Annotated in this window: 52 protein-coding genes (1 of these 52 running past the window's edge); 24 read left to right on the plus strand and 28 right to left on the minus strand. The window is 64.5% G+C overall.

Features of this window, described 5'->3' with window-relative positions; genetic code table 11:
- Positions 1-249: 249 nt before the first annotated feature.
- The 3 genes from NKI06_RS13320 to NKI06_RS13330 are packed head-to-tail and all read right to left on the minus strand — an operon-like array spanning position 250 to position 4,003.
- A complete protein-coding gene (locus NKI06_RS13320) occupies positions 250-2,550 on the minus strand; it encodes a xanthine dehydrogenase family protein molybdopterin-binding subunit (protein ID WP_352985681.1) in 2,301 nt (766 codons plus the stop codon).
- Entirely contained in the window at positions 2,547-3,530 is a 984-nt protein-coding gene (locus tag NKI06_RS13325) for an FAD binding domain-containing protein (protein WP_352985683.1), read from the minus strand. Before NKI06_RS13325 ends, NKI06_RS13320 begins: the two co-directional genes overlap by 4 nt.
- Complete coding sequence (locus tag NKI06_RS13330) at positions 3,527-4,003, minus strand: (2Fe-2S)-binding protein (protein ID WP_352985685.1); 477 nt, start codon at positions 4,001-4,003, stop codon at positions 3,527-3,529. Before NKI06_RS13330 ends, NKI06_RS13325 begins: the two co-directional genes overlap by 4 nt.
- A gap of 434 nt (positions 4,004-4,437) precedes the next feature.
- Between NKI06_RS13330 and NKI06_RS13335 the strand changes: the two genes are divergently transcribed.
- Entirely contained in the window at positions 4,438-5,055 is a 618-nt protein-coding gene (locus NKI06_RS13335) for a TetR/AcrR family transcriptional regulator (protein WP_023709407.1), read from the plus strand.
- A 9-nt stretch (positions 5,056-5,064) separates the two neighbouring features.
- Here the strand turns inward: NKI06_RS13335 and NKI06_RS13340 are convergent, their stop codons facing one another.
- Complete coding sequence (locus NKI06_RS13340; RefSeq protein WP_352985686.1) at positions 5,065-7,158, minus strand: alpha/beta fold hydrolase; 2,094 nt, start codon at positions 7,156-7,158, stop codon at positions 5,065-5,067.
- 134 nt (positions 7,159-7,292) lie between these two features.
- Here NKI06_RS13340 and NKI06_RS13345 point away from each other — a divergent pair, with 134 nt between their 5' ends.
- On the plus strand, positions 7,293-7,655 hold the full coding sequence (locus NKI06_RS13345; protein WP_023733969.1) for a hypothetical protein: 363 nt from the start codon (positions 7,293-7,295) through the stop codon (positions 7,653-7,655).
- 24 nt (positions 7,656-7,679) lie between these two features.
- On the opposite strand, the gene NKI06_RS13350 is transcribed toward NKI06_RS13345, so the two are convergent.
- The 3 genes from NKI06_RS13350 to NKI06_RS13360 form a co-directional block, all read right to left on the minus strand.
- Complete coding sequence (locus NKI06_RS13350) at positions 7,680-7,985, minus strand: hypothetical protein (RefSeq protein WP_352985688.1); 306 nt, start codon at positions 7,983-7,985, stop codon at positions 7,680-7,682.
- Between the two features lie 14 nt (positions 7,986-7,999).
- A complete protein-coding gene (locus NKI06_RS13355; protein WP_352985690.1) occupies positions 8,000-10,549 on the minus strand; it encodes a caspase family protein in 2,550 nt (849 codons plus the stop codon).
- A 233-nt stretch (positions 10,550-10,782) separates the two neighbouring features.
- Entirely contained in the window at positions 10,783-12,018 is a 1,236-nt protein-coding gene (locus tag NKI06_RS13360) for an ROK family protein (protein WP_352510873.1), read from the minus strand.
- Positions 12,019-12,184: 166 nt separating this feature from the next.
- On the opposite strand from NKI06_RS13360, the gene NKI06_RS13365 reads away from it, so the two are divergent.
- The 3 genes from NKI06_RS13365 to NKI06_RS13375 all read left to right on the plus strand — a co-directional run bounded on the left by NKI06_RS13365 (position 12,185) and on the right by NKI06_RS13375 (position 16,079).
- On the plus strand, positions 12,185-12,841 hold the full coding sequence (locus NKI06_RS13365; protein WP_352510872.1) for an SGNH/GDSL hydrolase family protein: 657 nt from the start codon (positions 12,185-12,187) through the stop codon (positions 12,839-12,841).
- 158 nt (positions 12,842-12,999) lie between these two features.
- Complete coding sequence (locus NKI06_RS13370; RefSeq protein WP_352810871.1) at positions 13,000-14,145, plus strand: sugar ABC transporter substrate-binding protein; 1,146 nt, start codon at positions 13,000-13,002, stop codon at positions 14,143-14,145.
- 71 nt (positions 14,146-14,216) lie between these two features.
- Entirely contained in the window at positions 14,217-16,079 is a 1,863-nt protein-coding gene (locus NKI06_RS13375; protein ID WP_352580046.1) for an ATP-binding cassette domain-containing protein, read from the plus strand.
- A gap of 18 nt (positions 16,080-16,097) precedes the next feature.
- On the opposite strand, the gene NKI06_RS13380 is transcribed toward NKI06_RS13375, so the two are convergent.
- The 3 genes from NKI06_RS13380 to NKI06_RS13390 form a co-directional block, all read right to left on the minus strand.
- A complete protein-coding gene (locus NKI06_RS13380) occupies positions 16,098-17,102 on the minus strand; it encodes a zinc-dependent alcohol dehydrogenase family protein (protein WP_023693809.1) in 1,005 nt (334 codons plus the stop codon).
- 48 nt (positions 17,103-17,150) lie between these two features.
- On the minus strand, positions 17,151-17,423 hold the full coding sequence (locus NKI06_RS13385) for a hypothetical protein (RefSeq protein ID WP_023685488.1): 273 nt from the start codon (positions 17,421-17,423) through the stop codon (positions 17,151-17,153).
- Positions 17,424-17,509: 86 nt separating this feature from the next.
- Entirely contained in the window at positions 17,510-18,262 is a 753-nt protein-coding gene (locus tag NKI06_RS13390) for a DUF899 domain-containing protein (protein WP_023685489.1), read from the minus strand.
- 389 nt (positions 18,263-18,651) lie between these two features.
- Between NKI06_RS13390 and NKI06_RS13395 the strand changes: the two genes are divergently transcribed.
- Together NKI06_RS13395 and NKI06_RS13400 are read left to right on the plus strand one after the other, a co-directional pair.
- Complete coding sequence (locus NKI06_RS13395; protein ID WP_352985698.1) at positions 18,652-19,872, plus strand: helix-turn-helix domain-containing protein; 1,221 nt, start codon at positions 18,652-18,654, stop codon at positions 19,870-19,872.
- 29 nt (positions 19,873-19,901) lie between these two features.
- Positions 19,902-20,534 carry a Vgb family protein gene (locus NKI06_RS13400; RefSeq protein WP_352985700.1) on the plus strand — a complete coding sequence of 211 codons (633 nt, stop codon included), beginning with the start codon at positions 19,902-19,904 and terminating at the stop codon, positions 20,532-20,534.
- Between the two features lie 52 nt (positions 20,535-20,586).
- Here NKI06_RS13400 and NKI06_RS13405 read toward each other — a convergent pair whose 3' ends face one another.
- Positions 20,587-20,892, minus strand: coding sequence for a hypothetical protein (locus tag NKI06_RS13405; RefSeq protein ID WP_023689804.1), 306 nt, complete (start codon positions 20,890-20,892; stop codon positions 20,587-20,589).
- Positions 20,893-21,177: 285 nt separating this feature from the next.
- On the opposite strand from NKI06_RS13405, the gene NKI06_RS13410 reads away from it, so the two are divergent.
- On the plus strand, positions 21,178-21,522 hold the full coding sequence (locus tag NKI06_RS13410) for a PQ-loop domain-containing transporter (RefSeq protein WP_023673886.1): 345 nt from the start codon (positions 21,178-21,180) through the stop codon (positions 21,520-21,522).
- Positions 21,523-21,559: 37 nt separating this feature from the next.
- Here the strand turns inward: NKI06_RS13410 and NKI06_RS13415 are convergent, their stop codons facing one another.
- The gene (locus NKI06_RS13415) at positions 21,560-22,291 is read right to left on the minus strand and encodes a DUF2270 domain-containing protein (RefSeq protein ID WP_352985702.1); all 732 of its coding nucleotides are present in this window, start codon (positions 22,289-22,291) and stop codon (positions 21,560-21,562) included.
- A gap of 238 nt (positions 22,292-22,529) precedes the next feature.
- Here NKI06_RS13415 and NKI06_RS13420 point away from each other — a divergent pair, with 238 nt between their 5' ends.
- Entirely contained in the window at positions 22,530-24,824 is a 2,295-nt protein-coding gene (locus tag NKI06_RS13420) for a cation:proton antiporter domain-containing protein (protein ID WP_352810869.1), read from the plus strand.
- Between the two features lie 29 nt (positions 24,825-24,853).
- Here the strand turns inward: NKI06_RS13420 and NKI06_RS13425 are convergent, their stop codons facing one another.
- On the minus strand, positions 24,854-26,062 hold the full coding sequence (locus NKI06_RS13425) for an MFS transporter (protein WP_352985705.1): 1,209 nt from the start codon (positions 26,060-26,062) through the stop codon (positions 24,854-24,856).
- A gap of 246 nt (positions 26,063-26,308) precedes the next feature.
- On the opposite strand from NKI06_RS13425, the gene NKI06_RS13430 reads away from it, so the two are divergent.
- On the plus strand, positions 26,309-26,737 hold the full coding sequence (locus tag NKI06_RS13430; RefSeq protein WP_352985794.1) for a VOC family protein: 429 nt from the start codon (positions 26,309-26,311) through the stop codon (positions 26,735-26,737).
- 95 nt (positions 26,738-26,832) lie between these two features.
- Here NKI06_RS13430 and NKI06_RS13435 read toward each other — a convergent pair whose 3' ends face one another.
- Entirely contained in the window at positions 26,833-27,420 is a 588-nt protein-coding gene (locus NKI06_RS13435; protein ID WP_352985707.1) for a dihydrofolate reductase family protein, read from the minus strand.
- A gap of 136 nt (positions 27,421-27,556) precedes the next feature.
- On the opposite strand from NKI06_RS13435, the gene NKI06_RS13440 reads away from it, so the two are divergent.
- Together NKI06_RS13440 and NKI06_RS13445 are read left to right on the plus strand one after the other, a co-directional pair.
- Positions 27,557-27,973 (plus strand): winged helix-turn-helix transcriptional regulator, encoded by a 417-nt coding sequence (locus NKI06_RS13440; RefSeq protein WP_352985709.1) that lies wholly within the window; start codon positions 27,557-27,559, stop codon positions 27,971-27,973.
- 456 nt (positions 27,974-28,429) lie between these two features.
- Positions 28,430-29,533: a flavin-containing monooxygenase gene (locus tag NKI06_RS13445; protein ID WP_352985711.1), complete on the plus strand. Its 1,104-nt coding sequence runs from the start codon at positions 28,430-28,432 to the stop codon at positions 29,531-29,533.
- Positions 29,534-29,591: 58 nt separating this feature from the next.
- Here the strand turns inward: NKI06_RS13445 and gcvA are convergent, their stop codons facing one another.
- Positions 29,592-30,491 (minus strand): transcriptional regulator GcvA, encoded by a 900-nt coding sequence (gene gcvA / locus NKI06_RS13450; protein ID WP_023685899.1) that lies wholly within the window; start codon positions 30,489-30,491, stop codon positions 29,592-29,594.
- A gap of 117 nt (positions 30,492-30,608) precedes the next feature.
- Between gcvA and NKI06_RS13455 the strand changes: the two genes are divergently transcribed.
- The gene (locus NKI06_RS13455) at positions 30,609-31,313 is read left to right on the plus strand and encodes an SDR family oxidoreductase (protein WP_023819075.1); all 705 of its coding nucleotides are present in this window, start codon (positions 30,609-30,611) and stop codon (positions 31,311-31,313) included.
- Positions 31,314-31,344: 31 nt separating this feature from the next.
- Here the strand turns inward: NKI06_RS13455 and NKI06_RS13460 are convergent, their stop codons facing one another.
- The 7 genes from NKI06_RS13460 to NKI06_RS13490 form a co-directional block, all read right to left on the minus strand.
- On the minus strand, positions 31,345-32,247 hold the full coding sequence (locus NKI06_RS13460; RefSeq protein ID WP_023673469.1) for a carbohydrate ABC transporter permease: 903 nt from the start codon (positions 32,245-32,247) through the stop codon (positions 31,345-31,347).
- A gap of 1 nt (position 32,248) precedes the next feature.
- Positions 32,249-33,148, minus strand: coding sequence for a carbohydrate ABC transporter permease (locus NKI06_RS13465; protein ID WP_373432851.1), 900 nt, complete (start codon positions 33,146-33,148; stop codon positions 32,249-32,251).
- 141 nt (positions 33,149-33,289) lie between these two features.
- Entirely contained in the window at positions 33,290-34,615 is a 1,326-nt protein-coding gene (locus NKI06_RS13470; protein WP_352853151.1) for an ABC transporter substrate-binding protein, read from the minus strand.
- Between the two features lie 39 nt (positions 34,616-34,654).
- Positions 34,655-35,740 (minus strand): ABC transporter ATP-binding protein, encoded by a 1,086-nt coding sequence (locus NKI06_RS13475; RefSeq protein WP_352985714.1) that lies wholly within the window; start codon positions 35,738-35,740, stop codon positions 34,655-34,657.
- 195 nt (positions 35,741-35,935) lie between these two features.
- A complete protein-coding gene (locus tag NKI06_RS13480) occupies positions 35,936-36,514 on the minus strand; it encodes a DUF922 domain-containing Zn-dependent protease (RefSeq protein ID WP_348524267.1) in 579 nt (192 codons plus the stop codon).
- A gap of 65 nt (positions 36,515-36,579) precedes the next feature.
- On the minus strand, positions 36,580-37,857 hold the full coding sequence (locus NKI06_RS13485) for a D-tagatose-bisphosphate aldolase, class II, non-catalytic subunit (protein WP_352985716.1): 1,278 nt from the start codon (positions 37,855-37,857) through the stop codon (positions 36,580-36,582).
- Entirely contained in the window at positions 37,854-38,840 is a 987-nt protein-coding gene (locus tag NKI06_RS13490) for a tagatose kinase (RefSeq protein ID WP_352985719.1), read from the minus strand. Before NKI06_RS13490 ends, NKI06_RS13485 begins: the two co-directional genes overlap by 4 nt.
- A gap of 210 nt (positions 38,841-39,050) precedes the next feature.
- Between NKI06_RS13490 and NKI06_RS13495 the strand changes: the two genes are divergently transcribed.
- The gene (locus tag NKI06_RS13495) at positions 39,051-39,680 is read left to right on the plus strand and encodes a glutathione S-transferase family protein (RefSeq protein ID WP_352985721.1); all 630 of its coding nucleotides are present in this window, start codon (positions 39,051-39,053) and stop codon (positions 39,678-39,680) included.
- Between the two features lie 149 nt (positions 39,681-39,829).
- Positions 39,830-40,063 (plus strand): hypothetical protein, encoded by a 234-nt coding sequence (locus NKI06_RS13500; protein ID WP_352985723.1) that lies wholly within the window; start codon positions 39,830-39,832, stop codon positions 40,061-40,063.
- Between the two features lie 65 nt (positions 40,064-40,128).
- Here the strand turns inward: NKI06_RS13500 and NKI06_RS13505 are convergent, their stop codons facing one another.
- From NKI06_RS13505 to NKI06_RS13530, 6 genes are all read right to left on the minus strand, one after another.
- Positions 40,129-40,626 (minus strand): GNAT family N-acetyltransferase, encoded by a 498-nt coding sequence (locus NKI06_RS13505; protein ID WP_023828764.1) that lies wholly within the window; start codon positions 40,624-40,626, stop codon positions 40,129-40,131.
- 10 nt (positions 40,627-40,636) lie between these two features.
- Complete coding sequence (locus NKI06_RS13510) at positions 40,637-41,653, minus strand: ABC transporter permease (RefSeq protein WP_352985726.1); 1,017 nt, start codon at positions 41,651-41,653, stop codon at positions 40,637-40,639.
- Positions 41,650-43,281: a sugar ABC transporter ATP-binding protein gene (locus NKI06_RS13515; RefSeq protein ID WP_502900591.1), complete on the minus strand. Its 1,632-nt coding sequence runs from the start codon at positions 43,279-43,281 to the stop codon at positions 41,650-41,652. The genes NKI06_RS13510 and NKI06_RS13515 overlap by 4 nt, the downstream gene beginning before the upstream one ends.
- A gap of 171 nt (positions 43,282-43,452) precedes the next feature.
- Positions 43,453-44,400: a substrate-binding domain-containing protein gene (locus NKI06_RS13520; protein WP_023673481.1), complete on the minus strand. Its 948-nt coding sequence runs from the start codon at positions 44,398-44,400 to the stop codon at positions 43,453-43,455.
- Between the two features lie 406 nt (positions 44,401-44,806).
- Positions 44,807-45,814, minus strand: a complete 1,008-nt coding sequence (locus NKI06_RS13525) for an aldo/keto reductase (RefSeq protein ID WP_023743907.1) — start codon at positions 45,812-45,814, stop codon at positions 44,807-44,809.
- A 27-nt stretch (positions 45,815-45,841) separates the two neighbouring features.
- On the minus strand, positions 45,842-46,168 hold the full coding sequence (locus NKI06_RS13530) for a hypothetical protein (protein WP_156936352.1): 327 nt from the start codon (positions 46,166-46,168) through the stop codon (positions 45,842-45,844).
- A gap of 45 nt (positions 46,169-46,213) precedes the next feature.
- Between NKI06_RS13530 and NKI06_RS13535 the strand changes: the two genes are divergently transcribed.
- From NKI06_RS13535 to NKI06_RS13575, 9 genes are all read left to right on the plus strand, one after another.
- Positions 46,214-46,438, plus strand: a complete 225-nt coding sequence (locus NKI06_RS13535) for a hypothetical protein (protein ID WP_023699154.1) — start codon at positions 46,214-46,216, stop codon at positions 46,436-46,438.
- Between the two features lie 116 nt (positions 46,439-46,554).
- Positions 46,555-49,047, plus strand: coding sequence for a DNA ligase D (gene ligD, locus NKI06_RS13540; RefSeq protein WP_352985734.1), 2,493 nt, complete (start codon positions 46,555-46,557; stop codon positions 49,045-49,047).
- A gap of 447 nt (positions 49,048-49,494) precedes the next feature.
- A complete protein-coding gene (ku, locus tag NKI06_RS13545) occupies positions 49,495-50,400 on the plus strand; it encodes a non-homologous end joining protein Ku (protein ID WP_023685883.1) in 906 nt (301 codons plus the stop codon).
- On the plus strand, positions 50,397-51,524 hold the full coding sequence (locus NKI06_RS13550) for a tetratricopeptide repeat protein (protein ID WP_352985736.1): 1,128 nt from the start codon (positions 50,397-50,399) through the stop codon (positions 51,522-51,524). The genes ku and NKI06_RS13550 overlap by 4 nt, the downstream gene beginning before the upstream one ends.
- Before the next feature lie 21 nt (positions 51,525-51,545).
- Positions 51,546-52,190, plus strand: coding sequence for an alpha/beta hydrolase family protein (locus NKI06_RS13555; RefSeq protein ID WP_352985795.1), 645 nt, complete (start codon positions 51,546-51,548; stop codon positions 52,188-52,190).
- Positions 52,191-52,197: 7 nt separating this feature from the next.
- A complete protein-coding gene (locus NKI06_RS13560; RefSeq protein WP_023727066.1) occupies positions 52,198-52,968 on the plus strand; it encodes an exodeoxyribonuclease III in 771 nt (256 codons plus the stop codon).
- 106 nt (positions 52,969-53,074) lie between these two features.
- Complete coding sequence (locus NKI06_RS13565; protein WP_352655197.1) at positions 53,075-54,646, plus strand: WD40 repeat domain-containing protein; 1,572 nt, start codon at positions 53,075-53,077, stop codon at positions 54,644-54,646.
- Positions 54,647-54,726: 80 nt separating this feature from the next.
- Entirely contained in the window at positions 54,727-56,109 is a 1,383-nt protein-coding gene (locus tag NKI06_RS13570) for an SEL1-like repeat protein (RefSeq protein ID WP_352985739.1), read from the plus strand.
- A 232-nt stretch (positions 56,110-56,341) separates the two neighbouring features.
- Positions 56,342-57,200 carry the beginning of an amidase gene (locus tag NKI06_RS13575; protein WP_352985741.1) on the plus strand. Its footprint extends 1,145 nt past the window's final position, so the window shows 859 of its 2,004 coding nt (coding positions 1-859); its start codon is at positions 56,342-56,344; the stop codon falls past the right edge of the window.

Raw genomic sequence — 57,200 nt, forward strand, 5'->3', positions numbered from 1 at the left:
CGGCCCAACCGTCGTCTGCAAGCGATTCGTGTGTCATCGCAGTGTAGAATCACACCCGATTCCGCAGGGCAATACCTATCTTAGCGCCTATGCCCCTTGAGGGGAGATGCCCGGCAGGGCAGAGGGGGTCGGTCCGACCGGGCTCGACCTACTGCGGCGGAAGGAGGTTGGCGCTCTACGAGAGGCGACCCCCTCTGTCGCCTTCGGCGACATCTCCCCCTCAAGGGGGGAGATTACGCACGCCGCTTCCTAGATCAACTTCTCCAGCGTGATCGGCAAGTCCCGCACTCTTTTTCCCGTCGCATGGAACACCGCATTGGCGATCGCCGGCGCTACGCCGACGATGGCGAGTTCGCCGACACCCTTGCCGCCGAGCACAGAGGAGTGCAGGTCGGGAATGCCGACCGAGATGACCTCGATATCGGGGATGTCGGCATTGGTCGGCACCAGATAGTCGCCGAGATTGTTGTTGACGATGCGGCCATGCCTGCGGTCGACAATGCCTTCTTCGAGCAGCGCCTGGCCGATGCCCATGATGATGCCGCCCTTCCACTGGCTCTCGGCGAGTTTCGGGTTGTAGAGCCGGCCGGAATCCAGCGCCGATACCACGCGCGACACGCGCACCGTGCCGAAATCCTCGTCGACGCGCACCTCGATGAAATGCGCGCACCAGGAGTGGCGCGAATAGTCGCCCTCGGTGTGCGGCAGTGCCGCCGCGATGGTGGTGTAGTTCTTGTAGCGATCGGCGGCCGTCGAGTTCGCCGGCATGGTGTCGCCTGTGGCCTCGATGCGGTCGCGGCCGACGCTGGCCAGCAGGTCGGCGATCGAGACATCGGGACCATCGCCGCGCGGCGACCTGATGCGGCCATTGGCGACGACCAGCGTGTTGGCCTGCAGCGCGTGGAAGGGCGAGCGCGAATCGCTGATCGCCAGACCAACCAGCTGGTCGAGCGCCGATGTCGCCGCCTTGTAGACCGCGCCCGTCATCACGCCGGCCAGCCGCGACCCGCCGGCTACGCCGGCGCGGGGATACCGGGAATCACCGAGCTTCACCACGACCTGGTCGGCCGCCACGCCGACCGTTTCGGCCGCCGTCTGCGCCAGGATCGTGTAGGTGCCCTGGCCCATGTCGATCGAGGAGCTTTCGACCTCGACCGAGCCGTTGGCAAGGATACGCACGATGGCCTCGCCGTAAGCGCGCCGCACCGGATAGGTGCCGGCGGCGACGCCCCAGCCGATCAGCTGGTTGCCATCGCGCATCGAACGCGGTTTGGGCGTGCGCTGGGCCCAGCCGAAGCGTTCGGCGCCAGCCGCGAAAGCCTCGCGCAACTGCCGCGTCGACCAGGCCTTTTTTGCGTGCGGATCCTGCTCGGCGTAATTCCTCAGCCGGATCTCCAGCGGATCGATGCCGACCTCGTAGGCGAGCTCGTCAATGGCGCTTTCGATGCCGAAGGCGCTAGGGTTTTCGCCCGGCGCGCGCATGGCGCCGGGCACCACCGAATTCACCCGCACGACATTCTGCTTCGAGGAGAAGTTGGGCGTCGCATACATGATCGAGGTGACCACGCCCAACGGCTCGACCCACATGCCGTCGATCGACGTTTCATTGACGCCGCGATGCACGATCGACTGGATTTTTCCGTCACGGTCGGCGCCGATCGTCACCGTCTGGCGGGTCGCGGAGCGGCCGCCATAGCCGGTAAAAGTCTGCGGCCGAGTCATGACCACCCTCACGGGCCGTCCCAGCATCTTGGCTGCGGCAGCCGCTACCGCGCCGTGGCCGAGCGCCAGCGCCTTGGAGCCGAAGCCGCCACCGATATAGGGCGAGACCAGCCGTACATTTTCGAACGGCACGCCGAACCATTCGGCATAGGTGCGGGCCATACCGTCGAGCCACTGGCTCGGTTCCCACACGGTCAGCCGGTCGCCCTCCCAGCGGGCGATGAGGCCATGCGGCTCCATCGGCGCCTGGTATTCGCGCGGCGTGTTATAGGCGCCGCAGACGCGCACCGGGGCAGCGGCGAAAGCGGCCTGCGCATCGCCCCATTCCTTGGTCATGGCGGCGATCGGAATGCCGTCGCCCGCCTTGGCGTCGCTGAGGTCGACGATGGCCGGAGTCTCGTCATAGCTGACCTTGACCAGGGCTGCGGCCGCAACGGCCTGCTCGAAGGTCTCCGCGATGACCGCGGCGACATGCTGGCCCGAAAAGGTGATATCGCGCGCCAGCGGGCAGTAGGGCTTGTCCGGCGGCGGTGTGCCGAACCAGTCCGATGCAGTCTTCAGCGGCATGATGGTGTCCGGCGTCAGCACCTTGAGCACACCAGGTGCCGCCTCGGCGGCTGACGTGTCGATCGAGCGCACCTTGCCTGACGCGATCGTGCTTTCGACCAGGACGCCGTAGGTTAGCCCGTCGAGCTGCTGCTCGACGGCGTATTTTGCCGCACCGGTAATCTTGGCCGGGCCGTCGACGCGCGACAGCCGCCCGCCAACCTGATCGGCAGTGCCGTCCGAAGCGTCGCCGTGCCGTGTCTTCGGGTCGTGAATGGTCATGACATGGCTCCCGTCTTGAGGATGGCGCGGGCAACGACGCGCGGCGCCAGTTCGATCTTGTAGTGGTTGGCGCCGTGGTCGATCGCCCCTTCCATGGCGAGCAAGCTGGCTGCCCGCACCCTGTCTTCGCTGAGCACCTTGCCCTTCAACGCCGCTTCCACGGCATGCGCCCGCCACGGCTTCGTCGCGACGCCGCCCAGCGCGACGCGCAGGTCGCGAATGGTGCGGCCATCGGCTTCGAAGTCGATGCCGACCGCGGCGCTTGCAGCGGCGAACTCGTAGGACTGCCGGTCGCGAACCTTGAGATAGGTCGACCGCCGGGCGGCGGCTGAAGCCGGGATGCTGATGGCCGTGATCATCTCGCCCGGTTGAATGGCATGTTCCCTGTCGGGCGTGGCGCCGGGCAGGAGAAAGAAGTCGTCGACGGCAACCTGGCGTTCGCCAAGATGAACCACGGCGTCGAAGGCGACCAGCGCGGTGGCGAGGTCACCGGGATACATGGCGATGCAGGCGTCGCTGGTGCCGAGCACGGCATGGCCGCGGGTGACGCCGCCGATCGCCGAGCAGCCGCTGCCGGCCGAGCGCTTGTTGCAGGCGGAAAAACTCGCGGGATCGCGGAAATAGGGGCAGCGCGTGCGCTGCATCAGATTGCCGCCGATGGTCGCCATGTTGCGCAGTTGCGCGGAAGCCGCCTGCCACAGCGCTTCGGAGACCGCGGGAAAGCGGCTCTTGATCTCGGCATGGTCGGCGACGTGGCTCATCTTGGCCAGCGCGCCGATCATGGCGCTGTCAGCGTCGACCTTGATGGCGTCGAGCCCTTTGAGATGGGTGATGTCGACAAGGCTGTCGGGTTCGGCAACGCCGCATTTGGCGAGATCGACCAGCGTCGTGCCGCCGGCAAGCAGCATGGCCCGGGGCAGGGCGGCAGCTTGGCGTGCGGCATCGATGCTATGGGCGCGAACGTAGGAAAAATCCCTCATGACGCCACCTCCAGTGCCGCCTGGCGCACGGCGGCAACGATATGCGGATAGGCGCCGCAGCGGCACAGATTGCCGGCCATGTATTCGCGGATCTCGTCATCCGAGCCGGCATGGCCCTCGCGGATGCACGCCACCGCCGACATGATCTGTCCCGGCGTGCAGTAACCGCACTGGAAAGCATCCTGGTCGAGGAAAGCAGCCTGAACCGCGTTAAGCGTGCCGTCGTCGCCGGCCAACCCTTCGATGGTGGTGATCTCGCGGCCTTCGACCTGTGCTGCAAGCGTCAGGCAGGCGAGCACGCGCTGTCCCTCGACATGCACCGTGCAGGCGCCGCACTGGCCCTGGTCGCAACCCTTCTTGGTGCCGGTCAGGTTAAGACGGTCGCGTAAGGCGTCGAGCAACGTGACGCGCGGCTCGACCTGCAGTTTATGGTCGTGCCCGTTGATGGTGAGGTGGATGGTCTGGCTGGTCATGGGCGTCTGGCTCCAGTTGCTTGACGCCAGGGGAATGAAATGGCGTCCGGGTAGGAGAGGGCAAGGGCGGTGCGCCTAATCTCCCCCCTTGTGGGGGAGATGCCCGGCAGGGCAGAGGGGGGCGCGAAGGAATGCGACGTTCCCGATTTACATGCGTCGAAATAGACCTTTCCAAGCGGGTGTTGGTCGGCGGGACAGCGCTCCCTCTGTCCTGCCGGACATCTCCCCCACGAGTGGGGAGATTGGCAGCTCTGCCGCCCCAACTCTCCAGCGGGCAGGGGATGCTTCAGTCTTCACAATCTCAACACGTGACATACCGGCTCCCCTGATTATATGATAAGACTGCTCCACTAAAACGGAGGCGCCTCCGTTTATCTAGTTGGGGGCTTACCCCTTTGGGTTCAAGCCCCCATATATCGACAGTGGAGAAAAAATTGACCGAGCAGTCGCAAGCAATTGCCGACGAGAAGCGCGAAGCCGCAGCGCCAAGGCCGCTGCGCGCCGATGCGCAGCGCAACCGCGACCGGCTGGTCGAGGTTGCGGCAGCGGCCTTTGCCGAGCACGGTGTCGATGCCTCGCTGGAGGAGATCGCGCGCCAGGCCGGCGTCGGCATCGGCACGCTCTACCGGCATTTCCCAACCCGCGAGCATCTGGTCGAAGTGGTCTACCGGCGTGAAGTCGAGGCGCTCTGTGCGGCGGCCGATGACCTCGCCAGCCACCATTCGGCCGACATGGCGCTGGAACAGTGGATGCAGCGCTTCGTCGACTACATCGCCACCAAGCGCGGCCTGGCGGCCAGCCTGCGCATCCTGTTCAACACCAATTCCGCCGTGTTCTCCGACATGTCGGGCCGGGTGTCGCTGGCCTTGCGGCAACTGGTCGAGGCGGCGGTGGCCGAAGGCTCGATCCGCAGCGACGTCGACGCCTCCGATGTGCTGCACGCACTCGGCGGCATCTACTCGGCCCCCGACACCAAGGACTGGCGCGACCGCTCGCGCCGGCTGGTCAAGCTGCTGATGGACGGGCTCCGGTTCGGGGCAGGGAAGAGGTGACCTAGCGGCTCAAGCCGAACCGACCGCATAGAACGGAAACGCGCCGGGCAGCCCGCTTGCCGCCATTTCGCCACGCTCCTCGAACCGCAGGCCGGAGCCGACCACGAGATCGCGCACCGTCCTTGATGCGATGATTTCGCCCGGCCGCGCATGGTCAAGCAGACGCGATGACAGTTCGATCGCCGCGCCTGAAAATTGATGGCCCCGCTGCTCGCACTCGCCGATATGCACCGCCGAGCGGACCTCGACACCGGATTGCCGCAAGCGATCGCGGATGGCGATCGCGCACTGGATCGACCGCGTTGGCCGCTGGAACACCGCGAGCACCTTGCCGTCCGATCGGCTGATCTCTCTGCCTTCGGCCGCGAGGAGTTCGCCACGGAGCGCTTCGGCGTGCCGCTCGGCCGGGTCGATGCCGAAAGGCGAGCCCGTCATATCGAGGGACAGCACCGACACAAGCAGCCGTTCGCCTGGGGCCGCCGGCAAGGCGCCGGTGACGAAAGCCTGGATCTCGTCGACGATCCGATCGGAATTCTCGCCCCAGATGACGTGGTCGCGGCCGGCGAACTCAATGTATCGGGCGCCCTCGATGTGCGTCGCCAGGTAACGTCCTTCTTCCCGCTTCACCCAGCCGTCGCCAGTCGTCTGCATGATCAGTGTCGGAACATGGACAGCAGGCAGAATGTCGCGAACATCGATTTCGGCTCCCCAGCGCCACAGGGCGATCGCGTCGGCGGGCGAGGCAGAATTCCTGAGATAGGCGGCGAACCATTCTGTCTCGAACGTGTCGCTCATCAGACTGGGCGCCGCGTTGCTCATATCCGCCGCCGCTCCCCATTCTTTCTCGACGATCGCCAGATCCTCTTCCACCTGCTCGCTTGTCTTCGCCCACGGATAGTCTTGTGACCACCTGCCGCGGGCGTAGGCCCCATTGAGCACGAGTGCCGCTGTGCGCTCGGGATAGGTCGCCGCGAACAGCATGCACATCGGGCCGCCCTCGGAGCTGCCGAAAAGCACCGTGCGCTTCGAGCCAACCGCATCCAGCACTGCCCGCACATCTTCCATCCGCTCTTCCAGGGTCGGCAGACCGACATTGCGGTCCGAGAGCCCGGTGCCGCGCTTGTCCATGCGGATTAGGCGCGAGAAAGTGCCGAGCCGCCGGTGCACATGCGAAAGCCGCGGCGAGCCCCAGGCGTGGTCGAGGTTGGAGACCCATCCCGGCACATGGATCAGGTCGACCGGACCGTCGCCGGTCACCTGATACGCGATGTTGATCCCGGCCGATTTGACATAGTGGGTCGGGGGGGCTGCGAGTTCGTGGCTGAAGCCGGTAGCGTCATCCGCATCAGTCGTGGGTGGCCGTGCCGGCGCCATTGTGCGGCGTGTGCGCAGCGTCTCGAACAATTGCCGCGTCTCCGGCTCCGGCTGCAGCTTGAGATCGCGTAGAAGCGCGGTGCGGCAGTGCTCATATTGCTTCAGCGCGAGATTGGTCCTGCCTTGCGCCGCATAGGCGCGCATCAGGGCACGGTGGACATCCTCCCTCAACGGGTCCATGGCCAGCAGGCGCGCCGCCGCGCGCACGCATGCGGCAGGATCGTTCGTCGCTGCATAATGCGCGACGAGCCTGTCGAGCGCCGCGACGGCCAGTGCCCGCAGCCGCTCGCGTTCGATCCTCAGCCAGTCCTCGAATGGCTCCTCCTTCAGGCCGAAGCCGTCGAGCAGGTCGCCGCGGTAGACATTGAGCGCCAGTTCGAGATCTTCGGGTGCCGGGCTGGCGACCAGCGCCTCGAACCGCGCGACGTCGAAATCAAGGCCGTCGAGATGCAGAGCGACGCTGTTGCCATCGGTGAGGAAGCGGCCGCCGCCGCACGTCTGCATGGCCTTCCTGACAGACGATACCGCTTGCCGCAGGCTCATTCGCGCCTGCGCCTCGCTGTTGATGCCCCAGAGCAGGGTCGCCAGCTTCTCGCGCGACTGCGAATGCCCCGACTGCAGCGCGAGATAGGCGACCATCGCACGCGCCTTGCGGCTGATGGCTGGAACCGTGGCCCCGACGCCAGCAAAGTCGAAACCACCCAGCAGGTGAAGATAAGGTCCGGTCATCGGATCCGCCACGGTCACAGCGCGACGACGATCCGCTCAAGCTCGGTCCATTTCAACACTTATTCCGCCGCCGAGGCGCTTTTCACGATTCCATCACGCAGGTTCCCACGCGTTGCTCACGGCGCTTGAGGAGATTGTTCGCACTGGATCTGTTTTCGCAGGAGGATACCGTGCATCACCCTAGCCCGACCGAGTGGCCCATCTGGCATGACGACCCCGGGCGCGACCGGCAGGAGCTTGGCGCACCATCGCGTCACGATGTTGCGCTGGCCCGCTATCTCGAAACACAACAGGCCCATCGGGCATTGGCGGCTCGCAGACTCGATCCGGCGGCGGTCGTGGCCTCTGCACTGGCAGCGTTCGTCCGCTGCCTTTTCCGTGCAGCGCTGCGCCGAATTGTCCGCTGGCCAACCGATGCCGCGACAGGGATGGACGATTTCGGCTTGACGTTGTCCAAGGCTCATGCGGATCTTAGCAAGACCCTTTGGGGCCGCTGAGTGCAGCGCCCTTGGTCGACGATCTCATCCCCAACCGCCGCCGCCGCCGCCAGCCCCACCGCCTCCGCCGCTACCGCCGAGAGCGGGAATGACGGGCGGCTTTTGCGGGATCTCCTCGGCCGGCTTGATCACTTTGCCGGTGGCCGCCTTCTTGAATCTGACCACCTTTGGCTGAGGTGCTACGCGAACCACTTTGCGATGGTTCACCGGCGGCGCCGGCTCAAACATCGGCGACACCGAGGTGCAGCCCATGAGCCCAGCCAGAACGCCGGATAGAATTATCCCGATGAATGCCTGCCCGAATGTCTGCTTGAATGCCTTGCCCACCATGGCCTCCTTATTGTTCAGAACAAATCCCGACGCGGATTGGCTTCTTCCCAGACCCCCCGGGCCGCATTGACCAGTTGCGTGTCCAGCGAACCGGACGCGGGAATCTTCGACTTGAGCTCTCGACGCAGGGCGTCCAAAGCTGCCGTTTTCGGCTTGGTGCCGAACTGCGCCAGGCCCTTTTTGGCGTCCGGCAGCTCCTTGCGCAGATCGAGCGCGACGGCGAATGCCAGGAAGCGCACCGCGACAGCCTGATCGGCCTTGTCGCCTTTCGCCATTTCAAGCGCCGCGCGATCATAGGCGCTCGACGGATCGCCGCGCGTGGTCGCCAGTTCGAACAGCCTTTGCGCTTCCGCCGGGTCCTGGCGCACACCGGCGCCATCCCTGTACATGCGGGCGAGGCTGCCGGGCGCGTAGGGCTGGCCAAGATCGGTGGCCTGCTGGAACAGGGCCTGCGCCGTCTTCGGATCCTTGTCGATGCCCTGGCCGGCGAGGTAATTGCGGCCGAGCAGGTTCATCGAATACATGTCTTGGCGCTGCACCCCCGCTTGCAGGAAGGCGACGGCGCGGGCCGGATCGGCAGGCACGCCATTGCGGCCCTCGGTGAAGATGGCGGCAAGATCGTTCATGGCATAGGTGTGCCCCATGGCCGCCGCCTTGAGCAGCAGGTCGAGGCCCTTGGCCGTATCGCGGTTGACGCCATAGCCATTGAACAGCGCGCGTCCCCACGAGGTCATACCGTAAGGATCACCCTTGTCGGCGGCAGCCTTGTAGAGAGCGTTGGCCTGGGTGCGGTCTATGGTCGTTCCGGTTCCGGTTGCGTTGAGATAGCCGAGTTCGAAGACGGCGCGCACATGGCCTTTCTTGGCGGCGTCCTCGATGGCTGTCCTGGCCTCTCTAACCTGGCCTGCCGCAAGCAGGGCGCGGCCGAGCTCGTAGTGGAAGCGGGCGACGTCTGGATAGGTTTTCACGGCCGCCTCGCAGGCTGCCACCGCACCGGCGCCGATCTCGTTCGGCAGCAGGCCGGGCACCACCCCTTGCAGGTCGAGAGGCTCGCCGGCGGCGGTATCGCAGGCATCGACCGTCGGCGACAGCTTCATTGTCGCGGGCTTAGCCGAGCTGCTGTCGGCCCGGATTTCGAAGCCGACCTCGACCGGCGCGCCGGCGCCGATCTGCGGCTCGTAACGGAGATGGTCGACTTCACCGGCCAGAAGGCTGGATTGCGGCGACAAGGTTCGATCAGGCAATGACAGCGTTCCCGTTGCCGGATACCCCGTGACCTTCAGGCTGACCGCCGGATCGTCGGTGGGGAAATCCAGATTGAGCGCGACCGGGCCGACGCCGACGGGAATATCAAGCTTGCGGTTCTCGATTGCTTCGGCAGCGCCGGTGATGTGGATGCCGCGCTCCAGCACCTGCTGCTTCTGCTCGGCCTCGAGCGAAGCCATGATCTGCTGACCCGCCGCACCTTCGCCGCTCTTGACGCGGAACACCAATATGCCCTGGCTCCCGCCGCCCCAATTGTCATGCGTGGCATAGGCCAGCATATCCACCTCGTCCTGCGTGGCGGCCCCTTTGGGGACATCCATTTGCAGGCGCGGCAGGTCCTTGCCGGCGATCGGTTCGCCCACCGCGACGTCTTTGCCGTCCAGCACCAGACGGCCCATTGCCGGCGGACGTTCGATGCTGACGCTGATAGCGCCGCCATCGACATCGACCGGCTCCGGCAGGCCGAGAGCGACAGGACCGACCCCCGAGAGCACTACCTTCTCCAGCACTGGCGGCAGCGAAGGCCGGTTGTTGCGGCGCACCAGCACCACGTCATCGATCAGCGAGGAATTTTCCCAGGGCACCTGCATGCCGTTGGTGGCCTGCACGACATCGCGGCGCACCGCCGACATGACCGTGCGGATCTCCTGGTTCGGCGCCAGCGCGCGCCGCGAAAAGGCCGATGAAAACGGGCTGAGGTCGCCGCTGCCGTCATAGGCGACCGCGCCTGGTTCGGTGGCGAAGGCAATCAGCGTGTTGAGCGAGCTTCGCACCTGCGCCAGCCCGGTATTGCCGGCGGTGACAAGCTGGTCGCGCAGCCAGTAATTGTTGCGCGGGAAGGGGTTGTTGCGGCAGGCATCGAGGATGATCACCTGGATCTTCGACTTCGAGCGCAGCTGCTCCAGCACGTCGTTGAGCTTGATGGCCTGGACCTCGATGTCGGCCGCCTTCTTCAACGAGGCGTCGACGGGTATCAGGAAATTCTCGCCGCCGATCTGAAAGCCGTGCCCGGAATAGTAGACGACGGCGAGATCGGCGCCGTCGGCGGCGGCCAGATAGTCCCGGAACTGGCCTTCGAACTGCTGCTTGGTGAGATTCTCGGCGACGAAAACCTCGAAGCCCGCCAGCCGGAACGTGGCCGATACATCCTGGGCATCCTTGGCCGGGTTCTTCAGCGCCGGGATGTCGCGATAATCGGAATTGCCGATGACGAGCGCGACCCTTCGATCGGCGCAGGCCTCAAAGCTTGTGAGGCCGGCAAGGATGAAGGCCGCGATGAATCCGCAAAGTCGGAGCATGACAAAACTCCTGGTCGCGGCCTGACGCCGACGAGAACACCGCTTGCGGCATCAAGGTCCGTTGAGAGTATGCAACCTGCCACAGCATAAAGTGAAAGGCCCGTCACCGCCAGACCATGGCAGGCGATTTCTTTCGGCGTCGACCGACCGCAGGGTGCAAGTAGCACGCGCTTCACGAGCAGGTATGTGACAAGTCTCACAGTTCGAAATGCCTGGTGCCGGCGGCTGCGCGCCTATTCCTTGAAGAGCAATTCCTTGTCGTTCGAATATTTCACCAGCAACGGAATGCTGGCGCCGCCGATAACGGGGCCGAGATGGCCAAACGTCCCCTCGATGACGGAGAACGGCTCGGGGCGATCGACAAGGATCCGTGCCAGCTTTCTGCGCATGGCCTTGGCGATCTCCTTGCGCACGCCATTCGGTATGGCGCCGTCGATCACCACATTGTCGATGTCGAGCAAGGCAACGGCACTGCGGGCGGCATAGGCAAGCCCGTCCGAAACCTCATCGATCCACGCGGTGAGCGGCTCTCCAAGGTCGCCCCAGTTGTCGGGCGACGACCAGATGCGGCCGGCGCCCTCGTCCCCATTGTCCTGGTCGTTGAGCTTGCCGGCCAGCGAATGCAGCGAAGCGACGCGCAGCAGCGGGGTCATCCGGTCGCCCTTGCGCCCCGGCGCGGGCACCGGCATGTCGCCCAGCGCCCCGGCCAGCTTGTTGCGGCCGGGGAACAAGTGATGATCGAGCACCAGGCCGCCGCCGATGAAGTGCCCGACATAGGCATAGAGAAAGTCGGCGCGCGATCCGCCGGCGCCAAACATCAGTTCGGCCGCGGCCGACACCGTGGCGTCGTTGTAGAGGAACACCGGCCAGTCGAACGCCCGGTCCAGTTCGGCGCGAATGTCGATTTCCCTCCAGGCATCCAGCCTGCTCGCCGGCACCGCGCCCTCTTCGCTCAGGTTCCACTGATGGAATGGCGAGGCGATGCCAAGACCCGCGATGCGGTCTTGCTCTATCGATCTGTGCTTGCGGCACATGCGCGCGATGGCGCCCTTGGCGAATTTCATCACCTCGACGGGCGTCGGATAGTCGAACAGTGTGCGTTCGAACGCCATCACGTCGCCGACGAAATTGACCAGGGCGACATCGGCGCTGCGATGGTCGACCTTGAGGCCGAAGGCGTACGCGGCTTTCGGGTTCAACGCATAGGGAACCGAGGGTTGCCCCAGCCGTCCGCGCAAAGGCTCCAGGCGCAGCAGCAGCTTGTTGTCGGCGGCGCGGTTGACGATGGTGGTGATGGTTTGCGCGGCCAGCCCGGTCAGCCGCGTCAAATCGGTCTTGGCCAGCTGCCCGTGCCGGCGGATGAGCGAGACGATCAGGCGTTCGTTGTAGATGCGGCTCTCGGCCTGCGTGGTTCCGCCGCTGCGGCCCTCGGCGATCTTTTCGAGACTGAAGAAGCTGGTGCCGGTCACGCTTTCCCCTGCGCAAGGAGGTTGGCCGCAAGGCGAGCCGATCAAAGCGCTGACGTAGCAATGCGGGCCTGGCAAGGCAACACTTAAATCCACCCGATGGAAAAATGTAGTTGACGCCGGCCGGCCTGCTGTCGTTCAAAGTATGCAAGCCTGGAGGAGCAATGCCGTGACGCAGACCCGGACCATCATGTGCTTTGGCGATTCCAATACCTATGGCGCCATTCCCACCCTGGCCCGCGTCGGACGGCACCGCTTCACGCCCGACCGCCGCTGGCCGGGCATCATGCGCCGCCAGCTCGGCAACGGATGGGATGTGATCGAAGAAGGGCAGGGCGGGCGCACCACCGTGCACGACGATCCGATCGAAGGTCTCCACAAGAACGGGCTCAAATCGCTCCCGGTGTGCCTGGAAACGCATATGCCGCTCGACCTCGTCATCCTGATGCTCGGCACCAACGATCTCAAGCATAGGTTCTCGGTAACGCCGAATGACGTCGCTGATTCCATTGAGATTTTGGCCAGAATTGTCCTGCGCAGCGAAGCTGGCCCCGCGGGCGTGGCGCCCGCGGTCCTGATAGTAGCGCCGCCGCCGATGCTGGAGGTCGACTGGTTCGGCCAGATGTTCCTGGGCGGCGCCGCAAAGTCGATGCACTTTGCCGGCCTGTTCCGCGATGCGGCCCGGCGCGCCGGCGCCGCGTTCTTCAACGCCGGCGACGTCGTCGAGTCGAGCGCGGTAGACGGCATTCACCTCGACAGCGACGCGCATCGCGTGCTCGGCACGGAATTGGCCAAAGTCGTCCAGTCGCTGATCGGCAAGGCGTGATCGCGTGGGCGAGTCACCCGACTATCTCTGATTAATTAATTCCACTGGAAAAAGTTTTGACTTGCGAGCGGGAAGGTGGGTATCTGGGGAGACTGGGAAGAGTAGCGACCGCGAGGCTTGCGATGCGCGGCAACAATCAACGACAGGGAGGAAGTAAAATGCGATCTGACAGGAACATGATGCTGGCGACGCTGCTCGGCGTTGCCGGTGTGCTCGCGGGCGGTACCATTCTGGCAAGCGCGCAGGACGGCCCGGCCGGGCTCACCAAGCCGGCGGTATTTGCGCCGTTCGATCCGAAGGCGCCGGCCTGCAGCCAACCGCCCGGCCTGAACAAGGTGCTGGCCTTCGCGCAGGATAACGAGCGTGAATTCATGCAGGGCGTCGACCGCGGCCTGGCCGCCGCCGCCAAGGATCGCGGGCTGGAATATCGCCGCGCGCTTGCCAACAATGACGCCGCCAAGGGGGTCGAGCAGGTGCAATTGTTTCTCGCCTCCAAGATCGGCGGTCTGGTGGCGGCGCCCGTGGACCCGGCCTCGATGAGCCGCAGCCTGCAGGAGCTTATCTGGTCGGGCGCCTATGTCGGCACCATCGTGCCGCCGCCAGCCACGTCGCTGCTCAATGCGCCGCAATACGAGACCGGCAAGGTGCTGGCCGAAGCGGCCGCAGCCTACATAAAGGAAAAGCTCGGCGGCAAGGCCAATGTCGTCATCCTGTCGCATGACAGCATGGAATTCCTGGCGCCGCGCTTTGCCGCCATGCGCGACATCTTCAAGGCAATGCCCGGTGTCACCATCGTCGCCGACATCTCACCCAATCCCGTCAACAAGGAAGGCGGCTTTGCCACGATGAGCACCATTCTCCAGGCCCATCCCGACGTCGATGTCGTGCTCGGCGCCGACACCGTCGTGCTCGGCGCGCTGGCTGCCCTGGAAGCGGCGGGCAAGGCGCGGCCGGACCAGTTCCTCGGCGGCATCGACGGCGAGCCGGAAGCGGTCGCCGCGATCAAGAAAGGCGGCGGTCCCTACAAGGCAAGCATCAGCCTGGCGTCGCCGGTCTTCGCTTATGCCATGGGCCAGCACGCGGCCGACTGGCTGGAGGGCAAGAGCATCCCGCAGGCGATGGATATCCTGCCGGTGGCGCTGACCAGCGACTACATGGCCCAGTACGAGGCCGACGTCGCCGACCCGGCCGCGGTCTACAAGGACCCGAAGCGCCGCGATATCTATCTCAGGATGTACGGCAACATCTGCTACGATACGCGCGACCAGTATGTGAATTTCCCCTGGTCATCCGAGGCAAAGTAGCGCCTGTTTTTCCCGCGCGATACGGGCGGTTCAGCCTGACCTGAAACCGCCCGCTTCAGTGAGAGGCAAGCATGAGCACAGACAGCCTTCGAACGGGGACGACACCGCTGCAAACGGGCCGGTTTTCATCCTTGCTGCCGGGCGTCAAGGCGCCGGGCGAAGCGTCTGGCCGCATCGGGCTGGCGCTGGTCGCGCTCGGCTTGATCGTCGCCTTCTCGCTGTTGAACAAATCGTTCTTCAGCCTCGACAATTTCGTCGTCATTGGCGTCAACTCGACCTCGATCCTGATCGCCGTGCTCGGCACCTCCGCGCTGCTGATCGCCGGCTATGTCGACCTCTCCATCGGCAGCATGGTCGCCCTGATCGGCATCATCACTGCCAAGGTCGCGGTGGCGACGCAGAGCGCGCTGCTGGCAATCTGCGTCGGCCTGGGTCTGGGCCTTTTGCTCGGTCTGCTCAACGGTCTGCTGGTGCGCAGGCTGAGCATCTCGCCGTTGATCGTCACGCTGGCGATGCTGGCGCTCTATGGCGGCCTTGCCTTCGTCGTCTCCAGCACCGCGGTCTATGGTTTTCCCGAGGCTCTGCTCGAATTGGGGCGGGGCAAGATCTTCGGCATCCAGTACACCGTGATCATCGCCGCGCTGGTCTTTGTCGCCGGAGCCTTTGTCCTGACCAGCACGGTCACCGGCTTGAGGCTCTACGCCATAGGCGGCGATCCGCGCGCAGCCGAACTCTGCGGCATTCCGGTGGGGCGCACGGTGGTCGGCCTCTACGCCTCCAATGGCTTGCTGATCGGTCTGGTATCGGTGCTGATCGCCGGCCGCCTCGGCAGCATCACGCCGACCATCGGCGTTCGCTTCGAGCTCGACGTGCTCACCGCCGCCATCCTAGGCGGCGTCGCTTTTTCCGGCGGCTCCGGCCGGCCGCTCGGCATCGCCATCGGCGTTGCCACCATCGGCATCCTCAATGCAGGACTGATCTTCGTCGGCCTGCAATCATGGTGGCAATCCATTTCGGTGGGAAGCATGCTGTTGCTGGCGTTGGTGGCCGACCAGGCTGCGATCGGTTTTCGCGGCCGGCGCGCTCGGGCCGCCGCGACCAACTTCGCGGTGGCGGACGATGGTGCCGTCGCCTCGGCCGGCCCTGCCGTGACGGAGGGCAATGGAGAAGCCCCGCAAGGTCCGGCATTCTCGATTGCCGACGCCCGCAAATCCTACGGCGCGCTGACGGCATTGGAAGAGGCGAGTTTCACGGTCGGCAAAGGCGAGATCGTCTGTCTGCTCGGCGACAATGGCGCCGGCAAGTCGACGCTGGTGAAGATTATTTCGGGCGCCATCCGGCCCGATGCCGGCGCGATGACCCTCGAGGGCCAGCCGATTTCCTTCAGGAGCCCGCAGGATGCACGCGGCGCCGGCCTGGAGACCGTCTATCAGGATTTGGCGCTCTGCCCGAACCTCAGCGTCGCCCACAATATGATCCTCGGGCGTGAGGAAACGCGGCGTTGGCTCGGTGTCTTCCCGGTTCGCGACGACCGAAAGGCCGCCGAGCAGTGTCGTGCCCGGCTTGCCGCGCTGGGCGTCACGCTTCGCGACGAAAACGTTCTGGTGCGCTCGCTGTCGGGCGGCCAGCGGCAGTCCATCGCCATTGCCCGCGCGCTTGCCGATCACGTCAAGCTTATCTGCCTCGACGAGCCCACCGCCGCGCTCGGCGTCAAGCAGACCGCGCAGGTCGTCAAGCTGATCCGTTCGATCGCCGCCAGCGGCACCGGCGTCATCCTGGTCACGCACGACCTGTCGACGGTCAGGGCGCTGGCCGACAGGATCGTCGTGCTCAGCCTCGGCAGGGTGGCTTACGACGGCTCGGCCAAACAGCTGACCGCCGATCAGCTCTGGGGCCTGATGGCAAGCGGGACGCTGGCGCCGGCCGCTGGGTAGGAATGCCGATCGCAGGATCTAAAGCTCGAGGCAGACCTTGCCGAAATGCCTTTGCGCTTCGTAGTGCCTGAAGGCGGCGGCGATATCCTGCAGTGGAAAGCTGCTGTCGATGACAGGCTTCAGGCGGTTGACCTCTATCGCACGGATCATGTCCTGCTGGTCGGCTTTGCTGCCGATGGAAATTCCGCTGATGCGGATCTGGTTTGAAAACAGCGCCGGGATTGAAACTTCTGCTGCAAAGCCGGTCAGGACGCCGATGAGTGCGATATGCCCGCCTGTCCGGCAGGCCGCTATCGACTGCGCCAGCGTCGCCGGTCCGCCGACCTCGATCACATGATCGACGCCGCGTCCGTCCGTCAGTTCCCTGGCCCTGCCGCCCCACTCCGGCACCGCCTTGTAGTTGATGACGCTGTCGGCCCCGAGTCGTCTGAGCTTCTCCAGCTTCTCTTCATCGGACGACGTGGCGATGACCCTTGCGCCGGCGGCCTTGGCAAATTGCAGCGCAAACAATGACACGCTGCCGGTGCCAAGGATCAGCACCGTGTCGCCGGGCTTTACCTTGCCGCATGTCACCAGGCCGCGCCAGGCGGTGACGCCCGTGCAGGTCAGCGTTGCCGCCTCGAGATGCGTATAGCCCGCCGGCGCCGTGGTGAAGGCCTGCGCCGGCATGCACACATACTCGCTGGCGAAGCCGTCGAAACTGTCTCCGGGAATGTCGCGGCTTGTATCGGATCTCATGTCGCTGGCCAGCCACCAGGGGTAGAAAACACTGACGACGCTGTCGCCCGGCTTGAACGTGTCGACGCCGTCACCGATGGCGATCACCTCGCCGGCGCCATCCGACAGCGGCACGCGGCCGTCGGCGAGCGGCACCTTGCCCTGTACGGCGAAATCGTCGCGCATGTTCAGCGCGCAGGCGCGAATCCTGACCAGCATTTCTCCCGGCCCAGGCCGGGGCTGATCCTCCTCGACCAGGTCTAGCTTGTCCAACCCGCCCGGCGCTCTCAGCCTGACCAGCTTCATAGTCTCTCTCCGACGTAAAGAGCGTTAGCATGGCGGCGGCGGTCCAGCCTATCGCCGGACCGGCCGGCCGGAAATCACGCGCAGCCAAGGCGCCAGATGGACGGCGCTCATCAAGAGATACATCAGCGGCATGCCGGTGAGCGGGGAGGCATCGGCCCCCAGGCACGACATGACGCCGTCGCCAGCGTGAATGCAGGTAAGCAGCGCCATCACGGCGAAAACAGGGGCCGCGGCGAGGCACAGCCAGTCGGCGGTGCGGAGAGAAACTGCATCGGAGCGTTGAGGGACCTCACTGCCGGTGCCTGTGCCGATATCGCTCATGGTCGTAATCCCTTGATGATCAATGCCCGGGTTTCCTGTCCCGTGAGGCACAGGAAACCAAGCTGGATGGGCGCCGCTCCAGGTCCTTACTTGCCGTCCTTGTTGCGGAACGCGGCTTCGCCGGCCGCCGACACTTCCTCCCACGTCTTGTCGGGTGCGGCGTCGTAATTGTCGTGCCAGTTCCACCAGCTGTAGAGCTCGGTCTGCGGATAGCCTTCGGGCGAATCCTCCCAGATTTCCTGGCGGCCGAGCGGCGTTGCGTCGAGGTAGCTCCAGACCGTGCCCATCTGCTCGTCGCCGCGGTTGTTGATGAAGTAGGTGCGATAGACTTTCTTGCCGTCCTGGATGAACACGTTGTGGCCGTGCCATTCGTCGACGCCGAAATCCTTGTCGAAACTGTCGGTGATTGTGTACCAGGGCATCTCCCAACCCATCCGCTGCTTCAAGCTGGCAATGTCGGCCTGCGGCGCGCGGGAGGCATAGGCAAGCGTGGTGTTGCGGGCGTTGAGATGGGCGAGATGGCCGACCTGGTCGGCGCCGAGCGAACAGCCGCGGCAGGCATGTTCGGGCCAGCCGTGGACGCCGGGTTCGTAGAAGGCGCGGTAGACGATCAACTGGCGCCGGCCCTCGAACAAATCGAGCAGGCTCGCTTTGCCGTTGGGACCTTCAAACACATAGGGCTTGTCTACTTCCATCCATGGCATGCGCCGGCGCTCGGCCGACAGCGCGTCCCTGGCGCGCATCGTTGCCTTTTCCTTCACCAGCATCTTTTCGCGCTCGGCTTCCCATTCCTGCCTTGAAACGACCGGTGGGGTCTTCATTGCCACGTGCTTGGTCATTGCTTGTTTCCTTTGCCAGTTGTTGAGCCGTTGTGGCTTGTCGTTGCCTGTTGATCGTGAGGCAGGCTAGGGCCGCGAGGCGGCGAGGGCGGAGTTACAAATGTGACGGCATTTGCAGGCGGGCCACCGCAGCAGGGGTGGCGAGGCCGCACGGTGGGCTCGAAGTCCTCGGAAGCAGGCATGGTCGGTTTTTCCTTATTGAGAAGCTTAACACGACTGTCTGAGATGCTCAGGCTAGCGAATGCGAATATTGCCGTCAACGCAGGCCTGGGCGTCTTCAACCAGTCCAGATGGCTAGGTCGCCGTCCGCGGCTTGCTGCTTGGCGGTGGTGACTTAAGTTAGGGCCGATAAGGGGAGCGGTGGGAGTTACAAATGTGACGGGATTTGCATGGACTCGCTGATCACCGCGGCAGGGCTGGCGCTGGCGGCGGGCAATCCGCTGGCGGCACTCGACCGCGTCGCCTTGCGCGAGGATGCCCCGGCGCTGGCGTTGCGCGGCATTGCCATGGCGCAGCTCGGCGATTTCCATCGCGCCAAAGTACTGTTGCGTAGGGCCGGCCGTGCCTTCGGTCCAAAGGAGGCGGTGGCGCGCGCCAGGTGCGTTGTCGCCGAAGCCGAGATCGCACTTGTTTCGCGTGATCTCGGCTGGCCGTCCAAGGCGCTCGACGCGGCGCGGTCGACATTGGAAAAGCATGGCGACCGGCTGAACGCGGCGCATGCCGGGCATCTCAAAGTGCGCCGCCTGCTGCTGATCGGCCGCCTCGACGAGGCTGAAGACGTGCTGGCTGGGCTCGATCCGTCGCCGCTTCCGCCGGCCTCACGCGCCGCGCATGAACTCGCGGTTGCCGGCATCGCCATGCGGCGCCTGAAGACGAAGGCCGCGCGCGCAGCCCTTGAGTGGGCGCGCCATGCCGCCCGCCGGGCCGGCATTCCGGGTCTTATGGCGGAGGTCGACAGCGCCTTCCTGGCGCTGGAGCCGCCGGCGGCGCGGCTGATCGCAGGCGGCGAGGAGCATCCGCTGTTGCTCGAAGAGGTCGAAGCGCTGCAGGCGTCGCGCGCGCTGGTCGTCGATACGTTCCGCTATATCGTGCACAAGCAGGAAACAACGATCTCGCTGGCAACGAGGCCGGTGCTGTTTGCGCTGGCGCGCGCGCTTGCCGAAGCCTGGCCGGCGGATGTGCCGAGGGCGACGCTGATTGCCCGCGCCTTTGGCGGCCGGCATGCCGATGAATCGCATCGCGCCAGGCTGCGGGTCGAGATCGGCCGGCTGCGCGCCGAATTGCGGCCGCTGGCGGGCATAGGCGCGACCAGCCAGGGCTTTGCGCTAAAGCCGCGCGAAGCAGGCTCCGTGGCGGTGCTGGCGCGGCCGATCGAGGAGCGGCACGCCGCGGTGCTGGCCTTCCTGGCTGATGGTGAATCCTGGGCCAGCTCGGGGTTGGCGCTGGCGCTGGGCGCCGGACAGCGAAGCGTACAGCGGGCGCTCGAGCAGTTGGCCGAGACCGGCAAAGTGCAGTCCTTCGGCCACGGCCGGGCGCGGCGCTGGATGACGCCACCGGTCGCTGGTTTCACGACCACCTTGTTACTCCCGTCGCCGCTGCCGAACGGCTAGGAAAGGTGACCATGATCGAGGACCAGGACATGAAACATTCAGCAGCGGAAATCCTGCGCGAATACGGGCCCTTTCCTGATGTCGACACCGTGCACGGCGTGAGCTTCGACGGACAGAATGTCTGGTTTGCGACGGGCGAGCGGCTGACCGCCTTCGATCCGGCAAGCGGTGAGACGCTGCGCTCGATCGATGTCGCCGCCCATGCCGGCACCGCCTATGACGGCCGACATCTGTTTCAGCTCGCCGGGGACCGCATCCAGAAGATCGACCCGGATACCGGCAAGGTGCTCTCCATCATCCCGGCGCCCGGCGGCGGCCGCGATTCCGGCATGACCTGGGCCGAGGGCACGCTCTGGGTGGGGCAAAACCGGGAGCGCAAGATCCACCAGATCGATCCCGAGACCGGGAAAATCCTGCGGACCATCGACTCAAACCGCTTCGTCACCGGAGTGACCTGGGTCGATGGCGAGCTCTGGCACGGCACCTGGGAAGGCGACCAGAGCGATGTCCGGCGCGTCGATCCGCAAAGCGGAAAGGTGCTGGAACGGTTCGACATGCCGGCAGGGGTGGGCGTTTCCGGGCTCGAATCCGACGGCGGCGACCGCTTCTTCTGCGGCAGCGGCCCCGGCGGCATGGTGCGATCAGTGCGTCGGCCGAAGTAAGGCCGTCAAGTATTGGGCCGGCAGCATATTTCCTACGGTCATCCCGCCGAGATCATATCCCGGAGCCGTCGAGCAGCGGGACGTCTTCGCCTTGCCACGGACTTGGCATTGAAGCCCGGCTCAGATTGGCCGTCGGCAGCGGCATCCAGCATTTCAACTCCGGTTCGGGGTATTCGATCACCCGTCCTGGCGACGAATCGGAAGAGCGCCAGCCCTCCGTGCCGAACTGGTCGGCGCGCGACCAGTAAGCGAGGTCGACCTCGGCCGGCCCCTGTTCCGATGGCCTGACCGTGACCAGGATGCGGCTGCCGTCCTTGGGCGCGCTCGCCATGTGCCGCCAGCGATCGGGTTCGTCCATTCTCATGTCCTCCTGCACGTTGCAGGGATAGTCGCCGCGCTCTTGGCAGCGGTCAACCCGAACTTTGCCCAAGCACGAGATCTGTTTAGCACTCCCGCGCCGTCGGCCGAAACAGGATCTGGTTCATGTCGACCTCGTCGGGCTGGCTCACGGCGAACGGCCCACATGGCGAAAGAATCCGAGTGCCGGGCCGCAACAGGAAAATCGAAGCCGGCATGTGAACGGGCTCACATGCCGCCACTGCAAGGAACGCTATGGGACGTCCGGCCATGACAGGGGTTTCGGATGACACTTGCTGATCTGTCTTTTTATCTTTTCACTATTTTCAATGGCTTGCGCGTGGTGTCCTACCTGCCGCAGATCGTGCGGGTGGCCCGGGACAGGCACGGGGCGTCGGCGATTTCCTACGCGACCTGGCTGTTGTGGACAGGCGCCAACGCCACGACGGGACTCTACGCCCACATCAATCTGAACGATCCCGCTCTGGCGGCGATCAACTGGCTGAACGCCGTATGCTGCGTGCTGGTCATCGCGCTCACCGCCTACAAGCGCCATCGCGCACGGCTTCCGGTTGAGGAAGCCGCAAGCCGGTCGGAAGCGACCGCTCTGATGGTCGACAATGTCTGCTGAAGATCACCGCGGCAGATTGCGCTTTTCGAGGCCGCTCTCAGACATGCACGGTGCCATGCGAAAGCTCGCCATCGTCGCTTGAGATGAGGAAAGCGGCTGCGAGCAGGCCGACATAGAACAGCCCGACCATGCACGCGACATAGATGCCTGGAACCGGGCCGAGCTGCGCCACGCGCGCGGCGTCGAGAAATGACGCGCCCAAGCCTATCGGCGACCCTTCGCGCTGCAGACTGGGCGTCGTGATCTTCAGCACCCACGCCAGCATCAGGATCGTGTACATGAAAATGTAGTTGCGGCGCAGCCGGCGCACCAACGCCGCGCGTTGCGAGATCAGGAAGCGCGGCGAACGCAGGCCTTCGCCGACGATGGCCAGCCAGTTGGAGGCGTAGTCGGGCTGCGGCGAGAAGATCTGCGCGAAATAATAGCGCTCGAACTGGCGCACCCTGGCCCGGTAGACGTCGAAGAAACGATAGCGCCGCGCCTCGATCCATAGCAGCAGCGTGATCAGCAGCATGGCAAAGAGCAGCACCCCGTGATGGGCGCTGGGCGTCGAGAGTGAGACTGAGAGCATGGCGGCGACGACAGTAATCGCCCAGTTGCTGGTACGGTCCAGCCGGTCGCGCCAGCCGGCCATGCGGGCGATTTCGGCGCGGTGGAAATGCGACATGGTGGCCACGAATTCCGATGAGGTGAGCTTCAGCGCGAACGCATCAGACGCCCGCGGCGCTGCAGCCGCTTCGTCGGTTTTCACGGTCTTGACCTGGGACATCCCTTGCCATGCGCCTCCCAACGCCATGGCCGGCCGAAACGACGCCGGTCATCCCCATCTGCGCAACGCGCAATCGGTTGAAAATGTTCCGTCGCCGGCCCGGGTCTCGGCGGTTTATCCGCAGTCAGATAGGCCTGTTATGCGATTCAGGTAATGAGGAACCTGCGGCGCGCCAAGGGAGCGTGGCGTGCAACCGATCTCGCCCGCAAACGTTATACCGGGCACGATGAGGGGGTGCATGTCCTTCGTGGTCAACCGGCGCCGGCCGGTCGCGCTTGCCGCGGCAGCTTTCGCATTCATCCCGGCCGCATCGTTGGCAGCCGAAAAGACCGGCATGTCCAGCGAGGGCATTTTCGTTCTCGAAATCCTCCTTCTGCTTCTCGTCGGCCGCGGCATCGGCGAATTGCTGGAGCGTCTCGGCCAGCCGGCGGTGATGGGTCAGCTCATCGGCGGCATCCTGCTCGGGCCATCGCTGCTCGGCTGGCTATTGCCGGAAGCAGAACGCGTGATCTTTTCAGGCGACGCCACCCAAAAGAGCATGATCAGCGCCATCGCCCAGCTCGGCGTGTTGATGCTTCTGTTGCTCACCGGGATGGAGACGGATCTGCGGCTGGTGCGCAGGGTCGGCCGTGCGTGCTTTTCCATCTCCGCCGCGGGCGTCGCCGTGCCTTTCGCGCTCGGCTTCACCGCCGCACAGTTCATGCCGGCCTCGCTGCTGGCCGACGGAACCGAGCGCATTGTCGCCGGTCTCTTCCTCGGCACGGCGCTGTCGATCTCCTCGGTCAAGATCGTCGCCATGGTGGTGCGCGAGATGAACTTCATGCGCCGCGATCTCGGTCAGATCATCGTCTCGTCGGCCATCATCGAGGACACGATCGGCTGGGTGATCATCGCCATCACCATCGGCATCGCCACCAAGGGGCGCATCGAGCTCGGCAGCCTTGCCTTCACCATTGTCGGCGTCGCCGCCTTCATGGGGTTTTCCTTCACGATTGGCCGCCGCATCGTCTTCGACGCCATCCGCTGGACCAACGATACGTTCCGCAGCGAATACGCCGTCGTCACCGTCATTCTCGCCATCATGGGCGCAATGGCGCTGATCACCGATCTGATCGGCGTCCACACCGTGCTCGGCGCCTTCGTCGCCGGCATACTGGTTGGGGAATCGCCGATCCTGTCGCGTCATATCGAAGGGCAATTGCGCGGCGTCATCATGGCGCTGTTCATGCCGGTTTTCTTCGGCGTCGCCGGCCTTTCGGCGGATCTCACCGTGCTTGTCGACCACGAGCTTGCGCTACTCACGGCCGCTTTGGTGCTGATCGCCAGCTTCGGCAAATTCGCCGGCGCCTTCATCGGCGCCGAGCTTGCCGGCTTGAGCCGCAAGGAAGGCATCGCCGTCGGTTGCGGCATGAACGCGCGCGGCTCGACCGAAGTCATCGTCGCCTCTATTGGCCTGTCGATCGGCGTTCTGTCGCACAATCTTTTCACCATGATCGTGACCATGGCCGTCATCACCACGCTCGCCATGCCGCCGACCTTGCGTTGGGCACTCGGCCGCTTGCCGATGGGCGAGAACGAGAAGAAGCGTCTGGAGCGCGAGGAGATCGACCAACGCGGCTTCATCGCCAATCTGGAACGACTGCTGGTGGTGACCGATGAGGGCGCTGTCGGCCGCTTTGCTGCTTACCTCGCAGGAGTCGTGGGCGCCGGCAGGCCGACGACGGTGCTGCATGCCCGAGGCGAGGGGGAGGAGGCCGAGCCCGGCACGGATGCGAAGCTCGAGCCGATCGAAAAGGGTGCCGAGGACAGCCGCGAGGCCGCCAGGAGTTCGGACGAGGAGCTGGCCCGCGCGGCGCCTGTCACGCGGCGCCACGAGGCCGAGCTTTCGGCCGAAACGGTTGCCAAGGAGGCGCGCAAAGGCTATGGGCTGCTGCTGATCGGGCTCGGCCGCGCGGTCACCTCGAAAGGTGGGTTTACCCGCCGCATCAACGAGATCGCCGGCGCCTTCGAGGGTCCGCTATGCCTGGTGCTGAAGGCGACCGGCGCCGGCCGCCAAATGCCAAGGCTAGGACCTGAAGGCGGGAAGATTCTGGTTCCGGTCAACGGCACCGCGATCGCCCGCCGGGGTGCCGAAATGGCACTGGCGATTGCAGCGGTCACGGGTGCGCGGGTCAAGATACTTTATGTCGCGCGCGTCGGCCGCGACGAACCGCGCGACACTGTCTCGCATCGCCACAGGGAGGCGGTGCTGAAGGATACCGTCGCGCTAGCCGACCGCTATGGCGTCGAGATCGAGACGGCCATCCGCAGCCGGGCCGCCGCCGCCGATGCCATTGCCCGCCAGGCCGGCAGGGCGGCGGCGCTGATCGTCATGGGCGTGGCGCGGCGCCCTGGCGAGGAACTCTTCTTTGGCGAGACGACCACCGGCGTGCTGCAGCGCTGCCAATGCCCGGTGGTGCTGATCTCGGACGCCAGGCTCAGCCGCGACGACGAGGGCAGGGAAGAGCTGCGCTCGGGAACGGCGACAGGGTGATGAGTATTTCCCCTCGAGGGAAATTTCGCTCACGTCGCCTGCAGCCTCTCTCGGCCGGGCTGCGGCGGGAAGGCGATGGCGATGCCGGCAGCACCGAGGCCGATCAGCGCCGAGCCGATGAACAGCCAGGAATAGCTGGCATAGGCGTCGAAGATCATGCCGCCGGCGAGCGGGCCGAACGACATGCCGAGGCTGGACAACAGGGTCGCGGCGCCAAGTATCGTGCCGATGATGCGTGGCCCGAAATAGTCGCGCGCCAGAACCGCATAGAGCGGCATGACGCCGCCATATGTGGCGCCGAAGATGATCGCCAGGAGATAGAACTGCTCGAGATTGCCGACGGCGAGATAGGCGGCGATCACCACCGCCTGGATGGCGAGGCCCACGATCAGCACCGGCTTGGCGCCCAACCTGTCGCCGAGCACGCCGTAGAGCACGCGCCCGCCAAGGCCGGCAAGGCCCTCGACGCTGTAGATCGACACGGCTGCCATCGGCGCCACGCCGCACGACATGGCATAGCTCACCATGTGGAAGATCGGCCCCGAATGCGCCGCGCAACAGGCGAAGAAGGTCATGCCCAGCACCAGGAATTGCGGCGAGCGCAGCGCCTGGCCGACTGACATGCCGGGGGCCGCGGCAGGCGCGGGCGCGCTGCCATCCGCTGCCGCGACCGCCGCCGACGGCTGGCGCACCAGGAAGACGGCCGGCAGCAACAGCACCCAGGCCATGATCCCGATGTCGAACATGGCGGTACGCCAGTCATAGGCCGTGATCAGCCAGCGCGCGAAGGGCGAAATGGTCATCGGCGCCACGCCCATGCCGGCCGAGACCAGCGACACGGCCAGGCTGCGATGGGTCTCGAACCAGGCGGTGGTCAGCGCGATCATCGGCGCGAAGAAGGCGCTGGCCGCCAGCCCGACGATGACGCCATAGCTCAGCTGGAAGACCAGCAGCGATTGGGCTCGGCTCGCCACCACCAGCGACAGGCCGAGCAGCACCGCGCCGGCAAAAACCACCGGGCGGGCGCCGACACGGTCATAGATGGCGCCCCAGGCGAAACCGCCTGCACCCATCACCAAGAAATTCAGCGTCATGGCGCTGGAAATGCCGGTTCGCGACCAGTTGGTGTCGAGCGCCATCGGCTCGAGAAAGATCGCCAGCGAAAACATCGCGCCGAGCGCCACACAGGTCATCAGCGCGCCGCACGCGACGATCACCCAACGGTAGGAATTGTTCATGCTCTTCTCCCGAGATCGGTTTCGATGCGGCGCCACTCGCTCCAGCTCCGTTGCGCCGCTTGCGTCCGAAGGACGTTGGCGGGATTTCGAATCCGACAATCCGGTTGCATTTTTTATCCGGTCTGCGTGGAAGTCCATCCGGATATGACAAAAGCAGGGTGTAAGGCTGCCAAGCGCGCCGACAAGATAGACTGCCGAATTGACGAGCCGCTCCGCGGCACTAGCTTTGTGGTCTCGCGACGGGAGATATCGCTCATGGAACTGCATCGCGGCCGCCTCATCGACCACGTCCAGCTGGTGGTCAGGGACCTCAAGGCGAGCCGGGGCTTCTATGAAGCCGCCTTCAAGGTGCTCGGCATTCCGATCGGCGGCGAGGCCGAGGACTATTTCTGGGCCGACGAACTGTTCATCTCAAGCCTCGACAGCCGGGCGGCGAGGGGACAACTGACCGGGCGCCATCATCTGGCCTTCCAGGCCAGGGATAACGCCATGGTCGATGCGTTCTACAAGGCCGGCCTCGATGCCGGCGGCGCCGACAATGGCGCGCCGGGTGAGCGGCCCTACCACCCCGGCTACTACGCCGCCTTCCTGCTCGACCCCGACGGCAACAACATCGAGGCGGTGTTTCACGGGCCGGCAAAGCGAAGTGCCGCTTCGGTCGAGATCAATTTCTAGCGCAGGTTCACGAGGAGCGGGTTGCGGTGATCCGTCCGGAGTTCTCGTAAAAACAAAGAGTTGAAGCGGTCCACGGATTCAATCGCTGAACTGCTTCACATTGCCGGCGCGTAGCGGTTCACCACCATTCCGCAGGCATAGGCTTTAGAGCCGAGCAGGCGCAATTTCCGGAAGCCGCCACGGTCGAAAATCCGCTCGCCGTCGCCCAGCGCGGCCGGATTGATGAACAGCTGGAACTCATCGACCAACCCCGCTGCAATCAGCGCCGAGGCAAAGCCGGCGCCGCCGAATACCGCCATGTCGCCTTCACCTTCAGCTTTCAGGGCCTTGACCTCGCGCGGCAGGTCGCCGCTGGCAAGCGTCGTGCGCTCCCACCGCGATGCCGCGAGCTTGTCGCTCAGCACCACCTTGCGCGCCTCGACGATGCGCTGCGCAAAGGCGTAGAAGGGATCGCGCTGATAGTTTTTTGCCGCATTGCCCCAATGGGTTAGATAGCCTTCTTCGGCCATCTTGCGGCTGAGCAGAATGGTATCGATGCCGGCGAACACCGCGTTGAAATCCTGCTTCAAGTCGTCGTCCCACGGGCAGTTGGCGCCCCATTCCCAGAGCTGCCAGTGCTCATCGCCGGCCGCGCCGACAAAACCGTCGACCGATATCTGCATCTGCAGGATCAGTTTTCTCATCGTCGTTCTCCTGATTGAGCTCTGGTGTCACCAGCGCCAGGTCAGGCGGCGTTGGTTATTGCTTTACTTTCGGAACCATTGACATGAGTGAAAAATGATGTCAATAGTAAAGTGATTTAAAAATGGAAGCATTTGAATGTCGACCAGGCAAAGATCCGGCTGTCCCATCAGCCTATCGCTCGAATTGCTCGGTGACCGCTGGACGCTGCTGATCATCCGCGACATGATTTTCGCGGAAAAAAGGCACTTCCGGGAGTTCCTGCTATCAGGCGAAGGCATCTCGTCACGCACGCTGGCCGAGCGGCTGCAGACCTTGCAGGATGAGGGCATCGTCACCAGAAGCGACGACCCCACGCACAAGCTCAAGGCGATCTACAAGCTGACGGAGGCGGGCATCGACCTGTTGCCGGTGCTGGCGACGCTCGGCGCCTGGGGCAGCAAGTACCGCAACGCCGATGACGAGCTGGCAAGGATCGCCGACGAACTGGCCGCGGGCGGCGAGGCGGGCATGGAGCAGATAAAGAAGAAGCTGCGCGCCGAGCATATCGGCTAGCGAGCAAGGCCAGCCCTCCCTTCGGGCCGATGGCGGGCTAGATCGACACGACGTCGCGCAGCCTCACCCTTCCCATCCCGCAAATCGCTGTGGCCGGAGCCATGTCTGCTTCGGATTGCCATCGCCCGAACCACGGCCTCTTCCAGCCAGCGCGCGGTGGCGGGGGCGGCATGCATGCCGATTGGGCCCATGCCGCCATGCACGTAGAGCTCTTCGACCGCGGTGCGGCCGGCGACAGGCAGCCCGTCCGACAGCATGGGCGATTGCCGGGATAGACATTCGTCACCGGGGGTGAGCCGAGACCGGCCAGGATGCGCAGCGTGCGCGCCGCGATGCGAAGGCGTCTCGGCGCTAGCGCGCCGATCCACCTTCTCCAACAAGGGGAGAAGGTGAGGCGCGCCTTGTCCCGCCTGCGCTTCTACGCGTAGCCTAAGGAGCTAGCGGGAGGAGAATCGCTTGGACACCACTGTCGTTATTGTCGGCGCCGGGCCCGCCGGCCTTGCGGTCGGTGCCTGCCTGAAGCGGGCAGGAGTGGATTTCATCCTGCTCGAAAAATCGCAGGAGATCGCGCCCGCCTGGCGGCGGCACTATCGGCGGCTGCATCTGCATACGGTCAAGTCGTTCTCGTCGCTGCCGTTCCTGCCCTTTCCCAAAAATTATCCGCGCTACGTGCCGCGCGAAATGGTGGTCCGCTATCTCGACGACTACGCGGAAAAATTCGATCTGCGCCCGCGCTTCGGTGTGACGGTGAAAGCCATTCGCCTCGGGGACGGCGGTTTTCTGGTCGAGACAGGATCGGACAACCTCAAGGCGCGCCATGTCGTTATCGCCAGCGGTAACAATGCCGAGCCGATCATCCCCCGGCTCCCTGCCATCGAGGCTTTCAAGGGCGAGGTGCTGCACAGCGCCGACTATACGCAAGCGGCGCCTTTTGCCGGCCGCTCGGTGCTGATCGTCGGCATGGGCAACACCGGCGCCGAGATCGCGCTCGACTTGGCGGAAAGTGGCGCGCGTCCGACCATTTCGGTGCGCAAGGGCGTCCACATCGTGCCGCGCCAGCTGTTTGGCGTGCCGATCCAGATGGTCGGCATCGCCAGCCGGCCAATGCCGCAGGCGCTGAACGACTGGATGTTTCCGATCATCCTCGATTTCGCGCTGGGCAAGCTCGAGAAATACGGCATCGTCAGGCCGAAACAGGGCATCCTGCAACAGATCGACGAAGTCGGCCGCATCCCGGTCATCGACGTCGGCACGGTCGACGCCATCACCAAAGGCGCCATCAAGATCGCGCCCGACATAGCGGGCTTCACCGAGCGCGGCGCTGCGTTCACCGACGGCAGGCAGGAAAATTTCGACGCCGTCATCCTCGCCACCGGCTATCGCCCGGGCTACGAAAAGTTTCTGCCCGTGGAATTGCAGCCGGAGCGCAGTGGCGTCAACGCCCGCGCCTCGCAACTCGGCCTCTACCTCGTCGGCTTCTACAATCCGGTCACCGGTCTGCTCAGGGAAATTGGACGCGAGGCGAAGGCAGTGGCGGCCGACATTGCTCGGCGAAGCTGAAAGGGGCGGCGTCGGCCAAGCTGCGGATCTCCCGCCTTGCGGGGAGATCGGCTATCCATCACAGCCCCGCCGCGTCGCCCTCATCGAGCAGCCATTGCCGCACGGCTTGCGTCGGTTCTGGGTGCCGTTGCTTGCGCGGCATCACGACATAGAAATCGTGCGTCCCACGCATCTCTGCGTTGATCGGCTGCACCAGCCGGCCGGCGGCAATGTCGGCAGCGACGAGAAACCGGCTGGCCAGCGCGATGCCCTGGCCGGCAATGGCGGCGTCGATCGCGAGGCCTGTCTGGTTGAAGCGCATGCGTTTGGCCTCGGTGGCCATCTTCAGCCCGAGCGCTCTCTCCATGAATTCCGGCCACAGATTGTGCGCGTCGTGCAACAGGACATGATGCTGGATATCGGCCGTCGCGATCTCGTTCGCCTCGGTAGGCAGCAGGGCAGGGCTGCAGATGGCGACGATCTGCTGTGGGAACAACAGGTCGACCATCAGGCCGGCGCCGAAGGGCGGGCGGCCTTGCCTGACCGCAATGTCGACGCCGTCGGCCTGAAAACTCGACAGGCTTTGGCTGGCCAGGATGCGCAAATCGACGAGCGGGTTGTGGGCGACGAACTCCGGCAGTTTGGGGATCAGCCATTTGGTGGCAAAGCTCGGCGTGACGCTGATCGTCAGCCGCGCCGGCTCGGGCCGCAACAGCAGCGTTGCCTCGGAGATCAGCTCGAAGGCGCGGCGAATGTTCGGCGCATAGGCACGTCCCTCATCGGTCAGCGCCAGGCCGCGCGGCAGCCGGTCGAACAGCTTTGCGCCGAGATCCGCCTCCAGCCCGCGTATATGCTGCGCCACCGCCCCTTGCGTCACGTTCAGCTCCTGCGCGGCGATGCGGAAGTTGAGATGACGCGCGGCGGCTTCGAAGGCACGCAGCGCATTCAACGGCGGCAGGCTCAGGAAGGCTTCGGGCATGCAGGAGTTTTTCTACAGCTTGATTTCAGGCTTTCTGGTTCGAACCAGATGGCAAGACCGGCTATATCATCCTTTGAAGTCGCGAGACACACGCCGCAAAACCCCAAGGAGAGAAAAATGAGTGTAGAAAAAGTGGCAGTCGTCGTCGCGGGTGGCAGCGGTATGGGCGCGGCGGCGGCCAAGCGGCTGGCGGCGGACGGGTTCAAGGTCGCGATCCTGTCGTCCTCCGGTAAGGGCGAGGCTCTGGCCAAGGAGCTTGGCGGCCTCGGCGTCACCGGCTCCAACCAGTCGAATGACGATCTGCAGCGGCTCGCCGATCTGACGCTCGAGCGCTTCGGCCGCATCGACGTGCTGGTCAACAGCGGCGGCCACGGGCCACGCGCGCCGATCCTCGAAATCACCGACGAGCAGTGGCACACCGGTCTCGACGTCTATCTGATGAACGTCATCCGGCCGGTGCGCATCGTGGCGCCGCAGATGGTCAAGCAGAAGGCCGGCGCCATCATCAACATCTCGACCGCCTGGGTGGTCGAGCCGAGCCCGATGTTCCCGACATCCGCCGTGTTCCGCGCCGGTCTTGCCGCCTACACCAAGATCTTCGCCAACACCTACGCCGCCGACAATGTGCGCATGAACAATGTGCTGCCCGGCTGGATCGACAGCCTGCCGGCCACCGAGGAGCGCCGCGACAGCGTGCCGATGCAGCGCTACGGCACCTCGGAGGAAATTGCCGCGACCATCGCCTTCCTCGCTTCCGAAGGTGCGGGCTACATTACCGGCCAGAACATCCGCGTCGACGGCGGCATCATCGGCGCGATCTGACCGCGCCGGTCGCCTCGCGTGAGCCGGCGCGTCACTCCTTCACCGCGCCGGTCATCGACGAGACATAGTGCTCGACGAAGAACGAATAGAGCACCACCACCGGCAGCGAGCCGATCAGCGCTCCCGCCATCAGCGCCCCCCATTCGTAGACGTCGGAGCGCACCAACTCGGTCAGCACACCCACCGGCACGGTCTTGTTTTCCGAGGACTGGATGAATGTCAGCGCATAGATGAACTCGTTCCATGACAGGGTGAAGGCGAATATGCCGGCGGAGATCAGGCCGGGCACCGACAGCGGCAGCACGATCTTGGTGAGGATCTGCCACCGGCTCGCTCCGTCTATCAGCGCGCATTCTTCCAGTTCGAACGGGATGGAGCGGAAGTAACCCATCAACAGCCACGTGCAGAACGGCACCAGGAAGGTCGGATAGGTAAGGATGAGCGCGAAGGGCGTGTCGTAGAGCCCGAGGTTGAACACCATTACCGACAGCGGAATGAACAGGATCGAGGGCGGCACCAGATAGGCGAGGAAGATGCCGAGGCCGACCTGCCGCGCCCCGGAAAACCGCAGCCGCTCGATCGCATAGGCGGCGAACACCGACGCCAGCAGCGACAGGAAAGTAGCGGCGGTCGAGATGATGATCGTGTTGAGCAGCCAGCCCGGATAGGAGGTCTCGAACAGGAGATAGCGGATATGCTCCAATGTCGGATGCACCACCCAGAACGGATTGAACTGCGCATAGTCGGTCATCTCGAGATTGGGCTTAACCGCCGTGATCGTCATCCAGTAAAACGGAAACAACAGCACGAAGACGAACACCAGCAGCGGCAGATAGACCGTCACCACGCGGCGCGGCAGGCTCTGCAGGTAGCCCATGCCGCCTTCGTCGATATCCCCACGTTTCGCCTTCCTTGTCGCGGCCGTCTTGACCATGTCAGTCTCCGCCGCCTTGTTGCCATTTGCGGCGTTGCAGGCCGAAATAGCTGAACAGGATCGCCGCCAGCAGGAACGGGATCATGGCCACCGCGATGGCCGCGCCCTCGCCAAGCTGGCCGCCGGAAATGCCGCGCTGGAAAGACAATGTCGCCATCAGATGCGTGGCATTCACCGGTCCGCCCCGGGTCAGCACGTAGATCAGCTGGAAATCGGTGAAAGTGAACAGCACCGAGAAGGTCATGGTGATGGCGATGATCGGCGTCAGCAGCGGCAGAGTCACATAACGAAACAACTGCCAGCGACTGGCGCCGTCGAGCGTGGCCGCCTCGTAGAGCGACTGCGGAATGGTCTGCAGGCCGGCGAGCAGCGTGATGGCGACGAAAGGAATGCCGCGCCAGACGTTGGCGGCGATGACCGAAGCGCGCGCATTCTCCGGATCGCCGAGGAAATTGATGCGGTGGTCGATCAGGCCCATTTGCTGCAGCGCCCAGGACAGGATGGAGAACTGCGAATCGTAGATCCACCAGAAGGCGATGGCTGACAGTACAGTGGGCACCACCCAGGGCAGCAGGACTATCGCGCGGAAGAACGATTTGAACGGCAGGTTTTCATTGAGGATGAGCGCCAGCCACAGGCCGAGCACGAACTTCAGGATCGAGGCGCTGACCGTGTAGAGCAGCGTGTTGAAGACGGAGAGCCAGAAGACGTTGTCATTCCAAAGGTACTGATAATTCTCGACGCCGATGAAGATGCCGGGGCGGCCGATCCGGGCATCGGTGAAACCGAGCCAGACGCCCAGCCCGAGCGGATAGGTCAGGAAGACCAGCAGCAGCGCCGCCGCCGGCAGCATGAAGCCGAAGCCCAGCGCGTTGCGGCTTTCGGAGATCCGCGAAAGCATCGACGGACGCGGCTGGGCGGCAACGGACGGCACGGCCATGGAGGGCTCCTCATCGGGGAATCAGGTCACGGCGTCAACGGCCGCCATGGGATTGTGCGACGGGCCGGGCAGCGCACTAGACGCTGCCCGGCGGTGCCGTGATCAAACGCGGTAGTAGCGGTTGGCGCGCTTCTCCGCCTCCTCCATCGCCTCCTGCGGCGTCGCCTGGCCGGTCACCGCCTTGGCAAACATGTCGACCAGGACATAGTCGGCCATGGTCGCCGCCGAGGCATAGCCGAGCGGCCCGGCATAGCCGTTGGGGCGCAGCGTCGCCGAGGCCTTGGCATAGGCGGCATTGTTCGGGTCGGCCGTCCACACCGGATTGTTGTCGAAGGCCTTCAGCGTCTGGCAGCAATAGCCCGCCGAGGAGGTGATCCAGTCGGTCATCTGCGGATCCTCGAACATGAACTGCAGATAGGCCTTGGCCGCATTGGGGTAGGGCGTGTAGTTGAAGATGACGGCGGTGGTCACCTGGAACAGTTCGACCGATTTCCCGACGGGACCGATCGGCAGGTTGGTGGTGCGGATGTCCTTGGCGATCTCAGCCAGCTTCGGATCGTTGTCCTTGTTGATCTTGGCCGTATTGTAGGCGGAAATGCCGTTGGCGATGACGCCGAGTTCGCCGGCCAGGAAGGCGCGGTTGTTATTGACGTCGAGCCAGCTTTCGGTCCCGGGAATGAAGGTCTTGTAGAGTTCCTGCGCGTATCCGATCGCCTTTAGCGTCTCGGGGCTGTTGATCGCCACCTTGCCGCTCTCGTCGACCATCTGGCCGCCATGGCTCCACAGCAGCCAGTGCGCGTAATTGTTGCCGTCGCCGACGCCGTGGCCGTGCGTGAAGCCAGCCGGATGTCCCTTCGCCTGCAACGCCTTGCAAAGCTCGAGGAAGCCTGCCGTGTCCTTCGGAAATTCGGAGAAGCCGGCCTCCTTCACCCAGCTTTCGCGATAGACGATGGCATTGCCGATCGTGGCCAGCGGCAGGCCGACGAACTTGCCGTCCCGCGTCGCATATTGCTTTGGTCCGTCGTGCCAGCCGCCATATTTCGAGCCCAGATACTCGCCGAGCTCGGTCACGTCGTGCAGCTTGTCGGGATATTGATGCGGGTCGTCGAACCAGACGAACATGAGGTCCGGGCCGGAACCGACATTGGCCGCGACCGCTGCCTTGGGGCGAATGTCCTCCCAGCTTTCCTTGTCGACACGAACCTCGACACCTGTCGCCTCGGTGAAGCGCTTGGTGTTGGCCAGCCATTGATCCTCATCGCCCTTGACGAAGGGCGACCAGCGCAGCAGCCGCAGCTTTGCGCCTTCCTCGGGCTTGTATTTCAAGCCCTCCTGGGCAAAAGCCGGCGAGCCGACGAAGCGGCTTCCCAGGGCTCCCGCCGCAACACCTGCGGTCGTGCGGATTACGTCGCGTCTCGTGAACTTCATGGTCGTCTCCTCCGGTTTATCTTCCTTGCTATGCGGTCCTTACCATCCGCTACGCGTTTCAAATCGTGTTCCGGTCTTGCCGTCAAAGAGATGAATCAGGCCAGGCGCGGCAGAGAGCCGTATGGTTTCGCCCGGTGTGAAGGCATGGCGTTCGCGGAAATTGGCGACGATCTCGTCGCCGCCGGCGGTCCGGCCGATGAGCTGCACTTCCGACCCGGTCGGCTCGACCACCGCGACGGAGACTGGAATGCCTTGGTCTGACGATAGCCGCAAATGCTCGGGCCGTATTCCCAGCACCACCGGATGACCGTTGCCAACGGCCGGCGCGCCGGCCAGCGGCACGGAAATTCCCCCGGCGCCGCGAAAGGACGGAGACCCGTCGGTGACGATCTCGCCCCTGATCAGGTTCATGGCGGGCGAGCCGATGAAACTGGCGACGAAGAGATTGTTTGGCCTGTCGTAGAGCTCCAGTGGCGGTCCGATCTGTTCGACGATGCCGTCATGCATGACCACGATCTTGTCGGCCATGGTCATGGCCTCGATCTGGTCGTGGGTGACATAGACTGTCGTCGTTTTGAGCCGCTGGTGCATTTCCTTGATCTCGGCGCGCATCTGCACCCTGAGCTTGGCGTCGAGATTGGAGAGCGGTTCGTCGAACAGGAAAACCTGTGGATCGCGCACGATCGCCCGGCCCATGGCGACGCGCTGGCGCTGGCCGCCGGAAAGCTGGCGCGGATATCGCGTCAGCAATGGCACCAGCCCGAGGATTTCGGCGGCGCGCTGAATGCTGGTAGCGCAATCGGCCTTCGAAACACCTTTGAGCATGAGCGAGAACGCCATGTTCTCGGCGACCGTCATGTGCGGGTAGAGCGCGTAGTTCTGGAACACCATGGCAACGTCGCGCTCTTTCGGGGCAACGTTGTTGACGACCCGATCCCCGATCGCGATCTCGCCCCGAGAAATTTTTTCCAGGCCGGCGATCATCCTGAGAAGGGTCGATTTTCCGCAACCCGACGGGCCGACCAGCGTGACGAATTCGCCGTCGTCGATATCCACACTGACGCCATGCAGGACCTCGACGGTCCCGAACGATTTGTAAACGTCGCCGATCGCGACAGACGCCATCGATCTCCTCCCGAATGCTTCTTGCGACGCCCCGAAGGAAACCGCTCCTCTCCCGCCTCGCGACCGTCTCCCATTGCCCCAACAGGTCGCGCGACAATCAGACGGTAGCGCTACCAAGCCTGCCTGTAAAGCGGCCATGCGGCCGGTGCTCTTGTCGTTCGGAACACTCGGCGCTATGACCGGCACACCGGCAAACTACCTCCCATTCACAAAAGCCAGCACCAGCTTCTGCAGGTTTCCGCCGGGGCCGAATTCGACTCGGTCGAAGTCGCGGCTCGCCTGCCGCTGTGCCAGCGAGATCTGGGCGAGTTGCCTCGTCAGCTCGGTTCTGATCTTGCTGCAGCCGGGGTCATCAGTAACGGTCAGGCCGACGCTCACCGCCTCGATCTTGCGCACCATCTCGGCGATGGCTGCGCCATGCACTCTCTCGTGGGCGGCGAGCCCGGCGATGAACACCGTCCAGTTCTTCTGGACGGAAGCCGGCAACGGTTCGGCCGGCTTTGGCAAGGTGTAGGTGATGATCAGTTTCGGGCGCGCCGATTTGAGCACGCAGGCGTCGCCTTGCGGCCTGTAGTCCCTGGTCCAGGTCAGCTTGAAATTGGTGTGCGCAATGACCCGACCCTTGCCGAGCAAGGGGCCGGCTTCGCCGATCGCGGCATAGAGTTCCGGGCCGGTCCGCCCTGCGATGGCGTAGGTCTCGACCTTTTCGACCGGCTTCCAGTCGGCGCGTGCCGGCGACGCCAGCAGAGAGGCCGCGAACAGGAGAAAGAACATGGCTGGTTTCATGGAAACGTCAGAGACACTGGGCTGAGGCAAAGATCAACCCGGCGCAAATGCACTCAGGTCCCACGGCAGGCCGCGTCATAGTCGGCCAGCACCTGATCGACAGCTTCGAGAAGGATAGCCTCGGGATTGCCCGCCGGCCCGAGTTCGGCCGGCAGCGCCGGCAGGAATTGCCGCATCAGCGTTTCGGGAATGGCAACGTCGTCCAGCGCCTTGCACAGGCGCTCGACCGCCGCGACAGCGGTGGGGTTGCTCCAATAATAGCGGATGCGGTCGCTGTAGCTGTAATGCCGCTGCACATAGAGCTCTGCTTCGTTGCCATGATAGTGGCTGTGCCAATGGCCGGGTGCTGCCAGCATCGCGCTTTCCATGGTCCGGGCGAGCGACCGGTCGCCATAATCCGTGATCATTTCGGATGCTATCAGGTCGAGCCCGTAAAGCGCCTCGCGCAAGGCGAAGGTCAGGCCGGGGCCGACCTTGAGGATGGGAAAGCCGTTTGCGACCAGCTCGGTCAAAGCCGCACGGCTCTGGTAGTCGGTCGAATGCGCCTCGTAGACGAGCGACGGCTGCTCATCGAGCAAGCCGGTCAGGCCCTTGGATTTCTCGGGCGCGTAGGCGACGACGTTCTGGCTGCCGAATTCCACGCCCGGCTGCACCACCACGGCCATGACGCGGCCGAAGGCCTCCGTCAGCCCCTCACGGGCAAAGATCTCCCGGTGAACCTCGATCGTGCGCCGCGCCGCCGCCGCCTCGGTCGGCTTCAACTCGCTGATCGCATGGTCGACGCCGCCGGGGGCGGGAACTTCGGTGCCGATGATGTAGACCGGCAAGGTGCTGCCTGCGGCGTGCGCGCCCGTTTCGGCCGCCTTTGCCAGCCGCGCCGCCCGGGTGGCGATGGTCTCGTCGTCAAGCGCCGCCGGCTCGCCGGCGCAGCCCATCGATGCGTCGAGATGGATCTTGGTGAAGCCGGCCGCGATATAGGCGCCGACCATGGCCTCGGCCTTGTCCATCGCCTGCGCCGCCGGCTCTGCGCGCCATGGGTTCGGTCCCAGATGGTCGCCGCCGAAGATGATACGCGAGGCTTCCAGCCCCTCGCGGCAGGCGATCTCCAGCACGAAGGCGACGAACAGCGCCGGGGTCATTCCGGTATAGCCGCCGAACTGGTTGACCTGATTGCAGGTTGCCTCAATCAGCAGGTTTTTCTCCCTGTCGGCAACGGCGCGCCTGATCGCCGTCTGGATCACCAGCGGATGCGCGGAGCAGATCGAGGTGATGCCGTAGGGCGAGCCGTTTTTGCGCGCGCTGGCGAGGCCTGCAAGCGGGTTGGCGCTCATGTCCGTCTCGCTGTTCCCTTGATGAATTGATCGAGTCCGTCGAAGCTGGTGACGCCCTCCATCGGGCCGCGCCGGGGGACGTTGCGGGCGCCGGCGGCATTGGCATAAAGCAGCGCCTTGCCGGGCTCCATCCCCTGGCGGCGGCAGGTCAGGTAGGTGGCGCCGAAACAATCGCCGGCGCCCGTGGGGTCGACTTCCTCGACCTGAAAACCGGCGCAGTCGATCCTGGCGCCGTCGGCGCCGAACCAGGAAGAGCCGTCAGCACCGCGCTTCAGCACGATCTCGCCGACGCCCCTGGCAAACAGCGCCGCCACCGCCCGGTGCTCGTCATCGACGCCCGCCGTAGCGAGCAATTCGTCGCCGGACGGCAGCAGCAGGTCGGCATCGTCGATGAGTGCGGAAAACAGTGCGCCGTCGGAGCCGTCGATCAGCTCCTTGCGCACATTCGGGTCGAATGAGGTCGAGCCGCCGCGGGCACGAACCGCCTGCACTGCGTAGCTGACGATCTCCTTCAGCCCTGCCACCGACAGCGTCGATCCCATGATATGCAGATGGCCGGCCCTGTCCGCCAGCAGGCGCGCAGCAGTGGTCAGGTGGATCTGCCCGGCGGCGGATTCGGCGATGTTGTAGACGAAGTCCCTGATACCATCGGGCCGGTAGCGCACGAAGGCGCATCCCGTCGGGAAGCGGTCGCTGATATCGACGGCTGAGACGTCGACGCCGTCGCGCTCCAGCCTGTCCAGGTTGAGCGTGCCGAAATCGTCGCGGCCGACGCAGCCGATAATGCCGGCGCCGCCTCCCAGCCGGGCGACCTGATCGATGAAGATCGCCGGCGCACCGCTGGGGAATGGCCCGACAAGCGATTGCGGCTCGAGGAAGCCGAAACCCCGTTCCGTCGCCATGATCTCGACCAGGATTTCGCCGGCGACAATCGTTGGCCCCACGGCCTCGGCGGCGATCTCGCTTCGGCGCGAAAGGCTCATGCTTGCGATTCCTCTCACACGCAGACTGATTGCTTGCCCGCGCAGTTATCCGACGCAAGTGTTTATCGGGTAAATCGCACATACAGCGAAGTCAATAAAACTCTACATGCGTATAGTTTATCTGTTTTCGCGCGTACACATTGCAGGATTCGGGTGGCTGGTATCGTGGCACCGTGCAAATCAGGCGTCGACCGCAGCGAAAGGACAGCCATGCTCACGCTTCATGATTATTTGCCGTCGCAAAACGGTTGGAAGGCGAGGGTCGTGCTCGGCCTGCTCAACATTCCCTATGAAAGCCGCCTGGTGTCGATTTTCGAGGGCGAGAGCCACACCGACGCCTTCCTGAAGCTCAACCCGGCCGGCGCCGTTCCTGTGCTCGAACTCGAGGATGGCCGTGCTATCGCCGAATCGAATGCGATCCTCATTTATCTCGCCGAAGGCACGCCCTTGCTGCCGGCGGATCGCTATGTCAGCGCGAAAGTTATGCAATGGCTGTTCTTCGAACAGTACCATGTCGAGCCGGTCATCGGCTCCCTGCGCTTCTGGACGCTGGCCGGAAGGCTGGAGCGCAACCAGGCGACGCTTCCGGCCAAGCGCGAAGCCGGCGCCCGCACGCTGGCAGCGCTGGAGCGCAGCCTGAACGACACGCCGTTCCTTGTCGGCGACATGCTCACCATCGCCGACATTGCTGTCTATGCCTACGGCCACCGTGCCGAAGATTGCGGCTTTGCGCTGGCGGCTTATCCGGCGGTCCTCGCCTGGACGGACCGGGTGCGCGACGCCATCGGTCCCGGCTATCCCGTGCATCTCTACAGCATCGATCCGCACTCGGCTGCTTGACGGCAAAAGGCGCGCGCGTTCATCTTGCTTAGTCGAAAAGAAGACCCAGATTCTGCTTTGTCGGCGGTTTTTACTCGCAATCCGTTGGCTGGATGGCCGGGTCTCGGCGTCATCTCGACGACCGGCCGGCACTTAGCATGGAGGTGACCATGACACGCAACGACATCATTTCGGTGTTGGGGCCGGTAGACGAGGCAGTCATAGCCGACATCGCGCTGACCGGCGCCACCCTTGAAGAACTGCGCGAGGCGTTCGCCTGGCTCGGTGCCGACGAGGCGCTGGTCAACGAGGGCCGCCGCTTGCCGGGAACGAAGGTGGCGCGGCTGATCGAAATTCTCGATATGCCGGACGACGAGGACGGCCGGCAAGCGGCGGCGCAGTAGGCTGTAGGCGTAGGGTATCGATCCGCGCCACCTTATTCCCTATTCCACACTGCCTGTTCCCTTCCTTACGCCCTCGACAGCAGCCGGCGCATGATCAGCGAGGCGTGGCCGCCAACGCCGTGCGCGGCCGTGTGGCGCTCGACCACTTCGAAACCGTGCTTGCGATAGAAGGCGATCGCCCGGTCGTTGCCCTCGATCACTTCCAGCGCAATGCTGGGGATGCCGGCATGCGCGACAAGCACCGCGTGCAGCAGGTCGGTGGCGAGCCCGCTGCCGAACTCTGTCTTGTCGATGTGCAGCCGGTCGAGCAGGACATCGCCACGATCGTCCATCGCCGCCATCGCGTAGCCGGCGATCGAACCGTCCGGCCGTTCGGCCACGAACGACATCTTGTTGTCGTCCCCAAGTTCCTCTGCCAGCCGCTCGGGCGCATGCTTGTCGTCCGAGAGCCGCGCGGTATTTTCAGGTCCCAGGATCGACGAATAGGTGCGCCGCCAAGACTCTCCCAGCAGCCGCGATACCGACGCTACATCGTTCTCTGCCATCGCCCTGATCTGAACCATGGCCGATCCCTTACTGCCTTACCCGAGACTTCAGCCAACGATCGAAGGCCACGGCCAGGATCAGGATCAGGCCGATGACGATGCTTTGTGTGTAGGACGAGACATTGTTGAACTGCAGCCCGTTTTGCAGCACGCCGATCAGCGCTGCGCCCACCACCGTGCCGCCGACCGAGCCGATGCCGCCGAATAGCGAGGTACCGCCGATGACCACGGCGGAAATCACCGTAAGTTCGTAGCCGATGCCGGCTACGGCTTCGGAGGAGTTGAGCCGTGCTGACAAAACGAAGGCCGCCAGCCCGGCGAAGAAGCCGACGATGACATAGACCGAGATCAGAATGCGGTCGACGCGCAGGCCCGAAAGGCGCGCGGCCTCGGCATTGCCGCCGACGGCATAGACGGCGCGGCCGTAGCGCGTATAGCGCAGCACGATGTGGCACAGGATGGCCGCCACCGCGAAGATGATCGCCGGCACCGGCACCGGTCCGATGAGCCCGGTGCCGAACCAGCGCATCGAGGCGTCGAAACCGGAGATCGGTCCGCCATTGGAGATGGTCAGCGTCAGGCCGCGAAACACGGTGAGCCCACCCAGCGTGACGACGAAGGGCGGTACTTTCAGCCGGGTGATGGCAAAGCCCTGGACGCCGCCGGCCAGCGCCCCGACGATGACGGCGGCAAGCAAGGCGGCGAACCAGCCATAGCCTTGCGTGCCCGTGGTCGACAGCGACAGCGTGTTGGCGGTGCCGCCCTTGGCCACCACCGCGGCCACCATGCCGCAGAAGGCGAGCAGTGAGCCGACCGACAGGTCGATGCCGGCAGTGAGGATGACGAAGGTCATGCCAAGCGCGATCAGTCCGGTGATCGAGATCTGCCTCAAAATGTTGAACAGGTTGATTGGATCGATGAAGCTCGGCTTCAGCACGGTGAAGATGACGATCAACACCGCCAGGAACATCAGCGGCCCAAAACTCATCAGAAGCCGCGCGATGTTGATGCCGCTGCGCTGGGTCTGTTCGGTGGTGCTGGTCATTGCGTTGCGTCCTGCTTGCGGTCGAGCGCCATCAGTTCCATCAGTTTTTCCTCGGTCGCTTCGATGCCCGGCATTTCGCCAGTGATACGGCCGCGCCGCATCGTAACGATGCGATCCGACACTGCCAGCACCTCCGGCAGCTCCGACGAGATCATCATGATGGCGATGCCGCGTGCGGCAAGCTGCACCAGGATCTGGTGCACTTCGGCCTTGGCGCCGACATCGACGCCGCGCGTCGGCTCGTCGACGATAAGTACTTTCGGGTCGCGCGCCAGCCAGCGGGCCAGGATCACCTTTTGCTGATTGCCGCCGGACAGGCCCTCGATCGCCTGGTCGGGCGAGGCCATGCGGATCGACAGTGCCTTGCGATAGCCGGCCAGCGCCTCGCGCTCGCGCCGTTCGGCCATGAAGCCGGCCCCATTGCTGTAGCGGCCGAGCGAGGCGATCGAGAAATTGTTGAGAATGCCAAGTGCTGCAAAAATCGCCTGGTGCTTGCGGTCTTCCGGCACCAGCCCGATGCCGAGTTTGATGGCGTCGGCGGGGGAGGCCGGGGCGATCGGCTTGCCGTCCAGCGTGATGTTACCCGCCGCGATACGGTCGGCGCCGAAAATGGCGCGGGCAAGCTCGGTGCGGCCGGAACCGACGAGACCGGCAACGCCGAGGATTTCGCCGGCCTTCACATCGAGGTCGACGCCTTCGAGCACGATGGCATGCGGCGCCAACGGGTCGCGTACCGTCCGCAGCCCGCGCACCGAGAGCCGGACCTCGCCGGCGACGTCGCGCTGCGTCGGCCGCGCGTAGAGTTCGGAGGCGGCGCGGCCGACCATCTTCTCGATGATCTTCGGAATCTGGATCGGCTGCCCATCGCGGTCGAGATGACCGGCCAGCCTGCCGTCCCGCAGCACGGTCATGCGGTCGCAAATGGCGGACGCTTCTTCCAGCCGGTGGGTGACGAACATGATGGCGACACCGTCCTTGCGTAGCCTGTCCATGATCGACATCAGTTTCTGCACCTCGGTCTCGGTCAGCGCCGAGGTCGGCTCGTCCATGATGATCAGGCGGCTTTCCAGCGACAGAGCGCGGGCGATTTCGACCAGCTGCTGTTCGGCTACCGACAGCGAGGACACCGGCGTCGCCGGATCGATGTCGAGACCGACGCGGGCGATGATCGCGCGCGAGGCGTCCTCCATCCTGCGCCAGCTGACCAGCCCGAGCGGCCCGAGCGGCGCGCGGCCGATGAAAATGTTTTCCGCAACCGTCAGCGTCGGGATCAGGCTCAGTTCCTGATAGATGGTGACGATGCCATGCCGCTTCGCATCCTGCGGACTGGACGGCGCGTAGTCGGCGCCGTCGAAGACGATGCGGCCGCTTGACGGCGGCATCACGCCGGACAGGATTTTCAACAGCGTCGACTTGCCGGCGCCGTTCTCGCCGAGCAGGCCAAGGATCTCACTGGGCCGCACCTCGAGCGAGACATCGCTGAGTGCGGTGACGCCGGAGAAATGCTTGGTCACGCCTTCGACGGAAAGGAGCGGGGGCGATGATGCGGTGGGTTCAACGGCGGACAAGCATTGCTCCCGGATTGCGATAGGCAGCGGGACAGCGCCCCCCTCTGTCCTGCCGGACATCTCCCCCACACGGGGGGAGATCAGCAGTTTTGCCGGCAGCACTATTTCTATAGCGTTGGCGATTGGCGAAAGCAGACGTGACGGCCAATCTCCCCCCAAGTGGGGGCGATGTCCGGCAGGACAGAGGGGGGCGCGACAGAGCGCGACCTCCACCCGTCATGGGCCCTACTCTCACTTCGTCTCGTTCAACCTCTCCGCCTTGTCGAGATTGTCCTTGCCGATGACGATCGGCGTCAACAGCACCAGCTTCTCCTTCGGCTCGGTCTTGTCCCTGGCGAAGGCGACCGCGATCTGCACCGCCTTGCGCGACTGTTCGCCGGGGAACTGCTCGACCGTGCCGGCGAGCTTGCCGTCGCGCACGGCGACCAGCGCTTCCGGCAGCGCGTCGAAGCCGTAGATCTTGACGTCGGTGAAGTTGCGCGCGGCACAGGCTTCGAGCGCGCCGAGCGCCATGTCGTCATTGGCGCAGATGATGGCGTCCGGCTTGCCGTTGGCGGCAAGCCCGGCCTCGGTCACCGACAGCGCCTCGGCGCGGGCGAAATTAGCGGTCTGCTCGAAGATGATCTGGTACTTGTCCTTGAGCGGATCGAGCACATTGTGGACGCCTTTGTTGCGGTCGATCGCGGGCCCGGCACCCGGCTGGCCTTGCAAATGGAACAGCTTGGCGCCGTTGGGGAACGCCGCCACCATGGCCTGCGCCTCGGCCTCGCCGCCCTTGACATTGTCGGCGCCGACATGGGCCAGAATGCCCTCGACGCCGTCGACGCGGCGGTCGATGGTGACCACGGGAACCCCGGCCTTGACCGCTTCCTCGATCGCCGGCGCCAGCGCGTTGACGTCAAGCGGCGAAATCACGATGGCGTTGACCTTCTGCACAAGTGCGGCCTCGATGTCGGCGGTCTGCTTCGGCGCCGAGTTCTGGCCGTCGCTCTCGGTCAGATTGACGCCTTGCGCCTGCGCCTCCGCCTTGATCTCGTTCAGCATGTGCACAAAGAACGGAAAGCCGAGATTGGGCACCGAGCCCAATATGGTCAATTTGTCGGCGGCAAAGGCCATGGGCGCGGCCAGCGCCATGGCGCCGGTCGCCACGGTCGACAACAGGAATTCGCGTCTGTTCATCAGATATCCTCCACATGAACGCAGGAGCCCGAAACCGGGAGCGGCTCGGGACGGTCCTTGCGTCAATTCAAAAATGGAGTGTCCTGTGAACGCCCCGAGGGGACGCGAGGCGCTCCAGCCGGTCCGCCGCAACGTTCTCCTCCGCACGGCGCCGACCCGAGGATGCTAGCCAAGGAAAATCGATTACGCAAGGTGAGGCGAGGGGCTGAAACTGCTAATCTCCCCCCTTGTGGGGGAGATGTCCGGCAGGACAGAGGGGGGCGCTGTCCCGCCGACATTGGCCAATTTCACTTACATCTTTGAGCTAACCTCTACGCAGAATACTTGATGCGGGCGATCCTTCGCGCCCCCTCTGCCTTGCCAGGCATCTCCCCCACGAGGGGGGAAATTGGCAGCTTAGACGCCTCTACCTGTCGATGGTCGTCATCACCCGCTCATTGTAGCGCGGCCCTGAGACCTTGCCCGGCGCGAGTGCCGCGTCGAGCGCAGCCATCTCGGCGGCTTCGAGCGTGATCGCTGCGGCAGCGACATTTTCCTCCAGATACTTGCGCCGCTTTGTCCCCGGGATCGGCACGATGTCGATGCCGAAGCCGTCGCCCTTGCCGAGCACCCAGGCCAGCGCGATCTGTGCGGGCTTTACCCCTTTGGCCGCGGCCACCTCTTGCACCGCAGCCGCTGCCGCGACATTGGCGTCGTAGTTGGCGCCCTGGTAGCGGGGGTCGCCGCGCCGAAAATCGCCTTCCGGATAATCCTCGGCGCGCTTGACATCGCCGGCGAGGAAACCGCGGCCGAGCGGCGCGAACGGCACCAGGCCGATGCCGAGCTTTTTGAGCAGCGGGATGATTTCCGGCTCCAGATTGCGCTCCCACAGCGAATACTCGCTCTGCAGCGCCGAGACCGGATGCACGGCATGTGCGCGGCCGATGTTGGCCGCACCAGCCTCCGACAGGCCGAAGAAGCGCACCTTGCCCTCGGCGACGAGCCGGCCGATCGTGCCGGCGACGTCTTCCATCGGCACGGCCGGATCGACGCGATGCTGGTAGTAAAGGTCGATATGGTCGGTGCCGAGCCGCTTCAGCGAGCCCTCCAGCGCCTCGCGGATATGGTCGGGCCGGCTGTCACGCTCCGTGCCGACCTGTCTGCCGTTTTCGATGCGGAAGCCGAATTTGGTGGCAAGGGTCACCTCATCGCGCCGGCCCTTCAGCGCCCGCCCGAGCAGTTCTTCATTGGCATAAGCGCCGTAGACTTCCGCCGTGTCGAGGAAGGTACAGCCGAGTTCGATGGCTCGGTGCAGGGTGGCGATCGATTCCGCCTCGTCGGCAGGGCCGTAGGACTGGCTCATGCCCATGCAGCCGAGGCCGATCACCGAGACCTGCAGCCCCTGGCTGCCGAGTTTGCGGGTGCTGAGGGTCATTGCCGTTCTCCTTGGGGCTGAGGAAAGCTATAGCGGCCGCTCCTCCAGTTTCCATAGCTGTTCGGCGGAAGAACAGCGCTTCCCTTGACAAAACCCCAGCCGCAAGCGCCTTTGCCGGCGGCCATTGGGGGCCATGGGATACCAATGAAGAAGATCTACGAGAAGCCGACGCGGAACCGGCGTCAGCAGCTCTCGCGCGTCACCGCGCTCATAATTCCTTCGGACCACTAACCGAATATTGTCGTCGCCATTGCAAAGCCCACTGCCGAGGCGCAGCGGTTTTTTGCTGCCGCCGGATCGTAGCGCTGCCAGAAGCAGGCGGTCAAAATTGACAGAGCAGCCGATCTCCAGCATCCTTATGCCGCCGCCATGTCTTGCGGTCTTGTGTATGAGTGAGCCATGGCCAGTTCCGTCACCAGCCAGAATTCCAAGCGCGCCGCGGTGCGCAAGGCGCTCGACCGCCACAAGGTCTACGTCACCGCGCAAAGCTTTTCCGGCGGCGTCTACTCGGCCCGCGTGCTGGTCGACGGCGAGGCCTACTGGGTCGACGAGTTCCGGCTGAGCCAGCTCCAGCAAGGGCTGTCCCCGGCCGAGCTAGACCTGACGCCGGCCACCGACGATTGAGTGTGAACGCCGTTCCTTCGCACCGCGCTGGGAAATTTGAAATGTTGGCGGGACAGCACTGTGCAGGAACGCTGCGCAGGGAAGGTTCGTCCGCCGCCGCCGCTCCCGCCTGACCCATGCCAACCCAGCCAACACTCAAGGCCTATCGCGCCAAGCGCGAATTTACGAAGACGCCGGAACCGGCGGGCGGGGTCATTTCAGGCGACGGCAACCGCTTCGTCGTCCACAAGCATCACGCCACCGCCGACCATTACGATTTGCGCCTGCAGGTCGGCGGCGTGCTGAAAAGCTGGGCGGTGCCGCGCGGGCCCTCGCTCAACCCGGCCGACAAGCGGCTCGCAGTCGAGACCGAGGACCATCCGCTCGAATATATCGACTTCGAGGGCGTCATTCCCGAAGGCGAATATGGCGGCGGGCCGATGATCGTCTGGGACACCGGCACCTGGGCACCGATGGACGATGTCGACAAGAGCCTGCGCACCGGCGCCTTCAAGTTCCGGCTGGCCGGCGACAAGTTGAATGGCGGCTGGATGCTGACCCGTCTGAAGCCCAAGCCCGGCGAAGACAGCGAGAAGAAAAACTGGCTGCTGTTCAAGGAGCGCGATCTCGCCGCCGATACCGGCCTCGACATCCTGGAAGCGCGGCCGGAAAGCGTGAAGTCCGGCAAGCGGATCGAGGAGCTGGTGGCGCCGCCGAGGAAGCCGGCCCGCCTGCCGCCCAAGCCCGGCGCGCTGAAACCCGGCGCGTTGTCCGGTGCGGTCAGGGGCGATCCGCCGTCGCGCATCGAGCCGCAGCTCGCCACGCAGGTGCCGAAACCGCCGGGCGGGCCGGTGGAAGACACAGGTGAACTCTGGCTGCATGAAATAAAATTCGACGGCTATCGTACCATGGCGCATGTCGGAGATGGCGAGGTCAGGTTGATCACCCGCGGCGGCATCGACTGGACGAAGCGTTACGGCGACCTGCCGCAAGCCTTTTCCCGGCTACCGCTCAGCCAGGCGATCATCGACGGCGAGATCATGGTGCTGGACGAGAAGGGCATCTCGCGTTTCGCGCTGCTGCAGGATGCGCTGTCGGCGGGTGCGGGCAGCAAGCTCCATTTCTATGCCTTCGACCTGCTGCATCTCGACGGCTGGGACCTCCGCAAGGCGCCGCTCGCAAGACGCAAGGCCTTGCTCGCCGAACTGCTAGCCGGGCAGGGCGCCAACTCCGCCATCCAGCTGAGCGACCATGTCGAAGGCGACGGGCAGGGGCTTTACGATCAGGCCTCGATCCTTGGGCTGGAAGGCGTCGTCTCCAAGCGCGCCAACGCCATCTACCAGAGCGGCCGCACCAAGACCTGGACCAAGGTCAAGGCGCTGGAGACCGGCGATTTCATCATCGCCGGCTACACCGTTTCCGACGCGGCCGAAGGACTGGCGGCAATCGGCATGGCTGAATTCGCGGATGGTGAACTGCACTATCGCGGCAAGGTTGGCACCGGCTTCGATGCCGCGACGGCGGGCGACTTGCTGGCCCGGCTGCAGCCGCTGCGGGACGGCGCGACAGCACCCGAGGGTGTGCCGCGCGAGATCATGCGCGAGATGAAATGGGTGCGGCCGATGCTGTCGGCCCGCATCCACTACGCCAACCGAACGGCGGACAATTCGCTGCGCCACGGTGTGTTTCGGGGCTTGCGCGATGTCGGCCTGTCGACGCCGGTGTCGCCGAAGCGCAAGCGGCTGATCGCCGAAGCCGATCTCGCCACCATCTGGGTGACCAATCCGGAGCGGCGGCTGTTCGGCAAGACCGGACCGACCAAACTCGACATCGCCGTCTATTACGCGCTGGTCGGCGATTTCATGCTGCCGCATATCATGGGCCGCCCGGTGTCGCTGGTGCGCTGCCCGACGGGCCTGCCGAAGGACTGTTTCTTCCAGCGCCACGCCTTCACCGGCATGCCGCCGTCGGTGGTCACTTTTGACGCCACCAACTCCGAAGGTGAAACCAAATCCTATCTGTCGGTCGAGGGAGCAAAAGGCTATCTGGCACTCGCGCAGTTCGGCGTCGTTGAGTTCCACACCTGGGGCACGCATCGCTTGAGCCTCGACAAGCCCGACCAGATCGTTTTCGATCTCGATCCGGGCGAGGGCATCGCCTGGCGCGAAGTGGTCGAGGCCGCCGTCCACATCAAGGGCGAATTGGAGCGGTTCGGCCTGGTGCCGTTCGCCAAGACATCCGGCGGCAGCGGCATCCACATAGCCATGCCGGTGACGCAAAAGCAGAACTGGAAGAAGCTGCACCAGGCGACCAGCGCCATCTCCACGCACTTGGCGGCCACCGCACCCGACACTTTCACCACCACAATGGGCAAGGAAAACCGCAGGCGCCGCATCTTCATCGACTATCACCGCAACGCGCGCGGCCACACCTCCGCCGCCCCCTATTCGCTGCGCGCCCGCACCAACCTGCCGGCGTCGACGCCGGTGAGTTGGGCAGACCTTGAGACGATCGATACGCCGCAGGATCTGAACTATTCCTCGCTGCCGGGGTTGTTGGCGACCTCGGGCGACCCCTGGGCGGACATGGAGGATTTCGCGAGGGATTTGCCGGTGTTTTCTGGGAAGTAGATCGGGAGGTGTTGGCGATCCGGCACACCCCCCTCTGTCCTGCCGGACATCTCCCCCGCAAGGGGGGAGATCGGATGTCGCCTCTGCTTTCGCCAATCGCAAACCTTGCAAGAGGAGCGATAAGGTTGAAGCTGCCAATCTCCCCACTTGCGGGGGAGATGTCCGGCAGGACAGAGGGGGTGCTGTCCCTCCGGCATGACTTACTTCCCCAAGTCCATCGACCATGCGGACAATTTGAATTATCCTCCGTCGGTGCCCTCCAGCTCACCTGGAAGGTTTCGTCAGGAATTTGCCGGTATGTTTGGGGCCGGTGTAGGATTTCCGCAGCACCATTCGTCCTTTGGACGAAGCGCTGCAGTAAGCATGATCCCGAAACGTGGGAACCGGTTTTCGGAGAAGATCATGCTCAGTCTGAAATGTCAGTGCATGGCCGCGTAGGAGAGTATCATGGCGCCCAGGGCAAGTTGGAAAGGTTACCTCAAGCTCAGCCTCGTCAGCTGTCCAGTCCGGCTCTATCCGGCAACGACGACCAGCGAGCGCATATCGTTCAACCAATTGCACAAGAAGACCCACAACCGCATCAACATGAAGCCGGTCGACCCTGAACTCGGCCTCGTGGAGCGCGCGGACCTGGTCAAGGGTTACGAATACGAGGACAAGCAGTACATCATCATCGATGAGGCCGACCTCGAAGCAGTGCGCATCGAATCCAATCACACGATGAACATCGAGGCCTTCGTCGACGAAGACGAGGTTGACGTCATCTATCAGGATGCGCCGTACTACATGGCGCCGGATGGCGCCATGGCGGAGGAAACCTTCGCCGTGCTGCGCGAGGCAATGCGCAAATCCGGCAAGCTGGCCATTGCCCGCCTTGTCCTGTCCAGCCGCGAGCGCGTGGTGACGATCGGCGCGCGCGAGAACGGCATGTTCGTGTGTACGTTGAGGAACCCGAACGAAGTGCGCGGCACGGCTGAATATTTCGGCAACATCCCGGCTGGCAAGCCGGATCCCGAAATGCTGCAATTGGCCGAAGCGCTGATCAAGCAGAAGGAAACCACCTTCGATCCGAAGAATTATGAGGACCGCTACGAGATCGCGCTGATGACGATGATCCGCGAGAAACTGAAGGGCCATAAGCCGATCATTGCGGCGGCGCCCGAGCGTGGCAATGTCATCAACCTCATGGACGCGTTGAAGGCGAGCCTGTCGCAATCAGCCAAGCCGCCGGCCAAGTCGAAGAGCAAGGCCGACGACGCTGAAAAACCTGCCGCCAAGGGTAAGGCGGGTGCGGCCAAGGAAAACCCGTTGAAGGCCAATCTGCTCAAGGCCGTCGGCAAGAGCAAGGGGTGACGGCGCCGACCGGTATAATCCCGGGCGCCGTCTTCGGCGCCATCGGCGCGCTGGCGGCATTTCCGCTGCGGCTCGCGGCCCGTGAGGTGGAGCGTCAGCACGGCCAGTTGCGGCGCGGCGTCACCAGGCGCACCAGCCATGTTGTGTTCGGCCGAACGCTGATCGCCAAGGCCGGCACGGCGAAGGGCGGCGATGCCGAGATCGAGCGCCGGGTTGCAGCCGAGGGCTCCGCTGGCCGAACACTCCTTAGCGAAAATGGCTTCCTGCGCCTGCTTGGTCTGATGAAGGCGCCGGAGGCGTCTTCGCTGTCCAGGCAGTCTCTCGTCGACCAGTCCAGACTGTCCGGTGCCGACCTCGACCTGCTCAGCCTGTTCGACGCCTTCGAGCACGATTGTGAACCCTACTCGTTCCGCGATCTGATCCTTGCCCGCAAATATGCCGGGCTGGTCGCCGGCGGTGCATCCTGGGGCGCGATCGCGCGCTCCGTGCATCGCTCCGGTCCGGTCGCTTCGCTCACCGCCAAATCGCTCAATGTCGGCTCGCAGCATGGCCGGCCCGATCAGATCTATCTCGAGGATGGCCAGAGCGAACTCGACGGCCAGCTGCTGTTCGATCTCGGCAGCGCAAGCGCAGCCGGCGACGACACGCTGGAAGAATTGTTCGCCGAGGCTGAAAGCGCGGAAGAGGAGGGCCGGCACGACGATGCCGCGGCGCTCTACCAACGCTGCCTCAGCATCGATCCGAGCGACGCCATCGCCGCGTTCAACCGCGCCAATTGCTTGCGTGGCGCCGGTCGCGTGGCCGACGCGGCGCATGACTATGCAAGAGCGATCAAGCTCGATCCGGCGTTCGTCGAGGCCTGGTTCAACCTCGCCGGGCTGATGAGCGACGAAGGCAAGGTCGCCTCGGCGCGCCGGCATCTGGTCAAGGCCATCGCGCTCGACAAGAGCTACGCCGATCCGGTGTTCAACCTTGCCCGGCTGGAGTTCGACGCCGGCAATCTGACCGAAGCCCGCCGCCACTGGGTGCGCTATCTCGAACTCGATGCTGACAGCGAATGGGCGCGCACTGCGCAAAAGGGGATACAGTTCGTCGATCTGCAGCTGGCGCGGACGGCGGGGTGAGGCGCAATGGCAGCGCACCCCATGACCGCCTTCCTCTTCGACGGTAACGAAACCGCCGCGGTCACCATCTTGCTAGCCCACGGCGCCGGCGCGTCGATGGATTCGCCTTCGATGACCGCCACCGCTAAGGCGCTGGCCACCGCCGGCTTCCAGGTCGCGCGCTTCGAATTTCACTATATGGCGGCCCGCCGCTATGGCCAGCGCAAGCCGCCGCCGCGCGCCGAGACGGTCAACCCGGAATACATCAAGGCCATCGCCGATCTGAGGGCGAGGGGCGTCGCTGGTCCGCTCATCATCGGCGGCAAGTCGATGGGCGGGCGCGTCGCCTCGATGGTTGCCGACGAGATGTTCGCCAAGGGCGAGATTTCGGGCCTCGTCTGCCTCGGCTATCCCTTTCATCCGCCGGCCAAGCCCGAGCAACTCAGGACAAAACATCTCGCCGACTTCAAGACGCCGACGCTGATCTTCCAGGGCACCCGCGACGAGTTCGGCACGAAAGAAGAGGTCGCGACCTACGGCCTTTCCAAAGCCATCGAGGTGATCTGGCTGGAGGATGGCGACCACGACCTGAAGCCGCGCAAGAGCGTGTCGGGGTTTTCGACCGCCGATCATTTGAAGACGCTGGCCGGGACGGTGAAGGCGTGGACAGGGCGGATCGTTTCCTGATCGCCAAATGAAAATCGCCACCTTCAATATCAACAACGTCAACAGCCGGCTGCAAAACCTGCTGGCGTGGCTGGCGGCAGCCAAGCCCGATGTCGTCTGCCTGCAGGAGCTGAAGGCGCGCGACCTGCAGTTTCCGCGCACGGCACTGGCCGACGCCGGCTATGGCGCGGTGTGGAAGGGCGAGCCGACCTGGAACGGCGTAGCCATACTGGCGCGAGGAGCCGAGCCGGTGCTGACCCGTGACGAACTGCCCGGCGATACCGCCGACAAGCAGAGCCGCTACATCGAGGCGGCGGTGTCGGGCGTCGTCATCGCCTGTCTCTACGCGCCCAACGGTAACCCGCAGCCGGGGCCGAAATTCCAGTACAAGCTGGCGTGGCACGCGCGGCTGGAGGCGCATGCCGCAGAACTGTTCGACACCGGCCTGCCGGTGGCGCTGGTCGGCGACTACAACATCGTGCCCGAGCCGCGCGACATCTACGCCACCCGCTCCTATGACGACAACGCGCTGGTGCAGCCGGAAAGCCGGGCGTCGTTCCAGCGTCTGCTCGAGCAGGGCTGGACCGATGCGCTCCGCAAGAAGCATCCGAAGGAAACGCTCTACACATTCTGGGATTATCGCCGCAACCGCTGGCCGCGCGATGCCGGGCTGCGGCTCGACCACATCTTGCTGTCGAAGAAACTGGCGCGCCGCCTCACCGCTGCCGGCATCGACCGCGATGTCAGAGGTGAGGACGGCGCCAGCGACCACGCGCCGGTATGGGTCGAATTGAAGTGAATTTGGCTGCGTGATCGCGCCCACTTTCGTGGGCGCAGTTTTGCGCTATTTGTTTCGCTGCGGCGGCCGCATGATGAGCAAGGTGCGGCACCGGAGGGGGAGTCCGATGGACAGGTTGGCCGAAAGGCTGTTTGCGCTTCCGCTGCTGGCGGCCGCTTTGGCTTGTCTGGTGCGGGCGTATCTGCTGCTCGGCGACAGAGATTTCAGCTGGAGCGGGATCGACCACATGCTGCACGGCCCAGCCACGCTGCGACCGGTGGTGTTCCTGACCGTCGGCGGGCTTTGCCTGCTTGGCGCCCTGTTGTTCTGGGCCGGACTGCTGCCGGGTCGGCGAAGCCAGCCTGCTGGAACGCCGCTTTTTGGCCGCGACGCCGAGATGGAATCCAAGGGTCGCCCGGGCTGGCGGCGCGCCTTCCTCATGTTGCCGGTGCTCGCCGTGTTGGCGCTGCTGGCCGACCACTTCCCTTGGGCGCGTGACGCCGGCCCGGGCGCTGAGGTCGTCGCCCCGAGAGAGCCCAAAGCCGAGCCGAAGGGCCAGGATATCGCCGGCGTCCCACCGGACCTGGCGACGCCGGCGGTTCCACCGAGTTCGCCGCCGCTCGCCACGCCTCCCGAGCCAACCCCGCCTGAGCAGGCTGCCAAACCGCCGGAACCGGCGCAGCCTACGCCTCCAACTGCTCCCCCTCGGCCGCCACAAGTCGCACTCGCTCCGGCGACACCGCCACCGCAAACCGTCGCGCCGTTGCCGCCGCCTCCGCCGGCGCTGCCGACCGAGCCCGACGGCCATCGCGACGCCGTCGTCTGGCTCGCCGTCTCGGCCGATGGCCGCGACATCATGAGCGCCAGCACCGACCATATGATCAAGCTCTGGGACATCGCCGGCAAGCGGCTGATCCGCAACCTTGGTGAACACAAGGACATGGCGCGCACGGCGCTGTTCATGCCCGACGGCGCAACCGCGCTGACCGCCGGCGACGATGGCGAGATCGTGCTGCGAAAGCTTGCCGACGGCGCGGTGCTGCATGTCTTCTCGTCGGGCGCGAATGGCGGCGTGCGCAAGCTGGCGATCAGCCCGGACGGCAAGCGCGCCGTCAGTGGCCACGACACCGGCAACGTCATCGTCTGGGATCTCGTCAACAAATCGGTGCTGCATGTGATGACCGGACATGACTGGCCGATCAGCACGGTCGCAATCTCGCCCGACGGCACGCGCGCGCTCAGCGGCTCCATCGACGGCACGCTGAAATTCTGGGACGTCGAAAGCGGCAAGCAATTGCGAAGCTGGCACGGCCACGAGCAGGGCACTTACGGCGCTGTCTTCACCGCCGACGGCCATCATGTCGTCACCGGCAGCGGCGACTACACGATCAAGCTCTGGGACCTCGACACGTTTAGGGAATTGCGCCGCTTCGAGGGTCACGAAGGCACCGTCTATACGCTGGCGCTGTCGGCCGACGGCAAGCGCTTGGCCTCCGGCTCGCTCGACGGCACGGCGCGGCTGTGGGATGTCGGCACCGGCGGCCAGACCGCCATGTTCGACAGCCGCACCGGCCCGATCTACGCCGTTGCTTTCGCCACCGACGGCACGCTGCTCACCGGCGGCGACGATCGCACCATCAGGGATTGGCCGGCCGCTGGCGGCGATGGCGAAATCCTGTTCGCCGGCGCACCGCAGTAGCGACATCAAATGCTTTGGATATTCCAGAACAGCCTGGCTTGCGCTATGGATTACTGGTGGCTGCAAATGGATTGGGGACGGTGAGCAACAACGACTGGGCGCCCAAAGTGGATACACCTGTCTACAGCCCGCCCACGTCGCGTCGCCGAGGGGTCCTTACCGTCGTTCTGGTGTTGCTGGCGGCTTTTGTGCTGCTCGGTCCTGGCCGAAATTACTATGTGCAGTGGTCAGCCATTAAGAAGATTCAAGCGGCTGTCCTGGCAAAGGATTATCGCGAGCAATTCCATCAGATCTCCGTGCTGGCCGACATGGGAAATGCTGACGCACAGTACAATCTGGGATTAATGTACTGGCGTGGCCAGGGTATTGCCCAAAATGACAGGCAGGCGACCTACTGGTGGGGCAAAGCAGCCGAGCAAGGAAATGCAGATGCGGCATCCTTGCTCGCCCAGGCCTATTCCCATGGCCGAGGTGTCGAAAGAAACGACCAACTGGCGTTAAAATTTGCCACACAGTCTTCCGACAAGAGCAACGCGAATGGTTACTATGCCATCGGCACCCTGTACGCGCAGGGCCAAGGTGTTCCGCAAAGCTATGAGCAAGCTCTCTCCTGGTGGCGCAAGGCAGCCGATGGCGGCAGTACCGAAGCTGCCTACTGCATCGGTCGATCCTATTATCTCGGTGAAGGCGTCGAGAAGGACGATCAGCTCGCCGTGATGTGGGTGCGAAAGGCGGCCGACATGGGTGAGCCGAATGCCGAGTCTTTGTTGGGCACGCTGTATTCGCTTGGCCACGGCGTCGGTCAGGATGACCGCCTGGCCTTCGAATGGTGGATGAAGGCCGCGGTCGCCGGTGTGCCGGAAGCGCAATACTCCTTGGCAAACGCGTATGAATTGGGAAAAGGCATCGGCAAGGACGACGCCCAGTCGTTCGCCTGGTTGGTCAAGGCGGCGGAACAGGACAATGTCCCGGCGCAGTCTGCGCTGGCCTATGCCTATGCTACGGGCAAGGGCACTGCCAAAAGTGATGCCGAAGCATCATCCTGGTGGCTGAAGGCGGCGAGCCGGGGAGACGCTTATGCGCAGGCGAACCTCGGCCTGGCATATTGGACGGGCGCCGGACTGACTCAGAGCGACGCTGATGCCGTTTCGTGGTGGCTCAAGGCCGCAAAGCAGGGGGACGTTTCGTCTGAACTGTACCTGGCTGTTGCCTATGCCCGCGGCAGAGGGATAGCCAAGGATGAAAAATCCGCCGAATTCTGGTTGCTGGAGGCAGCCAAGGCGGGAAATGTCGAAGCAGAACTCAACCTTGGCAAGCTTTATTACACCGGGATCGGCGGCAAGCCGAACTATCCGGAATCTGCCAAGTGGTTTTCCACATCGGCAAGCCACGGAAACGCCGAGGCCAGGACCTTCCTCGAAATGATGAAGGAAAAAGGCCAGTTCGACAGCAAGACGCTGTGAGCTCAGGGTCAGGCAACGCCGATGATGTCGGTGAGGTCGTGTCATACAATGGACATCGGCAGCGGATACCAAAACTGTCTTTCATCAGTCAATTTCGGAGGCCACTTATGCCTGCCGGCCATCTCCCCACTTGGGGGAGATCAGCAGCGTCGCCGTCACACCTTCCGTTTGAGGCGTGACACTCGTATCGCACGATGCGAAGACTCATTTGCCGCTGCATCTCGAGAATCCCATGTCCCTCCACATCGTCGAAGCCTCGATTGCCGATCTGCGCCGCGCGCTGGAGGCCGGCACCGTCACCAGCGTCGAGCTGGTCGGCGCGTATCTCAGGCGCATCGCGCATTACGACCGCCATGGCATCGCGCTCAATGCCGTGCCGGAGCTTAACCCGGCAATGTTCGAGGAGGCGGCGGCGTCCGACCTGCGCCGCCGCAATGGTGCTGCCCTCGGGCCGCTCGACGGCATCCCCTACTCCGCCAAGGACAGCTATAAGGTGAAGGGCCTGACGGTGGCCGCCGGCTCGCCCGCCTTCGAGCATCTCGTCGCCAATGAGGACGCCTTCACCATTGCCAGGCTGCGGGCCGGCGGCGCGGTGCTGATCGGGCTGACCAACATGCCGCCAATGGCGAATGGCGGCATGCAGCGCGGCGTCTATGGCCGCGCCGAAAGCCCCTACAATGCAGATTACCTGACCGCCGCCTTCGCTTCAGGCTCGTCCAACGGTTCCGGCACCGCGACCGCTGCGAGCTTTGCCGCTTTCGGGCTGGGCGAGGAGACATGGTCTTCCGGCCGCGCGCCGGCGTCCAACAATGCACTTGTCGCCTACACGCCGTCGCGCGGCGTCATTTCGGTCAGGGGCAACTGGCCGCTGGTGCCGACCATGGATGTGGTGGTGCCGCACACGCGCGGCATCGCCGACATGCTGGAACTGCTCGACGTGATCGTCGCCGACGATGCCGAGACGCGCGGCGATTTCTGGCGTGTGCAGCCCTGGGTGTCGATCGCGAAGAGCGCTGCTCTCAGGCCGCCAAGCTACACTGCGCTCCAACTGCAAGGCTCATTACAAGGCAAACGCCTCGGCGTGCCGAAAA

Source organism: Mesorhizobium sp. M0772, from assembly GCF_040320135.1.
Classification (GTDB): Bacteria; Pseudomonadota; Alphaproteobacteria; order Rhizobiales; family Rhizobiaceae; genus Mesorhizobium.

Coding starts and splice junctions, on each gene's coding strand:
- NKI06_RS13320 (WP_352985681.1), bottom strand. CDS start 2,550: ATGACCATTCACGACCCGAAGACACGGCACGGCGACGCTTCGGACGGC.
- NKI06_RS13325 (WP_352985683.1), bottom strand. CDS start 3,530: ATGAGGGATTTTTCCTACGTTCGCGCCCATAGCATCGATGCCGCACGC.
- NKI06_RS13330 (WP_352985685.1), bottom strand. CDS start 4,003: ATGACCAGCCAGACCATCCACCTCACCATCAACGGGCACGACCATAAA.
- NKI06_RS13340 (WP_352985686.1), bottom strand. CDS start 7,158: ATGACCGGACCTTATCTTCACCTGCTGGGTGGTTTCGACTTTGCTGGC.
- NKI06_RS13350 (WP_352985688.1), bottom strand. CDS start 7,985: ATGGTGGGCAAGGCATTCAAGCAGACATTCGGGCAGGCATTCATCGGG.
- NKI06_RS13355 (WP_352985690.1), bottom strand. CDS start 10,549: ATGCTCCGACTTTGCGGATTCATCGCGGCCTTCATCCTTGCCGGCCTC.
- NKI06_RS13370 (WP_352810871.1), top strand. CDS start 13,000: ATGCGATCTGACAGGAACATGATGCTGGCGACGCTGCTCGGCGTTGCC.
- NKI06_RS13375 (WP_352580046.1), top strand. CDS start 14,217: ATGAGCACAGACAGCCTTCGAACGGGGACGACACCGCTGCAAACGGGC.
- NKI06_RS13380 (WP_023693809.1), bottom strand. CDS start 17,102: ATGAAGCTGGTCAGGCTGAGAGCGCCGGGCGGGTTGGACAAGCTAGAC.
- NKI06_RS13385 (WP_023685488.1), bottom strand. CDS start 17,423: ATGAGCGATATCGGCACAGGCACCGGCAGTGAGGTCCCTCAACGCTCC.
- NKI06_RS13390 (WP_023685489.1), bottom strand. CDS start 18,262: ATGACCAAGCACGTGGCAATGAAGACCCCACCGGTCGTTTCAAGGCAG.
- NKI06_RS13395 (WP_352985698.1), top strand. CDS start 18,652: ATGGACTCGCTGATCACCGCGGCAGGGCTGGCGCTGGCGGCGGGCAAT.
- NKI06_RS13400 (WP_352985700.1), top strand. CDS start 19,902: ATGAAACATTCAGCAGCGGAAATCCTGCGCGAATACGGGCCCTTTCCT.
- NKI06_RS13405 (WP_023689804.1), bottom strand. CDS start 20,892: ATGGACGAACCCGATCGCTGGCGGCACATGGCGAGCGCGCCCAAGGAC.
- NKI06_RS13410 (WP_023673886.1), top strand. CDS start 21,178: ATGACACTTGCTGATCTGTCTTTTTATCTTTTCACTATTTTCAATGGC.
- NKI06_RS13415 (WP_352985702.1), bottom strand. CDS start 22,291: ATGTCCCAGGTCAAGACCGTGAAAACCGACGAAGCGGCTGCAGCGCCG.
- NKI06_RS13420 (WP_352810869.1), top strand. CDS start 22,530: ATGTCCTTCGTGGTCAACCGGCGCCGGCCGGTCGCGCTTGCCGCGGCA.
- NKI06_RS13425 (WP_352985705.1), bottom strand. CDS start 26,062: ATGAACAATTCCTACCGTTGGGTGATCGTCGCGTGCGGCGCGCTGATG.
- NKI06_RS13435 (WP_352985707.1), bottom strand. CDS start 27,420: ATGAGAAAACTGATCCTGCAGATGCAGATATCGGTCGACGGTTTTGTC.
- NKI06_RS13440 (WP_352985709.1), top strand. CDS start 27,557: ATGTCGACCAGGCAAAGATCCGGCTGTCCCATCAGCCTATCGCTCGAA.
- gcvA (WP_023685899.1), bottom strand. CDS start 30,491: ATGCCCGAAGCCTTCCTGAGCCTGCCGCCGTTGAATGCGCTGCGTGCC.
- NKI06_RS13455 (WP_023819075.1), top strand. CDS start 30,609: ATGAGTGTAGAAAAAGTGGCAGTCGTCGTCGCGGGTGGCAGCGGTATG.
- NKI06_RS13460 (WP_023673469.1), bottom strand. CDS start 32,247: ATGGTCAAGACGGCCGCGACAAGGAAGGCGAAACGTGGGGATATCGAC.
- NKI06_RS13465 (WP_373432851.1), bottom strand. CDS start 33,148: ATGCTTTCGCGGATCTCCGAAAGCCGCAACGCGCTGGGCTTCGGCTTC.
- NKI06_RS13470 (WP_352853151.1), bottom strand. CDS start 34,615: ATGAAGTTCACGAGACGCGACGTAATCCGCACGACCGCAGGTGTTGCG.
- NKI06_RS13475 (WP_352985714.1), bottom strand. CDS start 35,740: ATGGCGTCTGTCGCGATCGGCGACGTTTACAAATCGTTCGGGACCGTC.
- NKI06_RS13480 (WP_348524267.1), bottom strand. CDS start 36,514: ATGTTCTTTCTCCTGTTCGCGGCCTCTCTGCTGGCGTCGCCGGCACGC.
- NKI06_RS13485 (WP_352985716.1), bottom strand. CDS start 37,857: ATGAGCGCCAACCCGCTTGCAGGCCTCGCCAGCGCGCGCAAAAACGGC.
- NKI06_RS13490 (WP_352985719.1), bottom strand. CDS start 38,840: ATGAGCCTTTCGCGCCGAAGCGAGATCGCCGCCGAGGCCGTGGGGCCA.
- NKI06_RS13495 (WP_352985721.1), top strand. CDS start 39,051: ATGCTCACGCTTCATGATTATTTGCCGTCGCAAAACGGTTGGAAGGCG.
- NKI06_RS13500 (WP_352985723.1), top strand. CDS start 39,830: ATGACACGCAACGACATCATTTCGGTGTTGGGGCCGGTAGACGAGGCA.
- NKI06_RS13505 (WP_023828764.1), bottom strand. CDS start 40,626: ATGGTTCAGATCAGGGCGATGGCAGAGAACGATGTAGCGTCGGTATCG.
- NKI06_RS13510 (WP_352985726.1), bottom strand. CDS start 41,653: ATGACCAGCACCACCGAACAGACCCAGCGCAGCGGCATCAACATCGCG.
- NKI06_RS13515 (WP_502900591.1), bottom strand. CDS start 43,281: ATGTCCGGCAGGACAGAGGGGGGCGCTGTCCCGCTGCCTATCGCAATC.
- NKI06_RS13520 (WP_023673481.1), bottom strand. CDS start 44,400: ATGAACAGACGCGAATTCCTGTTGTCGACCGTGGCGACCGGCGCCATG.
- NKI06_RS13525 (WP_023743907.1), bottom strand. CDS start 45,814: ATGACCCTCAGCACCCGCAAACTCGGCAGCCAGGGGCTGCAGGTCTCG.
- NKI06_RS13530 (WP_156936352.1), bottom strand. CDS start 46,168: ATGCTGGAGATCGGCTGCTCTGTCAATTTTGACCGCCTGCTTCTGGCA.
- NKI06_RS13535 (WP_023699154.1), top strand. CDS start 46,214: ATGGCCAGTTCCGTCACCAGCCAGAATTCCAAGCGCGCCGCGGTGCGC.
- ligD (WP_352985734.1), top strand. CDS start 46,555: ATGCCAACCCAGCCAACACTCAAGGCCTATCGCGCCAAGCGCGAATTT.
- ku (WP_023685883.1), top strand. CDS start 49,495: ATGGCGCCCAGGGCAAGTTGGAAAGGTTACCTCAAGCTCAGCCTCGTC.
- NKI06_RS13555 (WP_352985795.1), top strand. CDS start 51,546: ATGACCGCCTTCCTCTTCGACGGTAACGAAACCGCCGCGGTCACCATC.
- NKI06_RS13560 (WP_023727066.1), top strand. CDS start 52,198: ATGAAAATCGCCACCTTCAATATCAACAACGTCAACAGCCGGCTGCAA.
- NKI06_RS13565 (WP_352655197.1), top strand. CDS start 53,075: ATGGACAGGTTGGCCGAAAGGCTGTTTGCGCTTCCGCTGCTGGCGGCC.